The organism is Thiocapsa bogorovii, assembly GCF_021228795.1.
Lineage (GTDB): Bacteria > Pseudomonadota > Gammaproteobacteria > Chromatiales > Chromatiaceae > Thiocapsa > Thiocapsa bogorovii.
In genome coordinates, this window is sequence record NZ_CP089309.1 from 5,387,466 (window position 1) to 5,443,505 (window position 56,040).

Below are 56,040 nucleotides of genomic sequence, written 5' to 3' on the forward strand. Positions count from 1 at the left end.
ACAGACAGAGGCGGGGGATGCGGGGTAGGGGCGACTTTAGTCGCTTCGCGGTATCTCGCAGCTTTGGGTCGGGCGACCAAAGCCGCCCCCTCTCGCCTCTCGAAGCACAGACGTCACTGATCGTTGATGCGGTCACGGCAGTGGCGTTCGAATGACCATCCTCAACAGAGGCCAGCCCCGGTGATCAGTCTGGCCGCGAGAGATGCACGCCTCGGCCTCCGAGTCGCAGCAATGTCTGGTTATTGGCACGCTCGATGCAGTCTTTCGCCTGCGGGGATCTCTCCTCACAAGCCAAGACCCGACTCCGTGACGCGACCCTGTGACTGGCACTCATCCGGCAGCGTTGCAGAGGGACTGAACCCTCATGCCCGCGGCGATGCATCTCCCGCGGCATCCATGCGATCGTCCGAGTGCTCCATCTGTGCCTGCACCGCCGTCAACCAGACCTCGCCGTCGGTATCATCAAGCAGGGCTTCGCCGAGCTGCTCGAGGGTCTCCGGCGCCCGAATCAGCGCCAACAGAACAGCGGCGCGCTCGGCGACCGCATCTCCGAAGCGCCGCCGAGCCTGGCGCTGCAGCAAGGCACGTTCGGATTCCAGACCCCGCTCTAGCCCTTGCTTCAACCCGCGCTCCAACCCCCGCTCCATCCCCTTGCGCATGCCGATTCGCTCGGCCGTGGTGACGTATCGCATCTGCTCAGCCTCTTCGATGGCTTGAATGGCCCGATGGTCGTCGTCCTCCAACGGCTCGGGCAACGTCATCACCCGGTCGATGAAGGCATAGAGACTCAACACCTCGTCGCGGCGCGTGACCTTCTGCAGCTCCTTGTCGAGAAACTCGAAGCCGCGCGACCAGTCGATGATGCCTGATTCATGGCATTTGCTTGTTTCTCCTTCTCTACATCGCAAGCGACAACCCGGACACGGCGCGCGCTCTGCTGAAACGACTTCGCAGTCGCATCACGGACCTCGAGGACGCTCCGCACATCGGCAGGCCCGGCCGCGTCCCCGGCACGCGCGAGCTGGCTATCCCCGGAACCGCCCACATCGTTCCCTACCAGGTCAGCGGCGATCAGATGCAAATCCTGCGTGTCTATCACGGTGCCCGGCAGTGGCCGGATCACGTCGAAGAGTGACCCCGGAAGCACCGTCGCGTCGCCGGCATTGCCGGCGGCGAGTCTGCCGCTTACCCGACGCGACTGGCGGCGGGGTGGCTGTGGCCTCGATCTGTCCCGCCAGCGCCCCGTCGAGACCCGGCGGATGCCGAAAGGATCGGAGCCCCCCGGTGTCAGGATAGATGGACCTCACCGTCGGAGAAGTGATGTGAGTGACCATGCTGCAGGATCTCGCGGATCACTCGTCACTCGTCCTTCGGAATCGCGTTTCGCACGAAGGCCCGATACGCCGCCGCCCGCGCCTCGGGGGTCGATCCCAAGGCGGCGTAGCAGGGGTCCATGTCGAGCCAACCGGCCTCGGCTTCGCCGGCGTGCCATCGGTCGCTCGACCAGGGATAGGCTGCCGGCGTCTCGGTCATCCCCGCACGCACCGGGTTGAGCTCGACATAGCGGCAGCAGGCGAGCAGGTAGGCGTCGGTCTCCATCGGACGGGATTTGTAGCGCCCTTCCCACAGCGTGCCGGTTCGCACGGCCTGACGGTTGACGAAGCGCGTCTGCCGCCCGGCCAGGTGTTTCATGAGCCGCCCCAGATCCGCGATCGCCTCGCCGAGCTGCACGATCAAATGGCCATGATTCGACATCAGGCAGAAGGCATACACCTTGATGTCCCTCGGACTGTAGAATTAGCGGCGTCTGGTTATTTCGTCCGGAGAATTCCCGATGACTGCGGCGGCACGGAAAGTTCTACATGAGGCCATTGGCCTGTCCGCGATGGAGCGCGCCGAGCTGATCGACGCACTCCTGCGAAGCTTCGATCCGAAGGCCGACGAGGGGATCGCGGACGCTTGGAGGGTTGAGGCCGAGTCCCGGATCGATGCCTTCGACGCCGGGGAGCTGACGGACGACTCCGCCGAGGCCGTGTTCGCACGGATCAATCGCCCGTGAAGGTCCGCGTCCTCTCCTGCGCCGAGCGGGATTCGTGGACGCGGTCGATCGATACAACGCCGAGCGGCCGGGACTCGGCTACGAGTTTGCCGAGGAGGTTCGGTCCGCGTTCGAGCGTATCGGCGCATTCCCGGATGCCTGGCCCTTGTTCTCCGCCCGCTCGCGTCGCTGCATCGTGAGCCGGTTTCCTTACGGAATCCTCTACCAGAACCGGGCCGAGCGCATCCTTGTCGTCGCCGTCATGCACCTGAAGCGCGATCCCGAGATATGGCGGCAGCGGGCGAATGGATGAGTAGAAAAAGGCGCGCTGCTCGAACTCAGAAGGCGGGATTCTCCTGCGGCGAGATGAGTAAACTGCCGCCGAAACCGCACAGGAACCGCTGGGATCAATCACCCGCGGCCACCCAGCTGCCTTTTTGCTATTTTTGCTTTTCCGCCGAGTTGCAACTCCAGCGGCGCTGCATCAAGCTTGCCCCGTACCCGGGGAACAAGGCATGAAGAATGAGCGCACAAAGGATCACGATGCAGGCACTCAGAGCCCAACGCGGAGACATTCTTCGCGTCGCTCGCCGTTGGGTTGCGCATAACGTCCGCGTCTTTGGCTCGGTCGCCCGTGGCGAAGCCCAGCAGGCGAGTGACGTGGACTTTCTCGTCGAGTTCGCACCCGACCGCAGCCTTCTCGATCACGGTGGGCTCCTAAACGATTTGGATGCAGCGGTACTCGCCGAGGATGCCGAGAACGCCGATGCCCTGCTGGTGCGTGCCGGTATCGCGCTGCTACGAAAGGATTCGGATCAGGCGATCGCCGACCTGCGCGTGCTGCTCCGCAACGAGCCTGAATCGGTCGCCGCCTTGCGTTTGATGGCCCAGGCTAACCTGCTGCGGGATGATCTCGCGTTGGCGCAGGACGCGCTGGAGAAGGCGATCAGGGTTGCTCCAACGGCACCGGCGGCCTATCTGCAGCTCGCCGGCGTGCGTGCGAACGCGGGTGACGTCGACGGCGCGGCGCAGGTCTTGGAGCGCTTGCTCACAGCCGTACCGAGCGATCCGGACGCGCAGACCGCGCTGGCCCGACTGCAGCTCGGCCAGCAGGACTTGGGCGCGCTGACGAAGACCGCGGAGCAGGCCCTGACCACGCGGCCCGATCATCCGCTTGGCTATTACCTGAAAGGCGTCGTGTTGGAGCGACAGGGCGATCTGGAAGCCGCCATCGAGCAGTTCGAGCTGGCGCTGGCCAAAAACCCTAACGCCGCGGAACCCTTGGTCGCGCTCGCGCGGACCTATGTCGCGTTGGAGCAGCCTCAACAGGCTCAGGAGCGCCTCGCGCAGTTGCTTGAGACCGCGCCGAACAACATCGTCGCCATGGATCTGCTCGCCGAGGTGTACGCGGCGACCGATCAAGGGGATCAGGCCCGCCGTCAATACGCCTCAACAATCGAGCGTGCGCCTGCTTCGCCCACGGCCTATCAGCGGCTCGCGCAATTGCAGATTGCCGACGGTGAGCGTGAGGCTGCACGCGCCACGCTGGAGTCCGGTCTCGAGCCGACCGGCCGCAATCCGAACTTGCTGTTGATGCTGGCGATGATGACGCACGAGGCCGGGGACGCGGCCGGGGCGATCGGGTTTTACGAGGAGGTGTTGGATCGATTCCCGTCGGCCGACATCGCGGCCAATAACCTGACGATGCTGCTTGTCGAGCGCGGCGCCGACAATCCGGAGGACTTGGAGCGCGCGCGGGCGCTGACGGAGCGCCTTGCGTCGTCGGATCAGGCCGCGTTTCTCGATACCGCCGGTTGGGTTCAGTATCTGAGCGGAAACTACGACGGCGCGGTCAGCCTGATGGAAAAGGCGCGCGACATCGCCGAGCCCACCCCAGGACGCCAGTACCATCTCGGCATGGCATACCTCAAGGTGGGTCGCACGGAAGAGGGCAAGCGCCTTTTGACGAGTGCTGTCGAGGCGGGATCTCCCTTTCAGGGCATCGACGAGGCGCGTGCAATGCTTGATTCGGAGTGAGCGTGCGCAGCGGGTCAAGTTCGACAGGGACTGGCAAAAGGGGGACGGCCCCTGGCTAGAATTCCTGAAAGATGGGGGAGACGCTGGATCCGACCCGGCTGTCCGCCTGGATGCAGCCCCCCATCATGAGGTCCGCCACGAGTACCTTGAAACGGGAAAAGGGGACGGATTTATTTCTGCCCCCGCGTCTGCCTGCATCTCCTTGCACGCGGTCGACTGCGTGGAAAGATGGGTCTGGATCCCTCAGTAACAGACCACGATGTTCGCCTAACAGGAGCAGGGTTCGGAAGGCTCAAAAATCGTCGTCATCCCCACTGGCCTCTTGCAAGTTCGTAGGGATGTCTCGACGGCCGTGCAGGATGCGCAGCACATCGATCCGATCCGGGAACTCGATATAGAAGACCAGGTATGGGAATCGCTTTGCCTGGAAGCAACGCAGATCGCTGCGTTGCAGTGCGTGGGCGTAGCGAAGCGAACCGATTGCGGGCCTGTCGGCGATGAGATTCAGTGTGTGCTCGATGGCGTCGATGAACCGCAACTCCAAGGCCTCGCCGCCCTCGGCGAAATAGTCGTCGGCGGCTTCCTCCAGATCCCTTCGGGCTCGCTTGCGGCGGATGAGTGGTTTTCCCGTCACTCTTGGTTCGTCCGGCCTTTTGCGCGGACACGTAGGTCGTCAAAGTAGCCCTTGTCGAAGATGCCTTCGATCGGCGAACCGGCGCCCTCGTCGATGAGCTTGCGAAACATCACCACCTCGCGGTGCTCGCGGATCAGCTGGCGAAGGTATTCACTGGTGCTGGTGTAACTGGACTCGGCGACCTGTTCATTCACGAAGTCGCGCAGTTCGTCCGGCAGGGAGATGTTCATCGTGGCCATTGTGTTCGCTCCAGATTAGCAAAATTTGCCAAAGTATAGCGCTACTGTCGCTCACGGTGCTGCAACCCAACGAAACCAAAAAGGGACGGATTTGTTTCTGCCGCGACTGATCTCTGAGTGGGAAAAGGGGACGGTTTTTTTTAGGCACCCGGCCGTGCCGAGGATCGTCCATCCGCGGCACACCTTGCGTTGATCCACTGGCCACGCTTCGGCTGCCCTGGCGTGCAGCCGGGTCGGCACGGGGATGCCGACCGACGCTTGCGACGGAGTTCGGTGCCCGCCTTCTCAATGCCCCGGTCGACCAATACACTCTTCGTATGCACCGCCCCATCGATCCGAAGGTCGACTGCGTCTTCAAGACCCTGTTCGGGTCCGACGACCATCGCGACCTGCTGATCCGCTTCCTCAAGGTCGGAGCGAGCCTGGATCCGACTCGGCTGCCCGCCTGGATGCAGCCCCCCATCGCGAGGTCCGCCATGAGCACCATCCGCTTTCGCTTGCTGGGTGTTCGGCCTACCCGAGATCCAGGGTATCCTTGCCGGGGGATGTCGGCGACGCGCGCGATCGGCTGAACGTGAGGGGGTCTCGGATCCGATCGGCCGACCTCGTCACGGTTCAGAAACCACTTAGCTATCCCGGTTCGTTCTCCCCCTCTCCCCAACCCCTCTCCCGCGATGGGAGAGGGGCTAAGATGGATCACTTGTTATCCAGCGGTTGCCTACGCAATCGAATCTGTCGGATGGAGACGCAGTCCGTGTCGAGAAAACGCAAACCACTTCCGCAGGAGGCTGTCGAGGCCGAGATCGAGGGTCTCACGCACGAGGGGCGCGGATTGGCGCGCTTCGACGGCAAGGCGGTCTTTATCGACGGTGCGCTGGCGGGAGAGCGTGTGCGTTTCCGCTATACGCGGATCCAGCGGCGCTTCGACGAAGGTGTCGTTGTCGAGGTGCTAAGGGCGTCGCCGGAGCGCGTGCTGCCCAAGTGTGCCCATTTCGGCGTCTGCGGGGGGTGCAGCCTGCAGCACATGGAGGCGAGCGCCCAGATTCGCGCCAAGCAGGACAGTCTTGCGGACGTGCTCGCGCGCATCGGGAAGGTCACCCCGCAGACTTGGCTCGCGCCCTTGACGGCGGGTGCTTGGGGGTACCGGCGCAAGGCGCGGCTCGGTGTGCGCCATGTGGCGAAGAAGGGCCGAACGCTGGTGGGTTTTCGCGAGCGGGGCAATGCCTTCATCACCGACATCGGCCGCTGCGAGGTGCTCCACCCGAGTGTGGGAGCGCATCTGCAGGCGATCGGGGCTGCGGTGGATGCCCTGAGCATCCGCGAGCAGGTACCCCAGATCGAGGTGGCGATGGGCGACACACCGCCGGTCTTGGTGTTCCGCGCCTTGAGCCCGCCGAGTGCGGCGGACTTGGGCGTGCTCGAGGCGCTCGGGGAGAGCGAGGGTTTCCACATCTATCTTCAGGAGGCCGGACCGGAGAGCATCCGGCCGCTGCCGGGTCAGGGGATCAGCCTGCATTACGAGCTGCCGCGCTACGATCTTCGGATTGAGTTCGAGCCGACCGACTTTACCCAGGTCAACCTGGAGCTGAATCGAGCAATGCTGGACCAGGCGCTCGCACTCCTGGATGTCCAGTCAGACGAGCGGGTGTTGGACCTCTTCTGCGGCGTGGGCAACTTCACCTTGCCGCTCGCCCGTCAGGCCCAAGCCGTTGTCGGTGTTGAAGGTGATGCCGGATTGGTGGCGCGTGCAGAGGCGAACGCGATCTTGAACAAGATCGGGAACGCACGTTTCTATACGGCTGATCTTTATGGCGCTCTCGATCAGGAGCCTTGGTCGCGCGAGGGTTACACCAAGGCCCTGCTGGATCCGCCCCGCAGCGGCGCCCTTGAGGTGCTCGACTGGCTGCCGAGGCTCGGGGTGGAGAGGGTGCTCTATGTGTCTTGCTATCCGACGACCCTTGCACGCGACGCCGACCGACTCGTGAATGCGCTTGGATATCGGCTGGTGTCGGCGGGCGTGATGGATATGTTCCCGCAGACGGCGCATGTGGAGTCGATGGCCCTGTTCGAGCGTTGCTGAATCGCGTCTTCGGCGCGACCTGTGAGGCTGCTGGCTCGGTGCGCATGGGCGGCCGGCCATGGCTCGTCGGAGCTGACGCGATTCAGGAGTTTTTTAGCAGGATCAATGCGGTCATCCCGCGCCGGTGGACGAGCGAAAGCGAAGTCCACCGAGCCCTGCGTTGGGGCTGGACTGCGCTGCGCTTGTCCAACCTGCCGCGCTTGTCCATTACCGTACGGCGCTTATCCATATTAAACCGCGCCGACGAAGAGGCTTATGGTTGCTCGGGGCCTGCGAGCCCTGACTATTTTCATGTTTCACTCCGGGCACGGTTTATGGGCCTTGAAATCGAGCGTAAGTTTCTGGTGAAGAATGCGTCTTGGCGCGACAGCGTGGAGGACCGCGAGTCGATCCTCCAGGGGTATCTGGCGCAAGCGGATCGCGCCACGGTTCGGGTTAGGGTCAAGGGTGATCGCGGATTCCTGACCATCAAGGGCAGGACGACCGGCGTGACCCGCTCCGAATTCGAGTACGAGATCCCGATCGACGACGCTCGGGTCATGCTCGAGACCTTGAGCAGTCTGCCGGTCATCGACAAGGTGCGCCATCGGGTGCGGTGCGGCGGCCATCTCTGGGAGGTCGATGTCTTCGCCGGCGAGAACGCCGGACTGGTGCTCGCGGAGATCGAGCTGGCGTCCGAGGACGAGCCGTTCGAGTTGCCGGATTGGGCGGGTGTAGAGGTCTCCCACGACCCGCGCTACTACAACTCGAACCTGGCGCGCCATCCGTTCAGCCATTGGTAAAGAGGCGTGCAGCTCAACGACGACATGTGGTGGCGCTCGAGACACATCCTGATCGATATCGATCGCCAAGCCCTCGGTCTGTATGAGGGTGCGCGGCGACTGGGCGAGTATCGGGTATCGACCGGGCTGAATGGCGTGGGGGAGCAGCACGGCAGCGGCTGTACGCCCCGGGGTTTGCATCGGGTGCGCCTCCGTATCGGGGAGGGATGCCCGATCGGGACCGTCTTCCGCGGGCGTCGACCGACCGGCGAGATCTATAACCAGGCGTTCGCCGCGCAGCATCCGGGGCGCGATTGGATCCTGACCCGAATCCTCTGGTTGACCGGGTGCGAGTCCGGCCGCAATCGCGGTGGCTGCGTGGATACCCTGCGCCGGTTCATCTATATCCACGGCTGCCCGGAGACCGAGCCGATGAGCGTCGCCCGCTCTCACGGTTGCATCCGCATGCACGGCCTCGAGCTGATCGAGTTGTTCGATCGCACGCCTGTCGGAACGCATGTCCTGCTTCTCGGGACGGGTGAGGGGGAGCCCGACGGCTCGGAGCGCTTGGCAGGTGTCCCGTCGTAGGCGGGACGGGTCGATTCAAGCCGGCTTTGGAGCAAGGGCACGAAGTTGGCCCTATCCATCTGTTTCTGGATTCGTCGGTTTTATCGGGGAGCGCCGGACCCTCTCCGCCTTCGACGCCCTCGGTAGGCCGCGATCTGCTGCATGATCTGCGGGAAGGGCAGATGCTCTAGAGCGCCGAAACGCGCGATGGCGGCAAGGAGCAGGTCACGCACATCGGCGATCTCGGCTGGGGCAGGCGCCTCCGGATCCAGTGCGACGGCGATGCCCCGCAGCCCCCCGATCTGCAGGCGCATCGCCTTTGCATGCGGCAGAGCGCGCTGCTGTTCGTTGACTTTGAGGGCGAATCTGGCCTGTTGGCGCAGTAGATCGAGCAGGGCGACGCAGGTTTCCTGTGCCTCGTCGGAGCCGCAGTGCACGCCCTCGCGCTCGGCGATACAGAACTTCTGGGCCTCCGAGCAGCTGCACTGATTGGTCAGGATACCCTTCTCGAACGCGCAGTAGCGCTCGTTGATGGCACGATAGGTCCGACGAAAGGCATCGCTGTCCAAATGGCTTTCAACCCCCTGAATCGGTAGGAATCTTAAAGCGCTGAATCAGGCGGCGATCGCGCTTTGTGGGTCGCCCGGAGCCGTCGCCCGCACCGACGCCGGTGTCGCGGCGCTCGCGCACGATCTCTTGGCGTTTGAGTCGACTTGACTCGTCCTCGCGGTAGAGCAAGCCCGCTTCGGTGGCCGAGCGGCGTTGCTTGCTCAGGCCGAGAACCTCGATGTCCCAGACCAGCCCGCCTTTTTGGATCTCGATACGGTTTCCGATCGCAATCGCCCGCGCTGGCTTGGCGCGTAGTGCGTTGACCTTGATCTTGCCGCCGTTGATCGCCTCGACAGCAAGATGACGGGTCTTGAAGAAACGTGCCGCCCAGAGCCATTTATCCAGACGAACGCTATCCGGCGAGCCGGAATCCTCACTCATCGGCGGCTCGCGCGTCGGTCTCTTGCGCATCGCTCGGGACGAGCAGGGGATCGAGCTCGCCGCGTGCATCGAGCATCGCGAGGTCGTCGTAACCGCCGATGTGGCGATCGTCGATGAAGATCTGAGGCACTGTATGCCGGCGACTGCGCCGGCGCATGATCGCCATCTGCTCGCGATCGCGGTCGACCGAGATCTCCTCGAAGAAGACACCTTTACGCTGGAATAAGTGCCGCGCACGAGAGCAGTAGGGGCAGATCATCGTGGTGTACATAGTGATATGAGGCATCGCGGTCTTCAACTGAGTCGGCGGTGGACGTTCAACGACGGTTTGGAGATGATGGCGAAGCTTCGCCGTCCGGGGCACCGGCCGTCAACCCGACCTTGAACCTGGAGCAGCACCATCATGTACCGTGACACGCCGCACCCGATCCATCGCAGAGACTATCGCCCGCCCGAGTTCCTGATCGACCATGTCGACCTCAGATTCGAGCTGGATCCGGATCGAACCCACGTCGAGGCGACCTTGCAAGTTCGCCGTAATCCCGCAGCAACCCGCGGCGACGGCACGCTCAGGCTTGACGGCGAGCAACTGGACCTGGAGGACGTGGCGATCGACGGGCACAAACTCTCGTCTGCAGAGTATCGCGTGGAGCCGGATTCGCTCACGCTTCATCGTGTGCCCGATCGTTTCCGCCTCGAGACGCGTGTTCGGATCCATCCCAACCTCAACACCGCCCTGGAGGGGCTTTACCAATCCGGCGATATGCTCTGCACGCAGTGCGAGGCGGAGGGGTTCCGGCGCATCACCTATTTTCTGGATCGCCCCGATGTCATGGCCCGCTATCGGACGACCCTCGTTGCCGACCGAAGGCGCTTCCCGGTGCTGCTGTCCAACGGCAACCGGATCGAGGAGCGCGTGCTCGACGATGGCCGACATCTCGTTTCCTGGGAGGACCCCTTTCCCAAGCCCAGCTACCTCTTCGCGTTGATCGCGGGCGACCTGAGTGCGATCGAGGACCGCTTCACGACGGAATCCGGCCGCGACGTCTCGCTGCAGATCTTCGTCGAGCCGCACAATCTGGACCGATGCGACCACGCAATGCAGTCGCTGAAGAAGGCGATGCGGTGGGACGAGGAACGCTTCGGTCGGGAATATGATCTCGACAACTACATGATCGTCGCGGTGAGTCATTTCAACATGGGCGCGATGGAGAACAAGGGGCTTAACGTCTTCAACGACAAGTTCGTGCTGGCGCGCGCCGACACCGCCACGGACGACGATTTCCAGGGCATCGAGGGCGTCATCGCGCACGAATACTTTCACAACTGGAGCGGCAACCGCGTCACCTGCCGCGACTGGTTCCAGCTCAGTCTCAAGGAAGGCTTCACCGTCTATCGCGATCAGGAGTTCTCGGCCGATGTCGGCTCGCGCGGGGTGAAACGTGTGTCAGACGTGCGCCTGCTCCAGGCCCATCAGTTCCCGGAGGACAGCGGTCCGATGGCGCACCCGGTGCGGCCCGACTCTTATGTCGAGATCAATAATTTCTACACCGCGACCGTCTACAACAAGGGTGCAGAGTTGGTGCGGATGCAGGCGACCTTGCTCGGCCCGGAGCTGTTCCGCAAGGCCACCGACCTGTATTTCACGCGTCATGACGGGCAGGCCGTGACAACGGATGATTTCGTGTGCTGTATGGAGGATGCGAGCGGGCGCGATCTGATGCAGTTCCGCCGCTGGTACTCCCAAGCCGGGACCCCGTGTCTTCACATCGAGGCCACGTACGATGCGCAGCGTGCGACCTACAGTCTCCTGATTCGACAAGACATCGCGCCGACGCCGGGCGAGCCCGAGAAGGATCCGCTGCACTTTCCGCTCGCGATTGCCCTGCTGGATCCGCAGGGACAGGAGCTGGCGCTGCGCCTCGAGGGCGAGCAGAACGCAGGGGATCCGGGGACGCGCGTTCTGGAGCTGCGCGATTGGGAGACCCGTCTATGCTTCGTGGATGTTCCCGTTCGGCCCGTGCCCTCTCTGCTGCGCGGATTCTCCGCTCCGGTGCAGCCGAGATTTGACTACGGCGACGAGGACCTGCTCCTTCTCCTGCGGCACGACAGCGATGGTTACTCGCGCTGGAATGCCGCACGCATCCTGATGCAGCGTGTCCTCTCGACGATGACGGCGGATCCTACCGCCGAGGTTCCGGGTCGTTTCATCGAGGCCTTTCGAGGCGCGCTGACGAGCCCTGAAACCGACAAGGCCCTGCTGGCCGAGGTGCTGACGCTGCCCTCCGAATCGTCTCTGGGAGACCAGATGGAGACCGTCGATGTGGAGGGGATTCACCGGGCACGGACAGCGCTCGCCCGCATGCTCGGCGAAAGGCTTGCCCGGGAGTTCTCGCGCGTGTATTGCGACAACGCCGACACGGAGCCCTATGCACCGACACCCGATGCGATCGGACGACGTGCGCTCAAGAACCTCGCCCTCGGATACCTCATGGCTACGGGCAATGCCCAGGGTCTAGCCCTGTGTCGCGCCCAATTCGCCGATGCCGGAAACATGACTGACGCCATCGCCGCGCTGCGTCTGCTCGTGGATCACGGCGGCGAGGAGGGACCGCCCGCACTCGATGCGTTCTACCGTCGCTGGGCCAAGGAGCCGCTGGTGATCGATAAGTGGTTCAGTGTCCAGGCGACCAGCAGCCGCGAGGAGACCCTGCGCGTCGTGAACGGACTCCTGCAGCACCCGGATTTTTCGCTGCGCAATCCGAATCGGGTGCGCAGCCTCGTCGGTGCCTTCTGCACCGCCAATCCGGCCCATTTCCATTCCCGCGACGGCGGCGGATATCGATTCCTCGCCGACCGCGTCCTGGAGCTGGATCCGCTCAATCCGCAGATCGCGGCACGGCTGCTCAAGGCGCTCATCCGTTGGCGCCGATACGATGCGGACCGTCAGGCGCTGATGCGCGCCGAGATCGAGCGCATTCTCGCGGCCGAGGAGCTCTCTGCCGATACCTTCGAGGTCGCCTCGAAGGCGCTGGAGGACCCCGAGCATCCCGTTCGATGACGCCTCGATAAACCCCGGATGACACCTTAAGGAATCCCATGCTCGGCATTGTCGATCGCTATCTGCTCTCGGAAGCGGCCAAGGTGTTCTCCGCCATCGTGGCGATCTTGGTGCTGGTGGTTGCGAGCATGCTCTTCCTGCGCACGCTCGAGGAGGTGAACGTCGGGGCGCTGAGCGCGCACCTGGTGATCAACTTCCTGGCCTTTCAGGTCATTCGCGATATGCCGAACCTGTTGCCGCCGGCCTTTTTTTTGGCGCTGCTGGTGACCTTGAGCCGCTTCTCCCGCGACAGCGAGCTGATTGCGATGAGTGCCTGCGGCATCGGACCGCGACGGGTGTTTCGGGCCTTGCTGATCCTCGCCGTGCCCGTTGCCTTCGTCACCGCCTGGATCTCCTTGCTCCTGCAGCCCTGGGCCGCAGCCGGAATCCATCAGATCCGGATGCAGCAGAAGGAACAGGCCGCACAAATCGCGGGCCTTCAACCCGGTCGGTTCTATCTCGAGCAAGGTGGAGAGTTGGTGCTCTATATCGGAGACATCGATCGCCAGCAGTCGCTCGGGGATGTCTTTATCCTTGACCGTCGCGAGGATGTCGCCCGTTTGGTGGTGAGCCAGGGGGGGCGGCATCGGATCGAGGAGGACACGGGCGACCACATCGTGACCCTGTCAAGAGGGCACCGCTTCGACGGCGATCCGGGCTCGGCCGCCTTCATGATCGGGGAGTTCGACGAGTATCGGATTCGTATCCGGTCGTCCGGCGCCGCGCCGGGCGCGATCTCCAAACGCTCGACCACGCCGTCTCGCGACCTCTTGGCGTCCCCAGAGCCTGCCGACCGCGCCGAGCTCGAGCACCGCCTGGCGGCGCCCCTGGCGATCCTCATTCTCACCATCGTTGCGATTCCGCTGGTGGCGCTCTCACCTCGGCAGCGCAGCTCGGGCCGTCTCTTCCTCGCCTTCTTGGCCTATTTCAGCTTCTTCAACCTGCAGCGTCTGGCTGAGAATTGGCTCGCGACAGGCGTGACCCCGATCTGGTTGACGAGCTTCTGGTACCAGGCCGTGATCCTCTGCGTCGTCTATCTCGTCTTGCTCCCCGAGAGTCTTTGGCTCAAGCGCCTGGTCGCACGCATTCCGGGCGGGCCGACAGGGAGGCTGCGTGAGCAGGCGAGCTAGCCCGCGACGCTTTCATGGTCGCGTCGCCTCCGCGTATGCCCGGGAAAGACGCCTGTCCTCGGCGATGAAATGGTCGAAGCACCAACGCTTGACCCATTGCAACGACTCGTGGCTGAAGGCACCGCCGCGCTCGCGCGACACCTGCCGACGGAGTTCAGTGAGCTCTGCGAGCTGCAGGCTGTGCTCGCATTTGTGGGTCTGAAAGTCGTCGTAATCGATCGACAGCATAAGCGCTTCCTCGCGCTCGAAATGATGCCGAAGATGATCCAAGAGGGCCTCGAAACGCGCGAGGGGCTCGCTTTCGGCGGTGTCCGGCTCCCGGTCATCGCCGGTCCCGCCTGACGTCTGATCCGAGCGGGGTCGACTGGCGAGCAAGGCATTCACCAGTATGACGAGCCGGCGGTGGTCGGCATCCAATGCGGGGATGCCCATGCACCATTCATCTCGCCACACCAGCGGGGTCTGCACGGGGCGCTCGAGCATGCTCGATGGCTGGGTTTCTCGCAACGCGACCGGCGCCTCGAGCCGATCCGACCGAGCCTTGCCGACGCTCAGCGAGCCGGTGGCGTCATGCGTGTGCCGATTCATCATGATGTCCTCGACTGCGGCCGATGGATTCGAGGAGTCGCTTAAGGGCGCGCGCGGGCGGCGCCCGTTCAGACGGATCCGTGTGGCCGTCGTGATCAAACCTTCGACCGGACGGCGCCTCACGCACGTCCCGATCGTCTTTCCCCCGCACCCACTCCGGATCGACCCATCCAGCTCAACCTCTCCCGCCGGGCCAAGGTCTCGACTCCTCGAGAGACCCGTGAGTACCGGCGATACCATAGGCCGGCCGCCGGGATCGATCCTTATCCTGAATCAATTCGCCGACGGGACTGGCTGGATCCGCTTGATCCGATGAACCTTCGAGCCGCCGCGCGGGCGGTCCCCATGACTTGAAGCCGACGGCATTTCCGGCACCGGATTTCTAGCACAGCCCTCGGAGGAAACCAACTCACCGTGCCTCGGGACCTCGGCGCATCGAGATTCCCGCGATCACGACAGCCAGCGTAACGACCGCGACAACGATGGTCGCTAAGGCGTTGATCTGTGGCGAAACCCCCATACGCACGCTCGAATAGATCACCATCGGCAGCGTCGTCGAGCCGGGACCGGCAACGAAGCTGGCGATGACCAGGTCGTCGAGCGAGAGCGTGAAGGCGAGCAGCCAACCCGAGAGCAGGGCGGGCGCGATCAGGGGGAGCGTGATCGTCAGATAGACGCGCAGCGGGCGGGCGCCCAGATCCATGGCCGCCTCCTCGAGCGAGCGGTCCATCTGGGAGAGACGCGCGCGCACCACCACGGCCACATAGGCCATGCTGAAGGTGACATGTGCGATGGTGATGGTCGTAAAGCCGCGACCGTCCGGCCATCCGATCGTTTGCTGCATCGCGACGAAGAGCAGAAGCAGCGACAGCCCGATAATCACATCCGGCATCACCAGAGGGGCGGTGAGCAGCAGCTCGAATCCGGTGCGTCCGCGAAACTTGCGATGGCGCACCAGCGCGTTGGCGGCCAGGGTCCCGAGCACGACCGCCAGGGTGGCATTCACGGCGGCAATGCGCACGCTCAACCAGGCGGCATCGAGCAGTTGCTGATTCCGAAAGAGCTCGACATACCACTTGATCGAGAACCCGGTCCAAACGGTCACCAAGCGCGACTCGTTGAATGAATAGAGGATCAGCAGCAGGATCGGCACATACAAAAAGGCGTAGCCGAAGGCGAGCAGGGTCAGCAGCGACCAGCGTCGACGCCTCATCCGCGGCTGCCCTCCATGCGCTGCTGCAGACGTTGCATCATGACGAAGGGCACGACCAGCAGCGCAAGCAGTAGGATCGCCAGCGCCGAGGCAAGCGGCCAATCCTTGTTGGAGAAGAACTCGGTCCAGAGCAGCTTACCGACCATGAGGCTTTGGGGTCCGCCGAGCAAATCCGGGATCACGAATTCGCCCACGACCGGGATGAAGACCAGCATGCTGCCGGCGACGATACCGGCCATCGAAAGCGGCAGCGTGACCCGCAGGAAGGCCCGCATGGGGCGGCAGCCCAGATCTGCCGCGGCCTCGAGCAGACTCGGGTCGAGCCGCGTGAGATTGGCGTAGAGCGGCAGGATCATGAAGGGCAGATAGGAGTAAACGACGCCGATGTAGATCGCCGTCTGGGTGTGAAGGATCGCCAATGGCGTGTCGATCAGGCCCAGCCAGATCAGCGCGTCGTTCAATAGACCGTTGGGCTTGAGGATCCCGATCCAGGCGTAGACGCGGATCAGGAAGGACGTCCAGAAGGGCAGGACGATCAACATCAGCAGGATGATCCGCCAACGTTCGGGAGCGGTGGCGATGGCATAGGCCATCGGATAACCCAGGAGCAGACAGAGCAGGGTGCAGATGAAGGCGACTTGGAGCGAGTTGAGCAAGGCGCTCAGATAGAGGTCGTCCTCCGCGACCATCATGAAGTTGCGCAGATTGATCTCGATGCGCAGCAGACCCTCGTCGACCCACTGCCAGAGCGCCGTGTAGGGCGGCTGGGCGAGCGCCGGCTCGGCCAGGCTGATCTGCAGCACGATCGCGAAGGGCAGCAGGAAGAAGAGCCCCAACCACAGGTAGGGGATGCCGATGTTGACCCATCGGCTTGTGCGATGCTCGTACGTGGAGCGATTCGGGGGCGGTGCAGGCATGATGCTCGATCGCTCCGAGGACTACTCGGTCAGGACCACGCCGCTGGTCGGCGACCATTCGATAGCGACCTCTTGTTCCCAGGTCAGGGCCTGCTCGGTGCGCGGTTGGACGTTGGTCAGCGTCATCTCGACCAGTGCCCCGTCGCCAACACGGATGCGATAGATGGACACGTCTCCGAGATAGGCGATGTCCTCGACCCGACCCTTGAGCTGATTGACCCCGTCGTCTCGGAAGTCCGCGCAGAGCCGCATCTTCTCGGGTCGTACCGCGACCGTGACCGGGGTGCCGAGCACCATCGGATGGAAGCTACGCATGCGCATGGGTCGGCCGACCCGGGTCTCGACCAGGACGTGCTCGCCCTCGGTGGCGACGACCTTGCCTTCGAACAGGTTGATCGACCCGATGAACTCGGCGACCAGACGGCAGGTGGGGAACTCGTAAATGGCGGTCGGGGTGTCGACCTGCATGATCTGTCCGGCATCCATGACGGCGATTCGGGTGGACATGGTCATGGCCTCTTCCTGATCGTGCGTGACGGTCACGAAGGTGATGCCGAGTCGCTCCTGCAGATTGACCAGCTCGAACTGGGTGTTTTCGCGGAGCCGCTTGTCGAGCGCACCGAGCGGCTCGTCGAGCAGCAGGAGCTTCGGGTGTTTGGCCAGACTGCGGGCGAGCGCGACGCGCTGGCGCTGTCCGCCCGAGAGCTGATCGGGCCGCCGTTTGCGCAGCTCGGTGATCTTCAGCAGCTCCAGCATCTCGCCGACCCGTTCGCTGCGCTCGCGCCTGTGCAGCCGATCCTGCTTGAGCCCAAACTCCACGTTCTGCTCCACGCTCATGTGCGGGAAAAGGGCGTAGGACTGGAACATCATGTTCACCGGCCGCGAGTAGGCCGGGACATCCGTGACATCCACCCCGTCGATGTAGATCCGTCCGGCGCTCGGATACTCGAGCCCCGCAAGCATACGCAGCAGCGTGGATTTGCCGCAGCCCGAGCTTCCGAGCAGGGAGAAGAACTCGCCCTGGAAGATCTCGAGACTGACGTCGTCTACGGCATAGACGTCGCCGAACTTTTTGGTGACCCGGTCGATGCGCAGATAGGGAATCGCCTTGGGATCCTGCCAAGGCTCGAGCGAGCGCCGCTCGGCGAGTGTAGCCATCGGCGAGGCCCCCGATCCCGGTCAGCGGTTCGCCTTGAGGCGCGTCCAGAGACGGTTCAGATCCCGGATCTCCCGATCGCTGCGCTCGGAGGGCACGAACAGACGTTCCTTGACCTCGGTGGGCGGATAGATTGCCGGATCCTCCCGAACCGCATCGTCCAAGAGCGGCGTGGCCGCGAGGTTGGGATTGGCGTAGTAAACCGCGTTCGAGACCGCGGCGATGGCGGCGGGTTGCAACATGTAGGCGATAAAGGCATGCGCCGCGGCCGGGTTGGGCGCATCCTTCGGGATCGCCATGACGTCGGTCCAGACCGCGGCGCCTTCGCGCGGGATCACGTAGTCGATCACCACGCCTTTGCCGGCCTCTTCGGCGCGCGACTGCGCCTGAAAGACATCGCCGGAGTAGCCCATGGCGACACAGAGATCGCCGTTGGCCAGGTCACTCATGTACTGCGAGGAGTGAAAGTAGCGCACGTGCGGATAGATCGCCTTGATCAGCGCCGAGGCAGCGTCGAGATCGGCCTTGTCGAGGCTGTTCGGATCCTTGCCTAGATAGGCGAGGGCGGCGGAGTACACCTCGGTCGGGTCGTCCAACAGACTGATGCCGCAATTGCCGAGCTTGGCCGCCGTGTCGGGATCGAAGACCAATGCCCAAGTGTCCAGATCGGCGGTCTCGCCCAAGGCGGCCTGAACCTTGTCGCGATTGATGCCCAAGCCCGAGGTTCCCCACATGTAGGGCACCAGGTGGGCGTTGTCGGGGTCGATGTTCGCCAGCTGGCTCATGATCGACGGATCGAGGCGGTCCAAACCCGGGAGCTTGGCTTTGTCCAGCGGCAGGTAGAGATCGGCCTTGATATGGCGTGCGGCAAAGGGTCTCGCGGTCGGAAAGACCAGATCATAGCCGCTGCTCCCGGCGAAGAGCTTCGCCTCGAGAACCTCGTTGGAGTCGTAGACATCCAAGCGCGGCTTGATCCCGGTCTCGGACTCGAACCCCGAGAGCGTGTCCTCGGCGACGTAATCGCTCCAGTTGTAGAGATGCAGGGTCTCGTCTGCGTAGGTGACCGAGGAGATCGTCAGCAGTACGAGTGTCGAGGCAAGCGCGAGGGCGGTGGAGGTCCGTTGCATACAGTCCCCGGGAGAGATGACGTGGAGATTGAGCCGAAGGTCGGCATCGACAGGGCTGCAATGCTACTTCAGATTCGTGCAATGGGTCTTGGTTTTCCGCTCAACCGGGCGGGGTTCGGCATGTGCCGATCCCCGCCGAATGTGTCGCCGGCGTATCACGAGGCCGACGGGAACGCCTTGTCCGGTCAGGCTGAATAGACCGGGTTGATCGCCGCGGGCTAGGAGCGCACCGACGCACTCTCGACCGAAAGTCCTTGCAACTCGATCCGCAAGCCGGATCCGTAGCGTTCGTTCGCTTGGCCCTTGGCCATCTGTACCGCGGTCGCAATCGAAAGCGCCTGAAGCACGTCGCCTTGGGCCAAGCCTTGCGCGTCTCGACGATAACTGTCGATGCTGTTCAGGAATTCTTCTACCAGCGTCGCGACGTCCTCGTAAGAGCGAGTGTCCGGGTGGAGCGGAATGTCCACGTCAAAGGTATTTCGGAGGGCTCGGGTCTGCTGAAGATGCATGGCGTTTTCTCCTGGTTGTCGACATGGAAATGATGGATTAAATCGTTCGTTTCGTCGGGTTCGGGCGGCCGATACCGCTATCCCGACGCTGACGATGTTCGTATCGAACATGGACAAGACTTGGACGGTGGCACGTAAACTCCCACTATGTTCCTACTGCCAGACGTGTTCCGGCATGGAGAAGCACCGCCGCGAACACTGCAGTTGACATTCAACGTCAGAGTGACCGGCTTATGACCAACTTTCAAGCTCAACATTAGTCGCCACTCTGGGTCATGTCAAGGGCATAACATAAACAAAATATGAACACCCGTTTCCCGCTCACCATGAGGAGATCGCATTGACCGACCAGGACGCAGCCTTACCGGGTCATACCTATCGCATCGGCGCCGTATCGCGGCTGACCGGAGTCCCCGCCGACACGTTGCGCGTCTGGGAGCGTCGCTACGGCGTCGTCTCCCCGCTTCGGACGGAGTCGGGTACCCGCCTCTATGGGCCGGACGACGTGAGTCGATTGACCCTCATCAAGCGATTGGTCGATCGAGGCGACGCGATCAGCAGTGTCGCGAACCTAAGCCTCGAGCAACTGCGCGAGCGGATCCGCGGATCGGACCTACCCGAGGCGACAGGCGCGCCGCAACGCCCGTGCCGCGTGTTGGTGATCGGGTCGTCGCTCGCAGAGCGTTTCAGGCGCGAGAACCCGATCTCGGGCGACATCGAGATCGTGGGGCTCTACCCGTCGCGCCGGGCGTTTCTTGCCGCGGAGCCAGCGCCAATGAAGCCGGACGTTGCCGTGATCGAGTACCCCACCATTCAAGGCGACCAAGTGCGCGAGATCGGCGAGCTGGTCGCACAATGCGGCGCGGCTCGCGCGATCCTGGTCTACGGCTTCGCCACTCGGTCTACGATCGAGCGACTCGATGCCCGCAGATTGATTCCGAAACGCGCGCCGGTCGATCTGCAGGAGCTGCGTCACCTGTGCACGGGCGATTTTGGAAAGACGCCCGCACAGGCCGTCGAGGAGCCCGCCCTCGACCTCTCCTTGCCGATCCCGCAGCGGCGCTTCGCCGACGCGGATCTGCTGCGGATCGCCACCGCCTCGCCCAGCGTGCGCTGCGAGTGCCCCCATCACCTGGTGGATTTGGTGCTCTCCCTGAACGCCTTCGAGAGCTACAGCGCGGAATGCGAGGATCGCAACGCAGAGGATGCGGCCCTGCACGCCTACCTGCACGCGGCGACGGCGCAGGCGCGCGCCATGATGGAGGTCGCGTTGGCGCGGGTGGTGGCGGCCGAAGGGATCGAGCTCCACACACCGGACGGAGAAATCTGAATCCGAACGCCCGATAGCGCTAAGATAGCCGTTTCGTCCGCGGGTCCAACCACCCGCGTATCCGATATCAACAGGACCGCTTCGGATTCAGACCCATGATTTCCCTGCTCGACTACGGCGCCGGCAATGTACGTAGCCTCCGCAATGCCATCCATGCCCTGGGCTTCGATCTGACCGAGATCGAGCACCCGGCGGACATCCTCAAGGCGGAGCGTCTCATCTTCCCCGGCGTCGGTTCCTTCGGGGCAGCGATGCAGCGTCTGCAGGCACTCGGTTATCTGGAACCCTTGCGCGAGTATCTCGCCGCGGGGCGCCCCTATCTCGGGATCTGCATCGGCCTGCAGGCACTTTTCGAAGGCAGCGAGGAGTCCCCCGACGTGCCTGGACTCGGGATCATCCCGGGTCGGATACGCCGTTTCGAAGCGGGCACGCTCGCCGTCCCGCACATGGGGTGGAACGACGTTCGCGTGGAGCGCGACTCCCCCTTGTTCGCCGACTACGCCGGCGAGAAGCTCTACTTCGTGCACTCCTACTACGCCGAGCCTACCGCCGAGAACCGCGACTGGCAGCTCGCCAAGACGGACTACGGCCGGTCGTTTCTGAGCGCCGTCGAACGAGGACGGATCTCCGCGGTTCAGTTTCACCCCGAGAAGAGTGCAAGCGCCGGGTTGCGGCTGCTCCGACGCTTTCTCGGCGGCGACGATCAGCCGCTGCACAAGACGACCCCCTCGACCGATCGCAGTCCGACGCGTCTGGCCAAACGCATCATTGCCTGTCTGGACGTGCGCACCAACGACGCGGGTGATCTGGTCGTGACCAAGGGCGATCAATACGACGTGCGCGAGGCCGGCGAGGTCCGCAATCTCGGCAAACCGGTCGAGCTCGCGCAGCGCTATTACGAGGAGGGCGCCGACGAGATCACCTTCCTCAATATCACCGCCTTCCGTGATTTCCCGCTTGCCGATCAGCCGATGCTCGAGGTCCTCGAACGGACCTCGGAGCGCGTCTTCGTGCCCCTCACCATCGGCGGCGGGATCCGAGCCTTTCGCGACGCGCAAGGAACGGCGTATTCGGCACTCGATGTCGCCGACGCCTATTTCCGCGCCGGGGCGGACAAGATCTCGATCGGCTCGGATGCGGTCGAGGCCGTCGAAGGTTATTTGCAACGCGGCGCCAAAGACGGCAGCACGGCGATCGAGCAGATCGCCCGGGTCTACGGTAACCAGGCGGTGGTCATCTCCATCGACCCGCGTCGCGTCTATATTCGCGCAACGGAGGAGACGCACCATCACACGGTCGAGACATCCACACCCGGACCCGATGGCGAGCGCTATTGTTGGTTTCAATGCACGGTGAAGGGTGGACGCGAAGGTCGCGACGTCGATGCCGTGGAGCTTGCCCGGGTTTGCGAGATCCTGGGAGCCGGCGAGATCCTGCTCAATTCGATCGATCGCGACGGGACGGGTGCAGGCTTCGACCTCGAGCTGGTCCATGCCGTGAGGTCGGCCGTCGGTATTCCCGTGATTGCCTCGAGCGGTGCAGGCTGTGTCGAGCACTTCGCGGAGGTGTTCGCAGCGACGGATGTCGAGGCCGCACTGGCTGCGGGGATCTTTCACCGGCGCGAGGTGCCGATTCAGGCCGTCAAATCGTATCTCCTCGCCCGGGGGATCGAGATTCGGGCCTGATGGGAAGGGGGCAGCACAGCCCGATGTTCCGAACGCTGGCGTTTCTCTTTTTGGGCGTTTCGATCGCCACTCTTGTCGGCTGCGCCGTGCCCGGCCCGATGACCGACCAGACGTCGGATCGCCGCTCGGACCGGAGCGGCGGCCCGATCTCGGGCTCGACCCGCGCCCCGCAAGGCATGAGCCGAGACGATTGGTTGCGTCGGGTCGCGGCCTGTCATCTGCTGCGTGTCGGTCAGAATCTAGACGTGGCCGTGACCGACTCGGCGGTGATCTCCGCCGCCGACAAGTACGGCTTCCGTGTCGACGCGATCATCGAACGATCCAATCAGCTGGTCGTCGAGTATGGTTCCCGTGGACCGGCCCTGCTCGAATTCGCGACCGAATCCTGTCGGGAAGTTTCCGAAGCCACCGGCGTGACATCCACCCTGGTCCGGTTCGAGCCGGACGGGACCCTGCGATCGAACTGGCTGCGCATCGACGGTGTCGAGATATCCGATGGATTCGCCGAGAAGACGATCGGCGAGCTGCGCAGGCGCAGAGTCGTCGGCCTGGTGATCAACAGCCCCGGGGGCTCGGTCTTCGAAGCGCGCAAGCTCGGACGCTACCTGCGGACCATGGGTCTGCGCACGGCGGTTGATCAGGCCTGTACCTCGGCCTGCATTGATGTACTCGCGGGCGGCGCCGAACGCTACGTCACGCCCAATGCGAAACTGGGGATCCATCAGAGCAAGGTCCCGAGGCGGTTCAGCAGCCATGAGGGCGGGCAGCGCTACGTCGCCGACGCCTTCCTCTATCTCCGCGAGATGGGCATCGATCCGGATGTCGCCATCGCCGCCGCCGCCGTGCCCAACAACAAGATTCTTCTGATCTCGCTGTCCGACGCACTGCAGACCGGTCTGGTCACGGACGTGATCGAGCGCGTGGAGTAGCGCCAGTAGCGCCGTACACCTTCGGAAGAGTTCGTCACTTCCATGCCCTGGATCAAAAAAAACATCTGGATCAGAGTCTTCTATTGACATTCAATAGTAACGATTTACAGAATTATGAAAATTAATAAATCATAATTCCGTAAAATTAGCAGAGTCTTTAAGCGGGCCGAAGCCATGCCCGCAACCAAGTGCGAACGGTCTCGAGGCCCGCTTCGCGAGAACCATGACATCGTTTGGTTCATCATGCGGTCTTCGTCCGCCCCGTCCGACCTTTGCCTGATTTGAGTTGTTTATGGCATCCATCTTGACCGCTGTGGGTTTCATGGCCGCACTCGGCGTGCTGCTCGCCCTGATCCTGATCCTGGCGAATCGGCGGCTGTACGTCTACGAAGACCCGCGTATCGATCAGGTCGAAGACTTGCTGCCGCGCGCGAACTGCGGTGCCTGCGGTACGGCGGGGTGTCGACCGTTCGCCGAGATGCTGGTCAAGGGTGAGATTGCGCCCGGCCGGTGCACCGTGAACTCGCCCGCGATGAACACGCTCATCGCCGATTTTTTGGGTGTGGACCTCGGCGCCGAAGAAAAGCGTGTGGCACGCCTGGCCTGCGCCGGCGGGGCCCACGTCGCCTTCCTGCGGGCCTCCTACGGCGGTCTGGAATCCTGCCGCGCAGCCGCCTTGGTCTCCGGCGGCGGGAAGGGTTGCTCATGGGGCTGCCTGGGCATGGGCGATTGCGCCGAGGTCTGCGACTTCGATGCGATCCGACTCGATCGTCACGGCCTGCCGATCGTCGATGCCTCCAAGTGCACCGCCTGCGGTGATTGCGTCACCGTCTGTCCGAAAGATCTCTTCAGCCTGCATGCGATCAGCCATCGCCTGTGGGTTGCGTGCAAGAACCTGGACCCGGGAGACGAGGGCGAGCATGAATGCGATGTCGTCTGCACCGCGTGCGGACGCTGCGCTCAGGATTCGCCCGAGGGTTTGATCGAGATTTGCGACAACCTGGCCGTCGTGGATTACGCCAAGAACGCGCTCGCCTCGAAGGTCGCGATCGAGCGCTGCCCGACCGGCGCCATTGTTTGGCTTGAACCCGACGGTCGGATCGTCAAAGGGAAGGACGCCAGAAAGGTGTTCCGCAAAGAGGCGTTGCCGTTGGCTTGACGCCTCGGCCGGGATCGACAACCGCCGCAATCGGCATCCTCCGGAATCGGTCGTTTGAAGAGTCGAAGCATCCACCCTGTCGCGCCCTCGAGCCCCGGCTTATCGCCGGCGGCCGGGCCGCCGGGTCAACCATAGAGAAGCCCCATGTTCGGAAAGCCCAAGTTCGCAAATAAGGACGAGAAGCAGGTCAAGTATCCCGGAACACGGATGGCGATGGACGGCAACACCGCCGTGATCATGTGCGAGCGCGAAGCCTCGGACGCTGCCGGTGCCTATCCCATCACGCCTTCGACCCAGATGGGCGAGTATTGGTCCGAAGAGGTTGCCAAAGGTCACCTCAACGTGTCGGGAAACCCGCTGATCTTCGTCGAGCCCGAATCCGAGCACGCCGCAGCGGCGGTCACCGCCGGCATGTCCATGACCGGCCTGCGCGCGGTGAACTTCTCCTCGGCTCAGGGCGTGGCCTTCATGCACGAGTCGCTCTACGCGGCGGTCGGCAAGCGTCTGCCCTATGTGCTCAACATCGGCGCGCGCGCCATCACCAAGTCGAGCCTGAACGTGCATTGCGCGCACGACGATTATCACTGCATCGACGACACCGGTTTCACCCAGGTCTACGGCAAGAGCGCGCAAGAGGCGGCGGATCTGAACCTGATCGCCCGCAAGATCGCCGAGCTGACCTTGACGCCCGCCGCGGTGGGTCAAGACGGCTTTCTAACCACCCATCTGATCGAGCCGTTGCTCGTCCCCGAGCGTGAGTTGATCGCCGAGTTTTGCGGTCGCCCCGACGACATCATCGCCTGCCCGACCCCGGCCCAAAAGTTGGTCTACGGACCGACCCGGCGCCGCGTCCCCATGGTTTGGGACGTCGACAACCCGGTGACATCGGGCTCCGTGCAAAACCAAGACGCCTACATGCAGGCCGTCGCCGCCCAGCGCCCTTACTTCTTCGATCACATCGAGCCGATTGCCGAGCAGGTGATGGACGAATTCCATGCACTGACCGGGCGGCGCTATCAGCGTGTCGGCGGATACCGCACCGAGGATGCCGACTACCTCATCCTCGGCCAAGGCAGCATGATCACCCAGGCCGAGGCGGTGACCGATTACCTGCGCGAGACCCGCAAGCTCAAGGTCGGCGTCGTCAACCTGACGATGTACCGGCCTTTTCCGGGCGATCTCATCGGGCAAATGCTCAAAGGCAGAAAGGGCGTGGCCGTGCTCGAACGCACCGACCAGCCGCTCGCGGAAGACCTTCCGGTGATGCGTGAGGTCCGCTCCGCCCTCACCAAGTGTCTGGAGAACGGCAGCGTCGAGAAGGGCGAGCGCATGCCCTATCCGGACTACGCCGTCTATCGCCAGGGCGACATGCCGCGACTCTATTCGGGGTGCTACGGGCTGGGCTCGCGCGATCTTCAGCCCGAGGGCCTGATCGCCGCGATCGAGAACATGCTTCCCGGTGGCGCGCACCGTAAATTCTTCTACCTGTCGGTCGACTTCATCCGCAAACCCTTCGACCCCAAGGACGAGATCCGCATCCAGGCCCTCAAGGACGCCTATCCGCACATCGGCGAGCTCGCCTTGCGCGGCAGCGAGAACCCGAACCTCCTGCCCAAGGGCGCCATCACGGTGCGCATGCACTCTGTCGGCGGCTGGGGTGCGGTCACGACCGGGAAAAACCTGGCGATGACCCTTTATGACTTGCTGGGTTTCGATATCCGCGCCAATCCCAAGTACGGCTCGGAGAAGAAGGGTCAGCCGACCACCTATTTCCTCTCTGCCGCACCCGAGCCGATTCGGCTCAACTGCGAATACACCTATGTCGACGTGGTTCTGAGCCCGGACCCGAACGTCTTCACGCACTCCAATCCGCTCGCCGGACTGGATCGGGGAGGGCGCTTCATCGTCCAGTCGAGCCTCGACAACCCGGAGCAGGTCTGGGCCAGCTTCCCGCCGGCCGCGCGCAAATACATCGTCGAGCACGAGATTCGCGTCTACTACATCGACGGCTTCAAGATCGCCCGTGAAGAGGCGTCCGATCCGGAGCTGCAGATCCGCATGCAGGGCAACACCTTCCAGGGAGCCTTCTTCGCCGCTTCCCCTCTGATGGAGCGCGCAGGGCTCGACGAGGCCGGACTCTTCTCCGCCATGGAGGAGCAGATCCGTCACAAGTTCGGCGCCAAGGGCGAGCGTGTCGTGCAGGACAACCTGCGCATCGTGCGCCGCGGCTTCGACGAGATCGTCGAGATCGTCGACAAGCCGCTGATCAGCGGTCAGCTGCTGCCCCGCAAGGAGGTCGGCCTGCCGGTCATGCTCAAACAGTTGCCCGAAGGCGACGGCGGCGTGACCGACGTGCATCGCTTCTGGGAGCAGACCGGCGCCTTCTACGCGAGCGGTCGCGGCAGCGACAATCTGGCCGATCCGCACATGGCCCTGTCGCTGATGCCCGCCTCCAGCGGCGTCTATCGCGACATGACGCAGATCCGCTTTACCTATCCCAAGTACGTCCCCGAGAACTGCACCGCCTGCGGCAACTGCTTCTCGGTCTGTCCCGACAGCGCCATCCCGGGTCTGGTCAACAGGGTCTCCGACATCTTTGCAGCCGCGATCGCCCGGGTGGAGCGCGGCATGCCCACCCAGCACCTGCGCCGCGAGACCCGCAACGTCGAGAAGCGTCTGCGCAAACTCATCGATGCGGCCGGGGATGCCCCCGACATGCGCGAGCTGATGGACCGCGCGGTGCTCGAGACCCTGGCCGCCTATCAGGGCGAGCCCGAGCAAAAGGCCGCGATGGAGCAGGAATTCGGCCTCATGATGCAGGCCCTCGGCGACTATCAATTCGCCGTCACCAAACCCTACTGGAACAACCGCGAGAAGAAGCAGAAAGGCAGCGGCGGACTCTTCAGCATCACCGTCAACCCCTATACCTGCAAGGGCTGCAACGAGTGTATCGAGGTCTGCGACGACGGCGCCCTTGTCTCCGAGCCCCAGACCACGGAAACCATCGAGCAGATGCGCGCCAAGTGGGACTTCTGGCTCGACCTGCCGACGACAGGTCCGGAGTTCATCCGCATCGATGATCTGGACGACAAGATCGGCGCGCTCGAGACCTTGCTGCTCGACAAGTCGAACTACCAATCGATGGTCTCGGGCGACGGCTCCTGCATGGGCTGCGGCGAGAAGACCGTCATTCACCTCTTCACCGCCACCGTCGCGGCGTTGATGCAACCCCGTGTCAAGCGTCACCTCGCCGATCTCGACGACCTGATCAACCGACTCGAGACCCATGTCCGGTTGAAGCTCGCCGCCAAGATCGACCTGACCAATTCGGCAGCGATCAGTAAAGCGGTCAACGCACACAAGGACGCGGACCTGCGCCTGTCCGACCTATCCGCCGAGCTGGATCATGACCGCAGCGCCGAGCCGGTCGATCCCGAGTGGCTGACCTGGGTGACGGGTGTTCTCGACAAGCTGCGTCATCTCAAGTCGCAGTACACCGCCGTCCAACCACGCTCATCCATGGGGATCGTCAACGCCACCGGCTGCTCCTCGGTCTGGGGCGCAACCTTCCCCTTCAATCCTTATCCCTTTCCCTGGTCGAATCATCTCTTCCAGGATTCGCCCTCGATCGCACTCGGTCTCTTCGAAGGCCACATGCGCAAGATGGGCGAGGGCTTCAAGGCGATCCGCATGGCGCGTCTGGAGCTCGAGCGGGGCTACAACCCGGCCGAGCACGGCGAGGCACTGACCTATTTCGGCTGGAAAGACTTCTCCGACGAAGAGTGGCTGCTCTGTCCGCCGGTCGTCGCGGTCGGCGGCGACGGGGCTATGTACGACATCGGCTTCCAAAACCTCTCGCGTGCGCTCATGTCCGGCCACCCGGTCAAGATCATGGTGCTCGACACCCAGGTCTACTCCAATACGGGTGGTCAGTCCTGCACCTCCGGCTTCATCGGCCAGGTCGCCGACATGGCCCCCTACGGCAAAGTCGGCAAAGGCAAGACCGAGATCCGCAAGGAGATGGGCCTGATCGGTATGGCTCACCGCACCAGCTTCGTGCTCAACGGCGCGGCCGGCAATCTCACGCATCTGCTCGAGGGCTTCATCGACGGACTCAATGCCCGTCACCCGGCGCTGTTCAACATCTACACCAGCTGCCAACCCGAGCACGGCATCGGCGACGAGATGTCCACGCATCAAAGCCGGATGGCCATCGAGTCCCGCGCCTATCCGCTCTTCCGCTTCGACCCGGATGCCGGCACCAGCTTCGAGGAATGCTGCTCCATCGAGGGCAACCGGAACATCGACCAGGACTGGATCAGCTGGACGCTGAAGTACACCGACGAGAAGGGCGAGCCGGCCGAGATGACCGTCCCCTTTACCTTCGCGGACTTTGCGATGACCGAGGGCCGGTTCCGCAAACACTTCCGCAAGGCCCCGCCCGAGACCTGGAACGACGCCATGATCCCCATGGCCGAGTTCCTGGAGATGGACGAGGACGCACGCATCGGGCACTTCCCCTACGTCTGGGGCGTGGACGGCAAGAACCGTTTGATGCGTGTCCTGGTTTCCCAAGAGCTGGTTGCCTCCTGCGAAGAGCGCCGTGCCTTCTGGACACAGCTGCGCGGCATCTGCGGCCATCTCAATAAGGTCGACGTCGAGCAGGTGCGCAACCAGGCCAAGGCCGAGATGGCGCAAAAGCTCACCAGCAGCCTGCTCGCCATGGCCGGCGGCGACGTCGGAGCATTGGCATCCTTCGCGGGCGGCGGCAACGGCCACGGCGGCAACGGTGCCTCGGCAGCGAGCGGCAATGGCGCCGGCAACGGCGTAGCGACCGACTGGGAGCCGGTCTGGGTCGAGACCCCGGAATGCACCGCCTGCGATGAGTGCATCACGATCAACCCGAAGATCTTCAAATACAACGCCGAGAAAAAGGTCGAGGTGATCGATCCCAAGGGCGGCTCCTACCAGGACATCGTGAAGGCCGCCGAGAAGTGCACCGCCGGCTGCATCCACCCGGGGACCCCCTGGAACCCGGCCGAGGCCGGCCTGGAGAAGCTGCTTAAGCGTGCGGCGAAGTACCAGTAGGCGCACCGAGACGCGCGATCGCGCCGGTGCCGTCAGGCGCGGCGTGCCGCAGCGCAGCGTGCCGGGCCCGACGGGCCCGGTGCGAAGCGCGATCCCGATCCCAACCCAACACAGCAGTCACGCATGGGTCTTTTCAGTCTCTTCCAACGCCATCGCACCTTCGACCACGGCATCTACCCGGTCGAGCACAAGGAGCTGACGGCGGACAAGCCGATCCGGCGGCTCCCCTTTGCGCCCGAGCTGGTCATCCCGCTCGCCCAGCATAAGGGGGCGCCGGCCGTGCCCTTGGTCAAGGTCGGCCAGGAGGTTGTGCGGGGCGAGCCGATCGCCCGCGCCGAGGGCTTCGTGTCGGTCCCCATGCATGCCCCGGCGACCGGGGTGATCCGGGCGATCGCGCTGACACCCACAGCCGACGGACCCAAGACGCAAGCGATCTTCCTCAAGGTCTACGAGGCCGCGAGCCAAGAGGTACTCTATGACCTGGAGCGCGACCTCGACACGATGACGTCCGAGGAGATCGTCGCGGCCGTGCAGGATGCCGGGTTGGTCGGACTCGGCGGCGCGGCCTTCCCGAGCCATGTCAAGCTGAAGCCACCGGCGGGGAAGGTGATCGAGACGGTCGTCGTCAACGGCTGCGAATGCGAGCCCTACCTGACCTGCGACCATCGGATCATGCTCGAGCAGAGCGATGCCTTGATCCGCGGCATCAAGCTCGCGCTCAAGGCGACCGGCGCCAAGCGGGCCATCATCGGTGTCGAGGACAACAAGCTCGACGCGGTCGCGCACCTGCGGGCGGTCTTGCCGAAGGATCTGCCGATCACCGCCGAAGCCGTCGAGACCAAATATCCGCAAGGCGCGGAGAAGATGCTCATCAAGAGCCTCCTGCGAAAAGAGGTTCCGGTCGGCGGCCTGCCGGCGGATATCGGCGTGGCGGTCTACAACGTCGGCACACTCGCCCAAATGGGCGATCTCTTGCCCAGGGGCAGGGGACTGATCGAGCGCGTTGTTACCGTAAGCGGTCCGGCGGTTGCCAACCCGGGCAACTTCATGGTCCCGATCGGTACACCCTTGCGGTTCCTGCTCGAGCAGGTCGGGCTCGCGGCGGACCGGGTCGGCGAGGTCATCCTCGGGGGCCCCATGATGGGCATGGCGGTCGCCTCGCTCGATGTGCCGGTAACGAAGGCCGTCTCGGGCGTCGTGGCACTGGAACGTGAAGACCCTGACCTGGACAGGCGTAAGGTCTATCCCTGTATCAAGTGTGCAGAATGTCTCAAGGCGTGCCCGGTCTCGCTCAATCCATCCATGCTCGGCGAGCTGGCGCTGGCCCGTCAGTACGAGCGCATGGCCGAGGAATTCAACCTGAACCAATGCTTCGAATGCGGTTGCTGCGCCTATGTGTGCCCCTCCAACATCCCGCTGACGCAGTATTTCCGGATCGCCAAATCGATCAATCGAGATCGCAATGCCTAAGCCCATCGAGATCAGAACCTCCCCGCATCTGAAGCGGGCGATCAGCGTCGACCGGATCATGCGCAACGTGGTCTTTGCGCTCTTACCGATCTGTGCCTTCGCGGTCTTTCAATTCGGACTGAGTGCGCTGCTCTTGATCCTCACCACGACAGGCGCGGCGATCGCGACCGAGTGGTTTTTCGCGCGGGCGAGCGGGCAGGGCAATACCGTCTCGGATTGGTCCGTCGTCATCACGGGGATCCTGCTCGCGCTGACCTTGCCCCCGGGCTTTCCGCTCTGGATGGCGGCGGTCGCCGCCTTCGTCGGCGTGGCCTTGGGCAAGGCGCTGTTCGGCGGGCTGGGATACAACGTCATGAATCCGGCCCTGGTCGGGCGCGCCTTTGTGCAGGCGGCCTTCCCGGTCGCGATCACGACCTGGACCCCCGCGTTCGCGCCCGGTCGCTTCACCGAGGTCATCCCCTCGACCTTCACGCTGCCCTTCATGCAGCCGACCCCGGTCAAGGACTGGATCATGGGTCTCCAGCTCGACGCCTGGACCGGTGCCACGCCGCTTGCACTGCAGAAGTTCCAGCAGATCGAGCCGCCGGTCACCGAGGTCTTCACCGGGATGATCGCCGGTTCCGCCGGCGAGACCTCCGCTCTCCTGATCCTGATCTGCGGACTCTGGCTCGCCTTCAAACGCATGCTGGACTGGCGCATCCCCGTCGCCGTAATGGCCGGTGCGGCGCTCACGGCGCTGCCCTTTTGGTTGATGGACAGCAGTGTCTATCCGAGCCCCTGGTTCGTGCTCTTCTCGGGCGGACTCATGCTCGGGGCCTGGTTCATGGCCAGCGACATGGTCGCCTCGCCGGTTACCACCAGCGGCGTCATCCTCTACGGACTCTTCATCGGCATCGTGACGGTCGTGATCCGTCTGTTCGGCGGCCTCGTGGAGGGCGTGATGTACGCGATCCTGCTCGCCAATGCCGCCGGACCCTTGATCTCGAGCTGGACACAGCCGCGGGTCTACGGCGCGATCAAGAAGACGCGGGAGGTCGAGTAGGAGATGAGCATCAAGGTTGAGGTTCAACCCGGGGGTCCGACGGGGCCGGGTGCGCAGATCGCACCCAGCTGGCCGATGCTGCGCACCCTGGCCGGCATCGCGATCCTCTCGGGCCTCCTGGTGGTCCTGGTCTATCAGGCGACCAAGCCGATCATCGCCGAGAACGAGCGAATCCTGACCGAGCAGGCGGTCTTCGAAGTACTGCCGGGCGCCGTTTCGAAGGTCGACTTCGTGCTGACCGATCAAGGTTTGGCGCCGGCGGGCGAGGGTGCGGTCGGCGTGACCGTGTTCGCCGGATTCGGAGCCGACGGACGTCTGCGCGGCATCGCTTTTCCCGGCGCCGCGCGCGGCTATCAAGACGTGATCCAGTTCCTCTTCGGCTACGATCCCGCGTGCGAGTGCATCATCGGCAGCAAGGTCTTGCGATCGACCGAAACACCGGGGCTGGGGGATAAGATCGACTCGGATCCGGCCTTTCTCGAGAACTTCGTGTCGCTCGACGCCAGCCTGAACCCCGAAGGCACGGGCCTGGCCAATCCGATTGTCCTGGTCGCGCACGGCACCAAGACTGACCCCTGGCAGATCGACGGCATCTCGGGTGCAACCATCTCGGGCAAGGCGATGGCTCGGGCGGCAAACGATGCCGCGGAGCGCTTTGTGCCAAATATTCGCCGAGATCTCGCCAAGCTCGCCGCGGCAGCGCCGTGATCAGCACCCTATTCGCGCTAAGAGGGACGACCCATGGCTGAATTGCCCAATCCGCAGGAAACGTTGAGCCTAGATACCTTCCTAAGGGGGCTCTGGCAAGAGAATCCGGTCTTTGCGATGCTGCTCGGCATGTGTCCGGTCCTGGCCGTCACCAACTCGACCATGAACGCGATCGCGATGGGGCTGGCGACGACCTTCGTGCTGGTGTGCTCAAGCCTGCTGATCTCGCTCCTGCGCAACTGGATCCCCAAACAGGTTCGCATCGCCAGCTACATCATCATCATCGCGACCTTCGTCACCATCGTCGACTACGGGATTCAGGCGATCAGTCTGGAACTCTATGCCGCACTCGGCGCCTTCATTCAGCTGATCGTGGTGAACTGCGTCATCCTCGGGCGTGCCGAGGCCTATGCCTCGAAACAGCGCCTGCACACGACCTTGGTCAACAGTCTCGGAATGGGCGCGGGATTCACCATTGCACTGCTCGCACTCGGTACCGTTCGGGAGATCCTCGGCAGCGGAAGCATCCTCGGGATCGCCTTGTTCGGCGAAGGCTTCCAACCCTGGGTGGTGATGATTCTTCCGCCGGGCGGCTTCTTCGTGCTCGGGACTTGGCTGCTGCTCTTCAACTGGCTACGTCAGCGTAAGGAACGCAAGGTCATGGACCAATCCGGAGTCGCCGCCAATGCAGGATGAATCGCTCTATTTCATCTTTTTGAATGCAGCTGTCGTCAACAACTTCGTACTGGCGCTCTTTCTCGGCATTTGTCCCTTCCTGGGTGTCTCGGCGAAGAAAGACACCGCGTGGAACATGGGCCTGGCGGTTATCTTCGTCATGCTGGTCAGCTCGATGAGCGCCTACGGGATCAATTGGCTGCTGACGGAGCTCGATCTGCTCTTCCTGCGGCTTATCTGCTATATCGCGGTGATCGCCTCCGCGGTGCAGTTGGTCGAGATGTTCGTCAAACGCTACAGCCCCGCGCTCTTTCGCTCGCTCGGTATCTTTCTGCCCTTGATCACGACCAACTGCGCCATCCTGGGCCTCGCGCTCTTTCAGACCGCGAAGGAGTACGACTTCGTGCAGAGCCTGGTCTATGCCCTCGGGGCGGGTGGCGGCTTCATGCTGGCCTTGATGCTGATGGCCGGGCTGCGCGAGAAGCTAGAGCTTGCCCGCGTGCCCAGCGTCAGCCAGGGCGCGGCCATGAGCCTCATGCTGGCGGGGCTTCTGTCGCTCGCCTTCATGGGCTTCGCCGGGCTCGGGGGCTCGCATGGTTAAGGTGCTCTCGGCCTCGCTGGTCATCTTTCTGGTGCTCGCGGCTTGGGTCCTGGTGGAGCGCATCTATGCCGCTTTCGCCGCCCGACATCCGGAGCTCGGACCCTTCCGGCGCAACGACGGCGGTTGTTCATGCGGCAGCGGGAGTTGCGAGCGTCGCTAAGCAGCGGCCTTACGAGCGGGACCGGCGCGGAAGAAGGCATGATTTTCAGCTTCGTCGTCGCGCGTGCGGCGCCGACACATTATATCCATCTCGTCTCGGCTCCAATGGGGCCGGCAAGATCAAAGGAGCACCTAAAACATGAGTGAAGCCACGGCCGAATTGGGTCCTACGACTCAGGCATTCATCAAGGATTCCAGGCGAATCACACCGGAGAAATCCGACGAGGTCCGCCATATCACCCTCCAGGTGCCCGATCCCGCTTTTCAGTTCGTCGAGGGCCAAAGCATCGGCGTGATCGTTCCCGGACCGCATCCGTTCGGCAATCCGTACCATCTCCGGCGTTATTCGATTGCAAACGCGCGCAGTCTTCCGGTCGACACCGGGGTTGAGATCGATCTTCTGGTACGCCGCTGCTTCTATATCGACGAGGTCAGCGGAGAGCGCTATCCGGGTATCGCCTCGAACTATCTTTGCGATGCGAAGGCGGGTGCCTCGTTGACGATCAGTGGCCCCTATCTCAGTCCCTTCAAGATGCCGTTGGACAATCGGGCCAACCTACTCATGATCGGGACCGGGACCGGCATTGCGCCGTTTCGGGCCTTTGCACAACTGATCTACGAGCGGCGCGGTGATTGGAAGGGACAGGTTCGGCTTTATTACGGCGGCCGCAGCGGTCTGGATCTCATGTACACCAACGACGAGACCACCGATCTTGCCAACTATTACGACGAGAAGACCTTCAAGGCGTTCCGGGCCCTCGGCACGCGTCCCTTGATGACCTCATCGCAGGCCTTGGAGCACGGTTTAGCCGACAACGCCGACGATGCATTGCACCTCATCAACGAACCCAACACGCACGTCTTCCTGTCGGGACTGGGCAAGATCGCGGTGGTCTTCGACAAGGTGATGGCCGAACGCGTAGGGTCATCCGAAGAGTGGAAAGCGATCAAGGAGAGGATGATCGACGAGGGACGTTGGTCCGAGCTGATCTACGATTGAGGCCGAAGCAAAGGATAGGGGGAAGCCGCCGAGTGAGCCGCGTCACCCACAGGCTCGGACGCAGCTCAGTTCGGCGGATTCCTGCGAGATTTCGAGGGACCGTCTGTGCGTGAGAGCGCATTGAGGTCCAGGCTCACCCGCGCCTGCGTCTGCGGCTTTGGACCTTCCGGGCGCGTTCCGATCCACAGCGCCACCAAACCGAGAATGGCCGCGACGGACAGCGCCAGCACGGGCCCCGGGGTGGCAAGCCCGTACCAAACCGACCAACTGATCGCCATGCTGCCGATGGCGGCGGTCTTGCCGGTCCGACACATCTCGCCGCGCTCGAGAAAAACACGAATCGACGCGCCGAAGCGCGGATGCTCGACCAGGAAACGTACCCGCTTGGGCGAGCTGCGCAGCCACAGCCACGTCGCACAGATCCAGAACACCGTTGTGGGCATCAACGGCAACACCATCCCCAAAAAGCCCAATCCGAAACACAGCCAGCCCAACAGGTTGTAGAGCCGGCGCCGACGCCGACCAACACTTGCCACAAGGGGATCTTGCTCCGGGATATTGCCGTGCATCGGGTGCTCCAGGCTGAGGGTCGACTTCCGAAGGGACACCGAGGTTCGACTGCCGGAATCCGTGATAGATTCACCTGCGGCTCCGCTCCATCCAGAAGGACCTCACAACGGTCCAACTGACTGCGAGGCCAAGAGTATAGCGGCTCCGGCCGGTTACGCACATTGGCGGAAAAGGGAAGAGGCGCGCGCGGGACACGCCCGGCTTTCCGAGGACACCCCACGCGCGTTCAGCCTGGACACGGCAATGTCACGGCGTGGGCGAGACGGAAATTCCACGCGCCGCGAGCCACTGAGTATCCAGCTCCCACTCAACGGATTCGACCTGCGGTTGCGCCAGAATCAGGCCTTGGGCACGCTTCTGGTGATCGATCAAATCCTGCTGAGCGGCGATGACCTGCGGATCATTGTCCGCCTTGTTGGTCAGATTCGGGTGGATGATGGCGAGAAAACGGTACGCGGGCACGTCGAACGAGCGAGGTGTCGAAATCGTTGCGACGCCGTTATCGAACGAGACCACCCGGAAGCGATAGGGGTAGGACGAGACCAGCGGGTCGGCCTCCAGCACCTGATCGAGCTCCCAAACCTGCGGCTTCCAGGCCGAGCTGATCCAAACGGCCAAAGCGCCGATGACGATGATGCCGATAGCGATACTGTAGATGCGGGTAAAGCGATCCATTCCGAGGAAGTCTCCTGAGATCGGTGCATGGTGTGAACCGGGGACGGGTCGCGACATCCCCGAAAAACACCAGATTGCTCCGTTCGGAACAATTCTCCCATGAAAAAAGTCAATCACTTCCGACGAATTGTGATGCCGCGCGAGGTCAATGCGCCGATGGGACGCGCCGAACCTGCGCGGACAATTAGGATCCCGGGGCAAGGACTGGTGCGCGACGGATCGAACCGATTGCGGCGGGCTTTTTTTGTCCCACCTTCGTTCAACCTGTGCCATTCTTGGTGACAGGGATCTAGAAGCAGTCTCGTCCAATGCAGCACAGAGACAGACAGTCGTTGGTTGCGCGCATCTCCAGCCTGGCGCAACAGGTCTACGACACCGAAGCGCCGAACCGACAAGACGAGGCGATGATCGAGCGGCTCAATCCGCTGCTCGACGCCTTCTTGCTCGAATCTCAGCCGATCGAAGCGGTCGAGGCGACCATCCTGATCGCCGATATTCGCGGGTTCACGTCGCTGACCGAATCCCAACCCCCTGAAACCATCATCAGACTTCTCAATCGATACTTCGCCCGGATGGTGGAGCTGGTCCACCGGCACGGCGGCGTCGTGGACAAGTTCATGGGCGATGCAGTGATGGCGCTCTTCGGCGCGCCGTTTCGCCGTGATGATCACCTCAAACGCGCGCTGTCCTGTGCGGTCGAAATGCAGCAGGCGATGCTCGATCTCAACCGCGAGAGCCAACTGATCGGAGAGCCCAATATCTATGCCGGAATCGCCGTGAACAGCGGCAGCGTCATGGCGGGCAGCTTCGGCTCACGGGCCTACAACGAGTACACCGTGATCGGAGACACCGTGAACCTCACCGCGCGGATGGAGGGCTACAGCCTGCGCGGGCAGGTGCTGCTCAGCGATGCCAGTTACGCATCCGCACGCGACTACATCGACATCGGCAGCGCCAACTCGCTCTTCGTGAAGGGCAAGGCCCGCGAGATCACCCTCTACGAGCTGCTCGCTGTCGATGGCCCGCAGCGACTGGTGGTCCCGCAGGTCGAGATCCGCCGCTCGCCGCGAGTCCTGGTGGACTTCCCGGTCGCCTTCCGTCGGGTCGAGTCCAAGTGCATCCTGGCGCAACGCTTCATGGGCAAGGCAAACGATCTCGGCTATTACGGGATGAACGCCGACCTACCCCTGATTCTTCCGCCCTATTCGGAGGTGATCCTCACCTTCGTCCCCGAATTCGGTGCCGACCCGGCAACCGAGGTCTATGCGCGGGTCCTGCGAACCCAGCCGAGCGACGGCCTCCACCGCACCAACCTCGAGTTCACGACGATCGACACACCCGGACATCGGCTGGTGAAACGCTATGTCGACCAGCTCCTTTGGAGACGTTGATCGACCGGAGACATTTGTCGACCGCTACGCCGAGATCGAGGCCCTCCATCCCGTAGCCCTGAAGCCGGTCGAGGTCTCATGAACCCGAGCCTCGTGGCAGACGGCCTCGTCCTCCTGCACGCCCTCTTCATCGCCTTCGTCGCGCTTGGCGGACTCTTGACGTTGCGCTGGCCGGTGATGGCCTACCTGCACCTACCGTGTCTCCTCTGGGGTATCGCCATCGAGCTCGGCGGCTTCATCTGTCCGCTCACGCCGCTTGAGATCCAATGGCGGCTTACAGCAGGGGAGGGCGGTTACAGCGGCGGCTTCATCGACCACTACATCATGCCTCTGATCTACCCGCCGGGACTGACCCGCGGGACCCAAATCCTGCTCGGTCTCGCCCTCTTGGTCGGCAACGGACTCCTCTACGCCCACCTGTGGCGCACGCGCGGTCGCCGCAGCAGACGACTTGGGTAGTGGGTTGCCGCAGCGAGAAGGCGATCCGTGCGATGCTCCAACTTCCCCTCACCACTCAACTCGACAAGATGCAACAGAGCCTGTCGCGTCATCAGTGCACTCCAGGCCCATCGCGCACACCTGCCGCCAAGCCCGTCATGTTCGTTGGCGACCGATCAGCTGATCCAGAGAGATGCGCCCTGGCCCGCGCGCCATAAGGTACAGCAGGACGGCGGCCCAGACCCCATGGGTCGCATAGGCGCCGGGATAGACCAAGAACTGGATCACCGCGGTCATGATCAGCAGGCCCAGGGCCGCAAAGCGCGTGCCCAAGCCCAGCAGCAGCAAAACCGGCAGCACGTGCTCGCCGAGGGCCGCGAGCACGGCGCCCAGCTCCGGGGATAGCAGGGGCAGGTCATACTCATACTGAAACAGCGCCACCGCGGAGTCCGAGAGTCGCGGCCAACCGAGCTGGACGCTACCCTCGACGAGATCGACGGCGAAGCCCTCGATTTTGGTCTGGCCCGACTTCCAAAACACGGCGGCAATGGAAAAGCGTCCGAGCAATGCGATCAGGTCGTCCGGAATGCGGGCCATGGCCCGGTTGCCGGCCGTGATCAGCGAGGCCGGGGCGAGACGAGAGGTGCCGCGTTGGGTCGGCTCGGCGGTGAGCGTCGTGTTCATGTTGTCGGTTCTCCTGAGGGTTGCCAGGCAGCGATGCCGCCATGATGGATGAGCAGTGCCAGGGCCCGGGCCAGGTCGAAATCCGCAGCCGTCGCCGCGGCGACCTCGGCGGCCTCGCTCAGCGGTGCGCCCGCCGCAAGCGCTGCAAAAAAGTGGTCGATTCCCGGCGACAGCGGCCATATCAGCACCTCGTCGCCGTCGCGCAGCACCAACGCCGACTCCGATCGGCAAAGGTCCACGTCCTCGATCCGTCCTTGGCCCTGATGCGCCGCCCACAAGGAGACGACGGCGTGCTCGGAGACAAGTAGGGTGCAAGCCGGATGCAGCGCCAGACGGGCCGCTGGCAGCCGTTGCGGATCGGCGAGATGATGGGCCAGGTCCTGGACCGTCAGAGCGCGGACGTCGGCGGCGTGGTAGGCCTTCACGCGTGCCCGTTCCAGCCGCGCCAAGTCCGACAGGTAGGGAAGTCCATGGGCGGGCGGGAAGGCTGCGATAAAGTCCGGCAACGCATCGCCGTAGTCGGTCAGGATCGGCGAGCAGGGTAAGTACTCGGAAGCGAAGCAACGTGCCATGGCCGCGAAGAAGGTCTCGCCCACCAGCGCGCGGGTGACCGGAAACCCGTCCGACAGTGCCTCTGTCAGGGACACCACGACGTTGTTGCGGTAAACGTCGAAACGCACCGACGGATTTGAGCCATTCCAGGTGATCAACCCCGGCGGCAGGGATTGCTCCGGGGCCAGCAAAGCGTCGGCAAATCCCGCTTGGATCGGGTCGTGCGTGATCATCACGCGGCCTCCGGCCAAGCGGCAGTGCCGACCAATGCCGACCGGGCACGCTCCGCCTCCGCGACCAAGATCGCCAGCGGCGGGATCGCCTGGTCGCGCTCGATCAGGGTAGGCCGCGGACCGAGATGCCGCAACGTGCGGCGGTAGAGGTCCCAGACCGCTTCGGCCACCGGCGCGCCGTGGGTATCGATGAGGAGTCGATCGCCGGCGCCATCGCAGTCCTCGGCGAAACCGGCCAGGTGGAACTCGCCGACGGCCGCGACCGGGAGCGCAGCGATCAGATCCCAAGGGTCGCGGCCGTGGTTCACCGCGCTGATGTAGGCATTGTTCACGTCCAGCAGTAGGCCGCAGCCGGTCCGCGCCGCCACCTCGGCCAGGAAGCGGCCCTCGTCCATGGTCGACGCGGCGAACTCGACATAGGTGCTGGGGTTCTCCAGCAGCAGAGGTCGGCCGAGGCGTTCCTGCACCGCGTCGATATGGTCGCAAACGCGCGCCAGGGTTTCGGTGTTGTAGGGCAGCGGCAGCAGGTCGTTATAGAATGCGCCGCCGTGGCTGGACCAGGCGAGATGTTCCGAGAACCAGACCGGTTCAAAGCGTTGCAGGAGGGTGGCCAGCCGATCGAGATGTCCCCGGTCGAGGGGCGCCGCGCCGCCGATGGATAATCCCACGCCGTGGATGGACAGAGGGAAATGTTCGCGGACCTCAGTCAGCTGTCGCAGCGCGGGTCCGCCGGCAACCATGTAGTTCTCGGCATGCACTTCGAAGAAGTCCAATGTCGGTTTGAGATCGATGACCTCCGGGACATGCCGGGTCTTGAGGCCGATGCCGACGGCGGCAGCCGGGGGAGCGATGGTCGTCACGGTCGTTCCTCGTTGAATCGCATGAGGTGAGCGATCGGGCCGGCGCCCGGACCTCGCGAGGTCGGCGCCGGCCCCCTGGCGGCTGGGCCTACATTGCCTTGAAGGCCGCGAGCTGGCCTTGTCCAGTCGGGGACGTCGGAGAGGCCGTCTTCTCGCAGGTGCCGGCAGGGACGTACTTCCAAGCGTTGCCCTGATAGTCCACCTTCGAGGTTCCGGCGCAACTGGTGCCGGGGCCGGCGGCGCAGTCGTTCTTGCCCTTGAGCGCGATGCCGTAACACTTTTCCTTGGCGGCCCCTTCGCCGGCGACGGCGGTGTTGCCGAGGGTCAGCGCGGTCCCCAAGGCCAGGGCGAGTGCAGCGGCGGTGGTGGTGGTCTGGATGGCACGGGATTGAGTCATGATGATTGCTCCGAAATGTAGTGCAGCGGGAGGTTGATGTGAGAACCGGACGACCAGCTCGATGGCGGAACCCATTCGGATCGAATGGGCTGGGCCTGCTGACCTTGACATTGCGTCCTCGATGATCCAGTCGCCCGGGCACCGCTTTCGGTTACAGCCGAGGGGTAATCTTTTTCGCCGGGCCGATTTCCGGCGCGCTGTAACCTTTAATGCCCGAGCAGCGACTGGATCGATAGCGATGGCGATGCGATGACCACACACACTCCGCCCATGGATGATTTCGAGACCAAGCTGCGTCCACTGTGGGTCCGAGCGCAGGCCGGAGACGAAGCCGCCTATCGAGAGGCCCTGAGCTGCCTAGCCGATCGCCTACGGGGCTTCTTGAGGCGACGCATGCAGTCGCTGCCGGATGAACTGGAGGACTTGGTGCAGGAGACGCTGCTCGCGATCCATCTGCAACGCGGCAGTTATGACGCGGCCGTCCCGGTCAGCCGCTGGGCGCTCGCCATCGCACGCCACAAGCTCATCGACCTGTGGCGACGCCGCGGTCGCCGCGAGGCCTTGCACGAACCCTTCGATGAACTGGCGGAGCGCGACCAGCCCGCGGTGCATGAGGAGCCGACGGCGCAGCGCGACCTGACGACGTTGCTGGCCGAGTTGCCGCAGGCGCAGCAACACGCGATTTCCCTGATCAAACTGGAAGGGTTGTCCATCGCGGAGGCGTCGCAACGCACCGGCATCTCCGCCTCGGCCCTGAAGGTACAGGTCCACCGAGGCCTCAAACGGCTTGCTGAACTGGTGCGCCGGACAGGGTGAGGAAGACAGTATGAAGACCAACGAATTGATCGACCTCCTGGCCACCGGCGCTGGTCCGGCCCCGCGCTGGGTCGAGGCGCGCCGGTTGCTGCCGATGATGGCGCTCGGCGTCGTCGCGAGCGCGGCAGGCGCATTGGCAATCTTCGGCCCGATCCCGGCTGAACTCTTCGCGACCCCGGCCCCCTGGATCAAGTTTGCCTACGCCGGCGGCTTGGCGGCGGCGACGGCCTGGCTCGCCGCGCGGCTGGGTCGGCCGGTGCCGCGCACCCGTGCGCCGCTGAGTGCCCTGCTGCTGGTGTTGACGGCCATGGGTCTGCTTGCTTTGGGGGCCTTACTGGTCACCCCGGCGGGAGAGCGCCTGGCGTTCGTCCTTGGCCATTCCTGGTCGCGCTGCCCCGTCAACGTGCTCGCCCTGTCGTTGCCGGCACTGGCCGGTGCGCTCTGGGCCTTGCGCGGGTTGGCGCCCACACGACCGAGGGCCGCCGGCCTGGCGGCTGGCCTGCTGGCCGGCGCTCTCGGCGCACTCGGCTACAGCCTATCCTGCACCGAGCTGTCGCCGGCCTTCGTCGCCATCTGGTATAGCCTCGGTATCGGTCTGACAGGCACCCTTGGTGCCGTCCTCGGACCCTGGGCGCTGCGTTGGTAGCCGTCGAACGTGCATAAGGCCGGCCTCCGGCCAGACGGCGAAGCGCACAACGCTATCGCGGTCGATAACATAGGTGGCCGGGACCGGCAGCACCTCGCGTTCGGAACCGTTGTACGCCGACAACTGGACGAGCCCAACAGATACCGGTCGAGAAAGACCTGGTAGTACCGGGCGGACTATGTCGGCTTCGATTGGGACGGTGCCAACCATCGGGCGATCAACGATTGCCAGGCAACGCGGGCAGTTTGGCGGTATCTGCGCGACCTGACGGGGCGGTCCAGGGTTGATGCGATGCTCCGAGCGGATTAACGCGGCTTATCCGAATCTTAGATCCGGACTCGAGGTCTGCCGGCGTCGGATGCAATTGGCGGACGCCGACACGGTTTGATGTTTGACGGCCCTGCTGGGACAGATCGCGGCCGAGGCCGGCTATCGTCTTTGCCTGCACCTTGCCGTGGAATCGTCGTAGCGTTGGATAATTGTGCTACGCTTTCTATGCACTTTCTTGAGGAATCCAACATGGAAAATCTGGAGGTATTCACGGCCCGCGATCTGCGTCAGCGTTCCGGTGAACTCTTCTCAGACGCGGAACGAGGCCAACTCTCGCTCATCACAAAGAACGGCCGTCCCGCGATGGTTGCCGTTCCGTTCGATCGGCGGCTACTCGAGAGCGGCGTACACCGCGCGCTGGCCCTCAACCTGTTCGAGACGGGACAACTGTCCCTTGCTCAAGCCGCGAAGGTTGCCGGCCTGTCCCAAGAGGCCTTCATGGAAGTCCTGGTGGAAGTCGGCATCCCAGCGGTCGACTATCCGCCGCAAGAGCTTGAGGGAGAGTTGGATGCGGCCCGATGAGCCGGATTGTCATCGCCTGCCGCTTCCTGCTCATCGACGAACGCCGTGGCCGCGCCATTGCCCGCCACCGAGGCATTCCGGTGGTTGGAACCGCAGGCTTGTTGCTGAACGTCAAACGCAAGGAGCGGATTGAGGCCGTCACACCGGAGTTGGAGCGTCTCACTCAGAACGGCTATCGCTTGGCGCCGGCGCTGGCCGAAGAAATCCGTCGCCTGGCCGGGGAGTAACCATCGGGAACGACCGCACGACTGTGCCGGAACGACTTTACATAATATACATTATGCGAAATAAGCCAAACCCGGCTCAGGGGTTCCGGCGCCGCCAGGACCGACCGATCTCACCTCTGACCGGAACGCCCCTGAGCCCCTCGGCTAGGCGTCCGGCTCCTTTGGCACCGCATTCTATCGGGCAGTCCAGCGTGTCGATTAAAGCTCTCGGGTCGCTAGAAACCGCACGTCGGGCCAACGCTCTTGGGCTAGGTCCAGGTTGACGCGAGTCGGCGCCAGGTAAACCAGCTGGTCGTCGCCGTCCAGTGCAAGGTTCTCGTAGTTCTTCTCCTTGAATTGCTCGAGGCGTTTCGGATCCTCGCAGACGACCCAGCGTGCGGTCTTGACGCTGGCCGGCTCGAAAAGCGCCTCGACGCCGTACTCGTCCTTCAGCCTGTAGGCGGCGACATCGAACTGCAGGATGCCGACGGCGCCCAGGATCATGTCGTTGTTCTTGAGCGGCCTGAACACCTGGGTCGCACCCTCTTCGGAAAGCTGGACCACGCCCTTCTGCAAGGCCTTCATGCGCAGCGGATCCTTGAGCACGACGCGGCGGAACAGCTCCGGGGCGAAGTACGGAATCCCGCCGTATTTCAGCTCCTCGCCCTCGGTGAAGGTATCGCCGATCTGAATGGTGCCGTGGTTGTGCAACCCGATGATGTCGCCGGGCCAAGCCTCCTCGACATGTCGACGCTCGTCGGCTTGGAAGGTGATGGCATTCGCAACCTGAATGGTCTTGCCGATGCGCACGTGCCGCATCTTCATACCCTTCTTGTAGCTGCCCGAGCAGACGCGCAGAAAGGCCACGCGGTCGCGGTGGGCCGGGTCCATGTTTGCCTGGATCTTGAAGACGAAGCCGGTAAAGGGCTCTTCGGCGGGATCCACCGAGCGTTGCAGTGTTGCACGCGGACGCGGCGGCGGCGCGTATTCGACGAAGGCATCGAGCAGCTCGCGCACGCCGAAATTATTGATCGCCGAGCCGAAGAACACCGGTGTCTGCCGACCGGCGATGTAGGCCTCGAGGTCGAGCGGATGGCTCGCGCCTTGGACCAGCTCCATCTCGATGCGCAGCTCGTCTGCCTGATCGCCGAGGACATCGTCCATCCGCGGATTGTCGATCCCTTGGATGATCTCGCCTTCGGTGATACGCCCTCCGTGCTGAGCGCTGAAGAGATGGGTGCGATCGAATCGTAGGTCGTAGACGCCTTTGAAACGCTTGCCCATCCCGATCGGCCAAGTCACGGGCGCGCATTGGATCTTGAGGATTTCCTCGACCTCGTCGAGGACCTCGATCGCGTCGCGACCCTCGCGATCCAACTTGTTGATAAAGGTTAAGATCGGCGTGTCGCGCAGTCGACAGACCTCCATCAGTTTGATGGTCCGCTCCTCGACACCTTTGGCCACGTCGATCACCATCAAGGCCGAGTCGACCGCTGTCAGCGTCCGATAGGTGTCCTCGGAAAAGTCCTGGTGACCGGGGGTATCGAGCAGGTTGACGATGCTCTCGCCATAGGGAAACTGCATCACAGAGGAGGTCACGGAGATGCCGCGTTCCTTCTCCAGCTCCATCCAATCCGAGGTGGCGTGACGCGCGGCCTTGCGCCCCTTGACCGTTCCTGCGAGCTGGATGGCGCCCCCGAACAGCAACAGCTTCTCGGTGAGGGTGGTCTTGCCGGCGTCCGGGTGGGAGATGATGGCGAAGGTGCGACGCCGTTCGAGTTGTTCTTGGAGCTCGCTCATGTGGGATTGGTGCGACCTGGGCTACGTGCGGCTAAACCGTCGAATTATAGACTTGAACGGCCCGCTATTCACCTAAACCGCGTCCAGAGCAAGATGCTCACTCTTGGGTCAGCTCGACGTTTGCTGCATCCTTGGCCCTTAGCGGGGACGCGGTTTAGAGCACGCGTTCGCGGTTCAGTCGAACGCTCCGGCCGGTATACTGTCGGGCCGAGGTGCACGGCACGGCGCCGCACCAATGACCTGAAAAAGACGATTCGAGCCTTTCCGACGATGCAAGAAGCCCGTTCGACGATGCAAAGCGCCCCCAACGAGTCCGCCCTCCCCCTCGCCCTCCGCCTCAGGGCGATGACCGAGCGGGATGTCGAGACCGTCTGCGCAGCGGATCGCGCAGCGTACGAGTATCCGTGGACGGAGGGCATCTTTCGAGACTGTCTGCGGGTCGGCTACTCCTGCTGGGTAGGCGAGCTCGAGGGAGAGATCGTCGCCCATGCCGCAATGGCGGTCGCCGTCGGCGAGTGTCACATCCTCAACCTCTGCATTCATCCCGATTGGCAAGGCCGAGGGCTCGGCCGTCGCCTGCTCCGCCATCTGATGACCTTCGCACGCACGAGACGGGCGGACAGCGCCTTCCTTGAGGTACGTGCATCCAACAGCCGTGCCCGCGCCCTGTACGCCTCCGAAGGATTCTGCGAGATCGGTCAGCGGCCGGGCTATTACCCCGCCACCAAGGGACGCGAGGACGCGGTCGTGCTGGCGCGCGCACTGTAGGTTGCGCCGACGCCGGTAAGCACGCCGCCACCGAGCCCTGCGCGCAGGCCTTGGTGGACTGCGCCGCGCTTGTCCACCCTGCCCTTCCGGTTATCGGCTCAGTGCCGTGGCCGGGTTCATGCGCACGCAAGGTCTGTCGCCCGGATGATCGCCCGTCCCGCTCGCCTCAACCCGTCAGCATCCCCTTGATGGTGAAAAACAGCATCGCCGCCATGAACGCGGACGCGGGCACCGTCACGACCCAAGCGGCAACGATCTTGAGCACCTGCGAGCGTTTCACCAGCTCATGGCGATAGACCTTGCGTAGGCTTTGGCGCTCGAGCTTGGAGAAATGGGCCGGGTCCATGCTGCGTTTGGCTTTGCGTTTGAGCTCGCGCAGCATGCGCCCCTTCTCGTCGATCGATGCCTTGGCAAACTTCGCCAGAAAGGCGTCGATGGCGGCTTGATCGCCCTCCGGGTGATGCGACTTGATGGTCTCGAGCATCCGGGCGTATTGACTCTTGAGGTATTCACGCAGAAAACCCACGCCGAAGACCGCGCCGACGGCCACATGCGTCGTGCTGACCGGTAGCCCCAGTTGGCTGGCGAGGATGACGGTGAGGGTCGCCGCCATGGCGATGCAATAGGCTCGCATCTGGTCGAGCTCGGTGATCTCGGAGCCGACCGTGCGAATCACCCTTGGTCCGTAAAGCCAGAGCCCGACCGCGATCCCGAGCGCACCCACGATCATCACCCACAATGGGACCGGCGCCGCAGCCGTGATCGTGCCGCTGCCCGATCCGACGACCTCGACGATCGCGGCCAGCGGTCCGACGGCGTTGGCGACGTCGTTCGAACCGTGGGCGAAGCTCAGCAAGGCCGCTGCAAAGATCAAAGGCACCGTGAAAAGCCGATTGACACCCTCCTTGGAGTTCCCGATCAGCCGTGCCTGACGATCGATGATCGGGCGTGCGCCCCAGAAAACCAAAATCGCGAGAACGAGACCGACGCCTAGGGCCTGGACGATGCTCACGCTCCAGATCCGATTGAGCCCCTTGATCATCAGGTAGGTGCCGAAGGCGAACGCCATGGCAGCGACCAGATAGGGCACAGCCCGACGCGACGAGGCGATCAAGTCGGTCCGATAGGTGATGCTGCGTTTGATCAGATACAGAAAGCCGGCCCCGATCGCCCCGCCCATGAGGGGCGAGACCACCCAGCTCGCGACGATCTTTGCCACGGTGTCCCAGTCGGCGATCCCAAGCCCGCTCGAGGCGATCCCGGCGCCCAGCACGGCACCGACGATCGAATGCGTCGTCGATACCGGGGCACCCATGACGGTGGCGATATTGAGCCAAACCGCGGCGGCCAAGAGCGCTGCCATCATGATCCAGACGAAGGTGTCGGCGCTTTGGATGAGGTTCGGATCGATGATGCCGCTGCGGATGGTCCCGACTACCTCGCCGCCCGCGATAATCGCCCCGGCCGCCTCGAAGATGGCCGCGATGATCAGCGCACCGCCCAAGGTCAATGCCCTGGAGCCGACCGCCGGACCGACGTTGTTGGCGACATCGTTCGCGCCGATGTTCATCGCCATGTAGCCGCCGATCATGGCGGCAATCACGATGAAGAGGCTGCCGCCGTGCGTCGCATCGACCCTGACGACGGTGTAGAGCATGACCCCGATGATGAAGAGCAAGCCGATACCGAGGCGAAAGAGCTGCGCCCGACCTTTTTTGGTCGCCTTCTCCAGCTCGTTGAGGTGTGTTAGCTCCATATCCGATCCGCATGCCGATGAGTCGCGGGGTATTGTTCCAGAAACACAACCGTAACCCAATCGTCATGATCATGCGTAAGCGAGGATCCTGCACTCGGATGGACGGCGGTGCTCACGCGGATCCCGAGATAGGCACCATAAGGGTGCAAAAAATACCGACCTGATCCGGATCATGCCGAAGTCGATTCGCTTGAAAGCACTCGAAAACGACCGTCAATCGAACAGCGTTTCGGGCTATAGTTGAGGCCGTTACTCGGCTCCCGCCTCGCTTCGGGCTGCGCCAGCCGCCGAGTCGGAGTAAGGCGCAGCTCGGCCGCGTTGCCGGCCTCCTCTACCCACCAATCCGGGAAAGCTCGATGTCGCAAAAGCTCATGGTAACCCTCGACGGCAACGAGGCCGTGGCCTACGTTGCCCACCTGACCAACGAGGTCATCGCCATCTACCCCATTACCCCGTCCTCCAACATGGGCGAATGGGCAGACGAGTGGTCGTCGCTCGGCATTCCGAATCTTTGGGGCACGATCCCCGATGTCGTGGAGATGCAGAGCGAGGCCGGTGCGGCCGGCGCGATCCACGGGGCACTGCAGGGCGGCTCCCTGGCGACCACCTTTACGGCCTCGCAGGGTCTGCTGCTGATGATCCCGAACATGTACAAGATTGCCGGCGAGCTCAGCCCGACGGTCTTCCATGTCTCGGCGCGTTCGCTGGCGGCTCAGGGCCTGTCGATCTTCGGCGACCATTCCGACGTCATGGCCTGTCGCGCCACCGGCTATGCGATGTTCTGCTCGGCCTCCGTCCAAGAAGCCATGGACTTCGCGCTGATCGCCCAGGCCGCGACACTGGAAAGCCGCGTCCCCTTCCTGCACTTCTTCGATGGGTTCAGAACCTCGCACGAGGTCACCAAGATCGAGCAGGTCTCGCACGAGACGATCCGCGCCCTGATCGACGAGGAGCTGGTCACGGCCTGCCGTGCGCGCGCACTCAACCCGGACCACCCCGTGATCCGCGGTACCTCGCAGAACCCGGACGTCTATTTCCAGGGACGCGAAACGGTCAACCCTTACTACGCCGAGGTTCCCGGCATCGTGCAGCGCACCATGGACCGCTTCGCCGCACTCACGGGCCGTCAATACGGGCTCTTCGAGTATGTGGGCGCGCCCGATGCGGAGCGCGTTATCCTGCTGATGGGCTCCGGGATCGGGGCCGCACAGGAGGCGGTCGAGCATCTCGTAGACGACGGGGAAAAGGTCGGTCTGATCAAGATCCGGCTCTACCGCCCCTTCGATGCAGGCGCCCTCCTCTCGGCCATCCCGGTCACCGCAACGCGACTCGCCGTGTTGGATCGCTGCAAGGAGCCGGGAGCCGACGGCGAGCCGCTTTATAAAGACGTCGTGACCGCGTTGGCCCAAGCCTTCGCCGATGGCCGTGTCGCCAGCATGCCGCGCGTCGTCGGCGGCCGCTACGGACTCTCGTCCAAAGAGTTCACCCCGGCCATGGTCAAGGGCGTCTTCGACGAGCTGTCCGCGCCCAAACCCAAGAACCCCTTCACGGTCGGCATCATCGACGACGTCGGCCACACCAGCCTGGCCTGGGATCCGGACTTCAAGCCGGCGGCGATGGCGGGCGTCACCGCCTGCGTCTTCTTCGGCCTGGGCTCGGACGGCACCGTCTCGGCGAACAAGAACTCGATCAAGATCATCAGTGAAGAGACGCCCAACTTCGGCCAGGGCTACTTCGAGTACGACTCGAAGAAGGCCGGCGCGGTCACCATCAGCCACCTGCGCTTCGGCCCGAAGCCGATCAACAGCACCTATCTGATCGGCGAGAACGAAGCAAGCTTCGTCGCCTGTCATCAGCCGACCTTCCTCACCCGCTACGACATGCTCGACCATGCGCGTCCGGGTGCCGTGTTCCTCCTGAACTCGCACACCGCGCCCGATCGGATCTGGGACGAGCTGCCCCGCAAGATGCAGCAGGCGATCATCGACAAGGGTCTCGACTTCTACGTGATCGACGCCTACGGGATCGCAGGCGCCACCGGCATGGGCCGGCGCATCAACACCATCATGCAGACCTGCTTCTTCGCTATCTCGGGCATCCTGCCCAAGGACGAGGCGATCGCGCACATCAAGCATGCGGTCAAGAAGACCTACGGTAAGAAGGGTCAGAGTCTTTTGGATCGCAACTACAAGGCGATCGATGCCGCACTCGCCGGGCTGCATCAGGTCAGCGTCCCGACGCAGGTGACCAGTGCCTTCGAGCGCCCGCCCGTGGTGCCGATCTCGGCACCCGACTTCGTGCGCAACGTGACCGCGACCCTGATCGCCGGAAGAGGGAACAGTCTCCCGGTCAGCCTGATGCCGGCCGACGGCACCTGGCCGACCGGCACCACGCGCTACGAGAAACGGAACATCGCGCTCGAGCTGCCGAAATGGGAAGAGGACCTCTGCACCCATTGCGGCAAATGCCCGCTGGTCTGCCCCCATGCCGCCATCCGCGCCAAGGTCTACCCGGCCGCACTCACGGACACCGCACCGGCGAGCTTTCAGCATGTCCAGATCAAGGGCAAGGACTTCCCTGCCGATCATCACATCACCTACCAGGTCGCCCCGGACGATTGCACCGGCTGCGGTCTCTGCGTGGATGTCTGCCCGATCCGCGACCGCAAGGATCCCAACCGCAAGGCGCTGAACATGGTCCCGGCCGAGCAGACGCATGCCGCCGAGCAGGACAATTGGGATTTCTTCCTGACCCTACCGGAATACGATCGCACTAAGCTCGACAGCACCAAGATCAAGCACGCCATGATGCTCGAGCCGCTCTTCGAGTTCTCCGGCGCCTGCGTGGGCTGCGGCGAGACCCCGTACGTCAAGCTCGCCACCCAGTTGTTCGGCGACCGCATGTTGATCGGCAACGCCACCGGTTGCTCCTCGATCTACGGCGGCAACCTCCCCACGACGCCCTACACCACCAACCCCCAGGGTCGCGGGCCTGCTTGGAACAACTCGCTGTTCGAAGACAACGCCGAGTTCGGTCTCGGTTTGCGGCTCGCAGTCGATAAGCAGGCCGCCCATGCTCGCGAGATCATCAAGAGGCTCGCACCCAAGATCGGCGAGGATCTCGCCGAAGGCCTGCTCACGGCCGATCAGTCCGACGAGGCCGGCATCTTCGAGCAGCGCGAGCGCGTGCTCGCCTTGAAGGAGAAGCTCAAAGGCCTCCCCGAGCTGGACGCCCGCACCCTGGAAGGCATCTGCGATCAGGTCGTCAAACGCAGCGTCTGGATCATCGGCGGCGACGGCTGGGCCTACGACATCGGCTACGGCGGCGTGGATCATGTCCTCGCCAGCGGGCGCAATGTGAACCTCTTGATCCTGGATACCGAGGTCTACTCAAACACCGGCGGCCAGACTTCCAAGGCGACCCCGATGGGCGCGGTCGCCAAGTTCTCCGCAGCCGGCAAACCGACCTTCAAGAAGGATCTCGCCATGATGGCGATGGCCTACGAGAACGTCTATGTGGCCCAGGTCGCCTTCGGCGCCAAGGACGTCCAAACGGTCCGCGCCTTCCTCGAGGCCGAGTCATTCGACGGTCCTTCGGTCATCATCTGCTACTCGCCCTGCATCGCGCACGGCGTGGACCTCTCGAAGAACCTGCGTCAACAGGACATGGCGGTCAACTCAGGGCATTGGGGGCTGTTCAGGTTCGACCCGCGTCGGCTCGCGACCGGCGAGAACCCGTTGCACATCGACAGCAAGCCGCCCAGCGTCCCCTATCGCGACTTCGTGTCCTCCGAGACCCGCTTCAGCGTCCTCACCCGCACCCATCCGGAGGCCGCCGAGCGTTATCTACAGCTCGCCCAAAAGCACGTCCAGACGCGCTTTACGCTCTACGAGCAGTTGGCGCACCTGGCCGTGCAGAAGGCACCCGCGCCGGCTGCAAAAGAGCCGACACCGAAAGCGCCTTAAACCGCGCCCGGTGAGATCTGCGTCGTGTGTTGGATTGGCTTGACCGCGCCAGCTCCAAGAACTGTCGGAGCTGGCGCGGTTTAAGGAATTAAAGGAGATTTGTTTTGAACCGCATCTTCACAAAGGGCGGACAGACGATGAAGCCAGACACAACATGAAAATGACGCATTTCACTCTGGACGCGTTTCAGATGTTCACCGGGAGCCGCGTATCGCGCGAGCGGGGGCATCGGGCCCCGCCACAACCGGGGCGGAACGCCCCGGCCCTTGTCGCGACCACTCCCCTCGATCACCGTCGGGTGACCCCTTATTCTTTGCCGGAGCAATCGCTATGGATCTCACGACCAACTATCTCGGGCTGACGATCAAGAATCCCCTGGTTCCTTCCGCCTCGCCGCTGTCCAAGAGCGTCGCCATCGCGCGCGAGCTCGAAGACCACGGCGCCGCGGCCATCATCATGTGGTCACTCTTCGAAGAGGCCGTCACCGCCGAGTCCGAGAGCATGGTGCGCTTTCTGCACCACCAGGACATCGGCTTCGGCGAGGCCGAGAGCGGCTTTCTGCCCGCTCATCAGGACTTCGAGGGCGCACTCGAGCGCTATCTGGACAACATCCGCAAGCTCAAGGACGCACTCGACATCCCCGTCATCGCCAGCCTCAACGGCGTCACGCCCGGCGGTTGGATCAAGCACGCAACCGAGCTGCAGCAGGCCGGGGCCGACGCCCTCGAGCTCAATGTCTACTATGTCGCCGGCGATGTGACCCAAACCGGGCTTCAGGTCGAGGAGCGTTACCTCGACCTCCTGCGCGCGCTTCGCGGGCACATCCAGATCCCGATCAACATGAAGCTCTCCCCGAGCTTCAGCTCGATCGGCAACTTCGTCGGCCAGGTCGCGGCAGCAGGCGCCAACGGAGTGGCCCTCTTCAATCGCTTCTATCAGCCCGACATCAACATCGACAGCCTGCGTCTGCAATCGAGCCTGCACCCCTCGACCTCCGCCGAGGCCCTGCTCGCCATGCGCTGGATCGCCATCCTTTACGGACGTTTCGACGGCCTCTCGCTCGGCGCGACCGGCGGCGTACACACCTCGGCGGACGCCATCAAGCTCCTGCTCGCAGGCGCCGACGTCGTGCACCTGTGCAGCGCGCTCCTCGGCAAAGGACCGGCTTATACGGCGCAGATCCTCGCGGGGATCCAAGACTGGATGGAGGAACAGGGATTCGAGTCAGTGGAAGACTTCCGCGGCCGCGTCAGCGCCATCTCGGTCCCGAACCCGGCGGAGCTCGAGCGCGCCAACTACGTCAACATCCTGGACAGCTACAGCTTCTCGCCGGGTGTGATGGTTTAGCCAAGCTGGCTTAACGCGAGACTCGTGACACCCTCTCCGCGGTGTCACGCATGTCCTATGGCGCTCTGCGCCACGTAAGACGATGGCCGGAGTCAGGAGCAAGGCTAAACTGGGACCAAGGGTCGGCTGCGATTGGTCTACCCTTGAGACTGAATAACGATAGATTCATCCTGCCTGGCGACGCAGATGCCGCACCGACCAAGCACCGATCCACAGGGTCCGTTTCACGTCGACCAACTCCGTGAGGGGGATCGCTACGAGCTCTCCAATGGCCATCCGATCTATTGCGCCCCGTCCGATCGCGACCATGCAGGATCGAATCTGATCGGCGCAGCGGCGCTGGAGACCGATCCGGATGTCGAATGGGCCGGTGTCGATGCCGGTTTCGCGCCGGATTCGGGCACACTGCGGGCGCCCGACGTGGCGATCGGCCCCGCGGGCACGGAACGAGGTTGGATCCCGGGCGCGCCGCCATTGGCGGTCGAGTATGCCGCGCGCGGGCAGGACGAGCAGGAGTTGCAAGACAAGGTCGCTGAGTTGTTGCAGAGTGGCACGCAGCAGGTCTGGGTCGTGCGTCTGATCGGTCCGCGACGGGTCGAGGTCTATCGCCCCGGCGAAGCAATGCGCGTCGTCGGTCCCGGTGAAATCCTGAGCGCGCCGGGCCTATTGCGCAACCCGGTCCCGGTCGAGGCCCTCTACGACCGCGATGCCGCGCATCGCGCCGCACTTCGCAATCTGCTGCAGCGCGAGGGGTACGAGAGTCTGGACGCCGTGCGTCAAGCCGGCGTAGCGGATGGAATCAACCAAGGCATTAACCAGGGCATCAATCAAGGCACCGCCGAGTCGATCCTCGCCCTGCTCGCCGAGCGTGGGCTCGTCGTCGATCCACCGACACGCGAACGCATCCTCGGCGAGCAAGATCCGGGGCAGTTGAGACGTTGGCTCATCGCTGCAACGCAGGTCCAGGAGGCGACGAGGCTGTTCGAATAGCCAGCGCTCGGGAACCAATGTAAACACAGCCGCCTTTGCGGTTGGAATGCTCCGTTTCCGCGTCCGGTCGAGAGGCCGCACCCGGGATAGTCGACTTGCAGTCGACCCCGCTGGCCGTCAGACCGGCGGTGGAAGGAAACGATGCCGGGAAGATGTCGACTGCAAGTCGACTATCCCGGGAGGGCGTCGAGAAACCGCTCGACCGGCACGCACTTGGGTACGAGCCGACCGGTTGGGCCCGGCAGCATCAACACCACCTGACGGCTCTGATCCGGCCCATAACTCACATGGATCGGCTTGTCGTTGCCGTAGAAGTACAGTCGATCGAACGGCGTCTCCGCGACAACCCAACGGGCCACTTCGAGCATATCCTCGTCCTCGACCAGAAAATCCACCGCGGCGCCCAGCCGCGAACAGATGGGATGACCCAGCCGATTGCGCTCGTGCGCGGCGTGCTGATCGCGCTTCGGATCGATCCGCCCTGGGATCGCCTTCGCCAGCGGCGCCGAGCAGAATCCATACGTCAGGCGGATCATCCCGAAATACTCGATCACCGGGTCCAGGACCTGCGTGGCTAGATCGCACAGCGCCGTGTAGGACTCGGGTTGCTCGGGACGGTTGACCTGCCCAGTGGCGGCCTGCGTCTCGCCGCATTCGATCAATTGACGGTAGGTGAGCGAACGCCCGCAGGGTGCGTCCGGCTCGGGGATCGTCCGCGAGCGCACCAGTGCGTTGTCCGCGATCGTCCAACGCTGTCGCTCCAGCAACGCATCAAAAGCACCCGGCGCCGGCCCATAGCCCGACTCCGGCAGCACACCGAGCGCATCGAGCGCCTCGTCGAATGCGAGCTGCTCCGGATACCCGTCGCATTCCTCGTTGATATAGCGTGACTTGCGATACAGATACGGCGGCTCGAAGTCCTCGCCGTAGGCGAAATAATCGATGTCCTGCTCCCGCAGCTTGATCTTCACCCGCTCGACCATCCGCGGCAGCACCCGCCCATCGAAATCGTCATACCGCATCAGGCTCAGCTTGCCCGAGCCAATATGGATCTTCACCAAATCCGCCTCGCGGATATCGCCGTAGAGCATGGACGCGGCGCCGACATAGACCCGCAAGAGCGCCGGGAGCTGCTCGACCAACCGGCTATGCAGTTGCAGCGAGGCGCCCGGATCGAGCCAGCCCAACCCGTGCTCGGCGGCCGCTCGGCAGGCGTCGGCGATCGCCTCGGTGTCCGCAATCCGAAAGAGCTGTGTGCGACCGGCCTCCAATGCGGCCGGGTAATCGCCGAAGAAGGCCTTGATGTCGCGCTGCAAGCCGGCGTCCAAATGCCTGTAGGCGCGCCGCCGACTGAACTGCTGAAGCGCGAAATAGACCTCCAGGTCGGCGATGCGCGCCTGCTCGGCCTGCGCCAGTGCGGCTTGCGCACCAACCGGTCCCTTCTGCTCGGCAAGGAAACGCAGCGCCTTGCCGAGACTGCCGAAACCCTCGATCAGGGGCAGCAGATCATCGACCTCGCTCTTATCCGGCGTGCGTCCCAGATGCAGCCAGGTCTCCCAAAGGCGCTCCAACGGCTCGCGATAGGCGTCGTAGCGCTCCGCCGCACGATCGCGCCGAGCCGGCCGATCGCGCGGCGTCGGCGCGGGGCGCGTGCTCGGCACCCGAAGCGGATTGCGCCGGCGGCTGTAGCGCTCCACAAGAAACCGCTGCTCCGCGTCCTTGTCTCGAAACACATAGAGCACGCCCGGCGCGACCGGGATCGGTTCCTCGTCCAGCACCTGCTCCAGATACGCCTTGATCTCGGACTGGGTGTAGTAGCGCTGGAAGGTGCCGCGCTGCGTCATCACACCGTCGCGAAACCGTTCCCCGCGCGGGTCGTTTTGGTTGGTCAGCATGACCGACACCACCATCAGCCGCTCGGCGAGCGACCAGGCCCGGGTCAAGGCCACCAGCCGCTCGTCGAAGTCTTCGATAACGTTGATCACGAAGCCGAGATTGACGATATCGGCCGCGGCGATCGGCTCGTCCGGCGCGAAATAGGGATCCCATCCGGAGGCGTCCAGTCCGTTCTCGCGCAAGCCGCGAACATCGTCGCCGCGTCCGCAGCCGTAGTCGAACAGCCGATAGCGGCCATTCAAGAAGCCATGCCGCGCGAGTGTCTG

Annotated in this window: 54 protein-coding genes (1 of these 54 cut by a window edge); 32 read left to right on the top strand and 22 right to left on the bottom strand. The window is 63.7% G+C overall.

Annotated elements, in window-relative coordinates; genetic code table 11:
* Window positions 1-362: 362 nt before the first annotated feature.
* The gene (locus tag LT988_RS23930; protein WP_232408014.1) at window positions 363-908 is read right to left on the bottom strand and encodes a DUF4351 domain-containing protein; all 546 of its coding nucleotides are present in this window, start codon (window positions 906-908) and stop codon (window positions 363-365) included.
* Between LT988_RS23930 and LT988_RS23935 the strand changes: the two genes are divergently transcribed.
* A complete protein-coding gene (locus LT988_RS23935) occupies window positions 884-1,135 on the top strand; it encodes a type II toxin-antitoxin system RelE/ParE family toxin (protein WP_232408015.1) in 252 nt (83 codons plus the stop codon). The two genes, LT988_RS23930 and LT988_RS23935, sit on opposite strands and share 25 nt — an antisense overlap.
* A 224-nt stretch (window positions 1,136-1,359) precedes the next feature.
* On the opposite strand, the gene LT988_RS23940 is transcribed toward LT988_RS23935, so the two are convergent.
* On the bottom strand, window positions 1,360-1,773 hold the full coding sequence (locus LT988_RS23940) for a transposase (protein ID WP_232408016.1): 414 nt from the start codon (window positions 1,771-1,773) through the stop codon (window positions 1,360-1,362).
* Between the two features lie 61 nt (window positions 1,774-1,834).
* On the opposite strand from LT988_RS23940, the gene LT988_RS23945 reads away from it, so the two are divergent.
* The 3 genes from LT988_RS23945 (at window position 1,835) to LT988_RS23955 (ending at window position 4,075) form a co-directional block, all read left to right on the top strand.
* Entirely contained in the window at window positions 1,835-2,059 is a 225-nt protein-coding gene (locus tag LT988_RS23945; protein ID WP_232408017.1) for an addiction module protein, read from the top strand.
* A 34-nt stretch (window positions 2,060-2,093) separates the two neighbouring features.
* Window positions 2,094-2,351 carry a type II toxin-antitoxin system RelE/ParE family toxin gene (locus LT988_RS23950; RefSeq protein ID WP_232408018.1) on the top strand — a complete coding sequence of 86 codons (258 nt, stop codon included), beginning with the start codon at window positions 2,094-2,096 and terminating at the stop codon, window positions 2,349-2,351.
* A gap of 209 nt (window positions 2,352-2,560) precedes the next feature.
* A complete protein-coding gene (locus tag LT988_RS23955) occupies window positions 2,561-4,075 on the top strand; it encodes a tetratricopeptide repeat protein (protein ID WP_232408019.1) in 1,515 nt (504 codons plus the stop codon).
* Between the two features lie 292 nt (window positions 4,076-4,367).
* Here the strand turns inward: LT988_RS23955 and LT988_RS23960 are convergent, their stop codons facing one another.
* Window positions 4,368-4,709 (bottom strand): type II toxin-antitoxin system RelE/ParE family toxin, encoded by a 342-nt coding sequence (locus tag LT988_RS23960; RefSeq protein ID WP_232408020.1) that lies wholly within the window; start codon window positions 4,707-4,709, stop codon window positions 4,368-4,370.
* A complete protein-coding gene (locus LT988_RS23965; RefSeq protein WP_232408021.1) occupies window positions 4,706-4,948 on the bottom strand; it encodes a ribbon-helix-helix domain-containing protein in 243 nt (80 codons plus the stop codon). The genes LT988_RS23960 and LT988_RS23965 overlap by 4 nt, the downstream gene beginning before the upstream one ends.
* Window positions 4,949-5,265: 317 nt before the next feature.
* Between LT988_RS23965 and LT988_RS25350 the strand changes: the two genes are divergently transcribed.
* The 4 genes from LT988_RS25350 (at window position 5,266) to LT988_RS23985 (ending at window position 8,377) form a co-directional block, all read left to right on the top strand.
* Window positions 5,266-5,520: a hypothetical protein gene (locus LT988_RS25350; protein WP_269752161.1), complete on the top strand. Its 255-nt coding sequence runs from the start codon at window positions 5,266-5,268 to the stop codon at window positions 5,518-5,520.
* 182 nt (window positions 5,521-5,702) lie between these two features.
* Window positions 5,703-7,028 carry a 23S rRNA (uracil(1939)-C(5))-methyltransferase RlmD gene (gene rlmD, locus LT988_RS23975; RefSeq protein WP_232408022.1) on the top strand — a complete coding sequence of 442 codons (1,326 nt, stop codon included), beginning with the start codon at window positions 5,703-5,705 and terminating at the stop codon, window positions 7,026-7,028.
* Window positions 7,029-7,342: 314 nt separating this feature from the next.
* Window positions 7,343-7,810, top strand: a complete 468-nt coding sequence (locus LT988_RS23980) for a CYTH domain-containing protein (RefSeq protein WP_232408023.1) — start codon at window positions 7,343-7,345, stop codon at window positions 7,808-7,810.
* A 24-nt stretch (window positions 7,811-7,834) separates the two neighbouring features.
* Window positions 7,835-8,377 (top strand): L,D-transpeptidase, encoded by a 543-nt coding sequence (locus LT988_RS23985; protein ID WP_232410647.1) that lies wholly within the window; start codon window positions 7,835-7,837, stop codon window positions 8,375-8,377.
* An 80-nt stretch (window positions 8,378-8,457) separates the two neighbouring features.
* Here the strand turns inward: LT988_RS23985 and LT988_RS23990 are convergent, their stop codons facing one another.
* The 3 genes from LT988_RS23990 to grxC are packed head-to-tail and all read right to left on the bottom strand — an operon-like array spanning window position 8,458 to window position 9,632.
* Window positions 8,458-8,925, bottom strand: a complete 468-nt coding sequence (locus LT988_RS23990) for a hypothetical protein (RefSeq protein WP_232408024.1) — start codon at window positions 8,923-8,925, stop codon at window positions 8,458-8,460.
* Between the two features lie 7 nt (window positions 8,926-8,932).
* A complete protein-coding gene (locus tag LT988_RS23995) occupies window positions 8,933-9,346 on the bottom strand; it encodes an RNA-binding S4 domain-containing protein (protein ID WP_232408025.1) in 414 nt (137 codons plus the stop codon).
* Window positions 9,339-9,632 carry a glutaredoxin 3 gene (gene grxC, locus LT988_RS24000; protein WP_232408026.1) on the bottom strand — a complete coding sequence of 98 codons (294 nt, stop codon included), beginning with the start codon at window positions 9,630-9,632 and terminating at the stop codon, window positions 9,339-9,341. The genes LT988_RS23995 and grxC overlap by 8 nt, the downstream gene beginning before the upstream one ends.
* Before the next feature lie 117 nt (window positions 9,633-9,749).
* On the opposite strand from grxC, the gene pepN reads away from it, so the two are divergent.
* Both pepN and lptF read left to right on the top strand, forming a co-directional pair.
* On the top strand, window positions 9,750-12,407 hold the full coding sequence (pepN, locus tag LT988_RS24005) for an aminopeptidase N (RefSeq protein WP_232408027.1): 2,658 nt from the start codon (window positions 9,750-9,752) through the stop codon (window positions 12,405-12,407).
* Between the two features lie 38 nt (window positions 12,408-12,445).
* Window positions 12,446-13,576 (top strand): LPS export ABC transporter permease LptF, encoded by a 1,131-nt coding sequence (gene lptF / locus LT988_RS24010; protein ID WP_232408028.1) that lies wholly within the window; start codon window positions 12,446-12,448, stop codon window positions 13,574-13,576.
* A gap of 12 nt (window positions 13,577-13,588) precedes the next feature.
* On the opposite strand, the gene LT988_RS24015 is transcribed toward lptF, so the two are convergent.
* From LT988_RS24015 to LT988_RS24040, 6 genes are all read right to left on the bottom strand, one after another.
* A complete protein-coding gene (locus LT988_RS24015; RefSeq protein WP_232408029.1) occupies window positions 13,589-14,167 on the bottom strand; it encodes a bacteriohemerythrin in 579 nt (192 codons plus the stop codon).
* A 406-nt stretch (window positions 14,168-14,573) separates the two neighbouring features.
* Complete coding sequence (locus LT988_RS24020) at window positions 14,574-15,377, bottom strand: ABC transporter permease subunit (RefSeq protein ID WP_232408030.1); 804 nt, start codon at window positions 15,375-15,377, stop codon at window positions 14,574-14,576.
* Complete coding sequence (locus LT988_RS24025) at window positions 15,374-16,294, bottom strand: ABC transporter permease subunit (RefSeq protein WP_232408031.1); 921 nt, start codon at window positions 16,292-16,294, stop codon at window positions 15,374-15,376. Before LT988_RS24025 ends, LT988_RS24020 begins: the two co-directional genes overlap by 4 nt.
* A gap of 21 nt (window positions 16,295-16,315) precedes the next feature.
* A complete protein-coding gene (locus tag LT988_RS24030; RefSeq protein WP_232408032.1) occupies window positions 16,316-17,452 on the bottom strand; it encodes an ABC transporter ATP-binding protein in 1,137 nt (378 codons plus the stop codon).
* Between the two features lie 21 nt (window positions 17,453-17,473).
* Window positions 17,474-18,577 (bottom strand): polyamine ABC transporter substrate-binding protein, encoded by a 1,104-nt coding sequence (locus LT988_RS24035; protein ID WP_232408033.1) that lies wholly within the window; start codon window positions 18,575-18,577, stop codon window positions 17,474-17,476.
* 218 nt (window positions 18,578-18,795) lie between these two features.
* Window positions 18,796-19,086, bottom strand: a complete 291-nt coding sequence (locus LT988_RS24040) for a hypothetical protein (RefSeq protein ID WP_232408034.1) — start codon at window positions 19,084-19,086, stop codon at window positions 18,796-18,798.
* Window positions 19,087-19,426: 340 nt separating this feature from the next.
* Between LT988_RS24040 and LT988_RS24045 the strand changes: the two genes are divergently transcribed.
* From LT988_RS24045 to LT988_RS24100, 12 genes are all read left to right on the top strand, one after another.
* Window positions 19,427-20,416, top strand: a complete 990-nt coding sequence (locus tag LT988_RS24045) for a MerR family transcriptional regulator (protein ID WP_232408035.1) — start codon at window positions 19,427-19,429, stop codon at window positions 20,414-20,416.
* Between the two features lie 95 nt (window positions 20,417-20,511).
* A complete protein-coding gene (gene hisF, locus LT988_RS24050) occupies window positions 20,512-22,101 on the top strand; it encodes an imidazole glycerol phosphate synthase subunit HisF (RefSeq protein WP_232408036.1) in 1,590 nt (529 codons plus the stop codon).
* Window positions 22,101-23,030, top strand: a complete 930-nt coding sequence (locus LT988_RS24055; protein WP_232408037.1) for a COG3904 family protein — start codon at window positions 22,101-22,103, stop codon at window positions 23,028-23,030. Before hisF ends, LT988_RS24055 begins: the two co-directional genes overlap by 1 nt.
* A 292-nt stretch (window positions 23,031-23,322) precedes the next feature.
* Window positions 23,323-24,189 (top strand): (Fe-S)-binding protein, encoded by an 867-nt coding sequence (locus LT988_RS24060; RefSeq protein ID WP_232408038.1) that lies wholly within the window; start codon window positions 23,323-23,325, stop codon window positions 24,187-24,189.
* Between the two features lie 144 nt (window positions 24,190-24,333).
* The gene (locus LT988_RS24065) at window positions 24,334-29,277 is read left to right on the top strand and encodes a 2-oxoacid:acceptor oxidoreductase family protein (protein WP_232408039.1); all 4,944 of its coding nucleotides are present in this window, start codon (window positions 24,334-24,336) and stop codon (window positions 29,275-29,277) included.
* Window positions 29,278-29,400: 123 nt separating this feature from the next.
* A complete protein-coding gene (gene rsxC, locus LT988_RS24070; protein ID WP_232408040.1) occupies window positions 29,401-30,747 on the top strand; it encodes an electron transport complex subunit RsxC in 1,347 nt (448 codons plus the stop codon).
* Complete coding sequence (locus tag LT988_RS24075; RefSeq protein WP_232408041.1) at window positions 30,740-31,789, top strand: RnfABCDGE type electron transport complex subunit D; 1,050 nt, start codon at window positions 30,740-30,742, stop codon at window positions 31,787-31,789. Before rsxC ends, LT988_RS24075 begins: the two co-directional genes overlap by 8 nt.
* 3 nt (window positions 31,790-31,792) lie before the next feature.
* On the top strand, window positions 31,793-32,497 hold the full coding sequence (locus LT988_RS24080; protein WP_232408042.1) for an FMN-binding protein: 705 nt from the start codon (window positions 31,793-31,795) through the stop codon (window positions 32,495-32,497).
* A gap of 33 nt (window positions 32,498-32,530) precedes the next feature.
* On the top strand, window positions 32,531-33,193 hold the full coding sequence (gene rsxE / locus LT988_RS24085; protein ID WP_232408043.1) for an electron transport complex subunit RsxE: 663 nt from the start codon (window positions 32,531-32,533) through the stop codon (window positions 33,191-33,193).
* Window positions 33,183-33,773, top strand: coding sequence for an electron transport complex protein RnfA (locus tag LT988_RS24090; RefSeq protein WP_232408044.1), 591 nt, complete (start codon window positions 33,183-33,185; stop codon window positions 33,771-33,773). Before rsxE ends, LT988_RS24090 begins: the two co-directional genes overlap by 11 nt.
* The gene (locus LT988_RS24095; protein WP_232408045.1) at window positions 33,766-33,933 is read left to right on the top strand and encodes a hypothetical protein; all 168 of its coding nucleotides are present in this window, start codon (window positions 33,766-33,768) and stop codon (window positions 33,931-33,933) included. Before LT988_RS24090 ends, LT988_RS24095 begins: the two co-directional genes overlap by 8 nt.
* 138 nt (window positions 33,934-34,071) lie before the next feature.
* A complete protein-coding gene (locus tag LT988_RS24100) occupies window positions 34,072-34,932 on the top strand; it encodes a ferredoxin reductase domain-containing protein (protein ID WP_232408046.1) in 861 nt (286 codons plus the stop codon).
* Window positions 34,933-34,997: 65 nt separating this feature from the next.
* Here LT988_RS24100 and LT988_RS24105 read toward each other — a convergent pair whose 3' ends face one another.
* Window positions 34,998-35,501 (bottom strand): YbaN family protein, encoded by a 504-nt coding sequence (locus LT988_RS24105; protein WP_232408047.1) that lies wholly within the window; start codon window positions 35,499-35,501, stop codon window positions 34,998-35,000.
* 247 nt (window positions 35,502-35,748) lie between these two features.
* The gene (locus tag LT988_RS24110; RefSeq protein WP_232408048.1) at window positions 35,749-36,177 is read right to left on the bottom strand and encodes a hypothetical protein; all 429 of its coding nucleotides are present in this window, start codon (window positions 36,175-36,177) and stop codon (window positions 35,749-35,751) included.
* Between the two features lie 308 nt (window positions 36,178-36,485).
* Between LT988_RS24110 and LT988_RS24115 the strand changes: the two genes are divergently transcribed.
* Together LT988_RS24115 and LT988_RS24120 are read left to right on the top strand one after the other, a co-directional pair.
* Window positions 36,486-37,568 (top strand): adenylate/guanylate cyclase domain-containing protein, encoded by a 1,083-nt coding sequence (locus tag LT988_RS24115; RefSeq protein ID WP_232408049.1) that lies wholly within the window; start codon window positions 36,486-36,488, stop codon window positions 37,566-37,568.
* A 78-nt stretch (window positions 37,569-37,646) separates the two neighbouring features.
* Window positions 37,647-38,027, top strand: coding sequence for a DUF2784 domain-containing protein (locus LT988_RS24120; RefSeq protein WP_232408050.1), 381 nt, complete (start codon window positions 37,647-37,649; stop codon window positions 38,025-38,027).
* A 135-nt stretch (window positions 38,028-38,162) separates the two neighbouring features.
* Here the strand turns inward: LT988_RS24120 and LT988_RS24125 are convergent, their stop codons facing one another.
* The 4 genes from LT988_RS24125 to LT988_RS24140 all read right to left on the bottom strand — a co-directional run bounded on the left by LT988_RS24125 (window position 38,163) and on the right by LT988_RS24140 (window position 40,732).
* Window positions 38,163-38,690, bottom strand: coding sequence for a DoxX family protein (locus tag LT988_RS24125; RefSeq protein ID WP_232408051.1), 528 nt, complete (start codon window positions 38,688-38,690; stop codon window positions 38,163-38,165).
* A complete protein-coding gene (locus LT988_RS24130) occupies window positions 38,687-39,475 on the bottom strand; it encodes an HvfC/BufC N-terminal domain-containing protein (RefSeq protein WP_232408052.1) in 789 nt (262 codons plus the stop codon). Before LT988_RS24130 ends, LT988_RS24125 begins: the two co-directional genes overlap by 4 nt.
* The gene (gene bufB / locus LT988_RS24135; RefSeq protein ID WP_232408053.1) at window positions 39,475-40,335 is read right to left on the bottom strand and encodes an MNIO family bufferin maturase; all 861 of its coding nucleotides are present in this window, start codon (window positions 40,333-40,335) and stop codon (window positions 39,475-39,477) included. Before bufB ends, LT988_RS24130 begins: the two co-directional genes overlap by 1 nt.
* Before the next feature lie 88 nt (window positions 40,336-40,423).
* Complete coding sequence (locus LT988_RS24140; protein WP_232408054.1) at window positions 40,424-40,732, bottom strand: BufA1 family periplasmic bufferin-type metallophore; 309 nt, start codon at window positions 40,730-40,732, stop codon at window positions 40,424-40,426.
* A gap of 249 nt (window positions 40,733-40,981) precedes the next feature.
* Between LT988_RS24140 and LT988_RS24145 the strand changes: the two genes are divergently transcribed.
* The 4 genes from LT988_RS24145 to LT988_RS24160 all read left to right on the top strand — a co-directional run bounded on the left by LT988_RS24145 (window position 40,982) and on the right by LT988_RS24160 (window position 43,273).
* Complete coding sequence (locus LT988_RS24145) at window positions 40,982-41,548, top strand: sigma-70 family RNA polymerase sigma factor (protein WP_232408055.1); 567 nt, start codon at window positions 40,982-40,984, stop codon at window positions 41,546-41,548.
* Between the two features lie 10 nt (window positions 41,549-41,558).
* Complete coding sequence (locus tag LT988_RS24150; RefSeq protein WP_232408056.1) at window positions 41,559-42,194, top strand: DUF1109 domain-containing protein; 636 nt, start codon at window positions 41,559-41,561, stop codon at window positions 42,192-42,194.
* A gap of 519 nt (window positions 42,195-42,713) precedes the next feature.
* Window positions 42,714-43,046 carry a type II toxin-antitoxin system prevent-host-death family antitoxin gene (locus LT988_RS24155; protein ID WP_232408057.1) on the top strand — a complete coding sequence of 111 codons (333 nt, stop codon included), beginning with the start codon at window positions 42,714-42,716 and terminating at the stop codon, window positions 43,044-43,046.
* Entirely contained in the window at window positions 43,043-43,273 is a 231-nt protein-coding gene (locus tag LT988_RS24160; protein WP_232408058.1) for a DUF3368 domain-containing protein, read from the top strand. The genes LT988_RS24155 and LT988_RS24160 overlap by 4 nt, the downstream gene beginning before the upstream one ends.
* Before the next feature lie 198 nt (window positions 43,274-43,471).
* Here LT988_RS24160 and LT988_RS24165 read toward each other — a convergent pair whose 3' ends face one another.
* Complete coding sequence (locus LT988_RS24165) at window positions 43,472-45,052, bottom strand: peptide chain release factor 3 (protein ID WP_232408059.1); 1,581 nt, start codon at window positions 45,050-45,052, stop codon at window positions 43,472-43,474.
* A gap of 291 nt (window positions 45,053-45,343) precedes the next feature.
* Here LT988_RS24165 and rimI point away from each other — a divergent pair, with 291 nt between their 5' ends.
* Window positions 45,344-45,820, top strand: a complete 477-nt coding sequence (rimI, locus tag LT988_RS24170) for a ribosomal protein S18-alanine N-acetyltransferase (protein ID WP_232408060.1) — start codon at window positions 45,344-45,346, stop codon at window positions 45,818-45,820.
* A 166-nt stretch (window positions 45,821-45,986) separates the two neighbouring features.
* Here the strand turns inward: rimI and LT988_RS24175 are convergent, their stop codons facing one another.
* Window positions 45,987-47,576 (bottom strand): inorganic phosphate transporter, encoded by a 1,590-nt coding sequence (locus tag LT988_RS24175; protein ID WP_232408061.1) that lies wholly within the window; start codon window positions 47,574-47,576, stop codon window positions 45,987-45,989.
* A 356-nt stretch (window positions 47,577-47,932) separates the two neighbouring features.
* On the opposite strand from LT988_RS24175, the gene nifJ reads away from it, so the two are divergent.
* From nifJ to LT988_RS24190, 3 genes are all read left to right on the top strand, one after another.
* Window positions 47,933-51,541 carry a pyruvate:ferredoxin (flavodoxin) oxidoreductase gene (nifJ, locus tag LT988_RS24180; protein WP_232408062.1) on the top strand — a complete coding sequence of 1,203 codons (3,609 nt, stop codon included), beginning with the start codon at window positions 47,933-47,935 and terminating at the stop codon, window positions 51,539-51,541.
* 330 nt (window positions 51,542-51,871) lie between these two features.
* The gene (locus LT988_RS24185) at window positions 51,872-52,888 is read left to right on the top strand and encodes a dihydroorotate dehydrogenase-like protein (RefSeq protein WP_232408063.1); all 1,017 of its coding nucleotides are present in this window, start codon (window positions 51,872-51,874) and stop codon (window positions 52,886-52,888) included.
* A 186-nt stretch (window positions 52,889-53,074) separates the two neighbouring features.
* Window positions 53,075-53,878 (top strand): Uma2 family endonuclease, encoded by an 804-nt coding sequence (locus tag LT988_RS24190; protein WP_232408064.1) that lies wholly within the window; start codon window positions 53,075-53,077, stop codon window positions 53,876-53,878.
* A gap of 170 nt (window positions 53,879-54,048) precedes the next feature.
* Here LT988_RS24190 and LT988_RS24195 read toward each other — a convergent pair whose 3' ends face one another.
* Window positions 54,049-56,040: the 3' portion of a DNA phosphorothioation-associated putative methyltransferase gene (locus LT988_RS24195; protein WP_232408065.1), read on the bottom strand. It continues 651 nt past the right edge of the window; only the last 1,992 of its 2,643 coding nucleotides appear in the window; the start codon falls outside the window, past its right edge; the stop codon is at window positions 54,049-54,051.

Bases quoted from the DNA above. Each gene is read 5' to 3' on its own strand.
- LT988_RS23945 (WP_232408017.1), top strand. From the start codon at position 1,835: ATGACTGCGGCGGCACGGAAAGTTCTACATGAGGCCATTGGCCTGTCC.
- LT988_RS23955 (WP_232408019.1), top strand. From the start codon at position 2,561: ATGAGCGCACAAAGGATCACGATGCAGGCACTCAGAGCCCAACGCGGA.
- LT988_RS23965 (WP_232408021.1), bottom strand. From the start codon at position 4,948: ATGGCCACGATGAACATCTCCCTGCCGGACGAACTGCGCGACTTCGTG.
- LT988_RS25350 (WP_269752161.1), top strand. From the start codon at position 5,266: ATGCACCGCCCCATCGATCCGAAGGTCGACTGCGTCTTCAAGACCCTG.
- LT988_RS23980 (WP_232408023.1), top strand. From the start codon at position 7,343: ATGGGCCTTGAAATCGAGCGTAAGTTTCTGGTGAAGAATGCGTCTTGG.
- LT988_RS23985 (WP_232410647.1), top strand. From the start codon at position 7,835: ATGTGGTGGCGCTCGAGACACATCCTGATCGATATCGATCGCCAAGCC.
- LT988_RS23995 (WP_232408025.1), bottom strand. From the start codon at position 9,346: ATGAGTGAGGATTCCGGCTCGCCGGATAGCGTTCGTCTGGATAAATGG.
- grxC (WP_232408026.1), bottom strand. From the start codon at position 9,632: ATGCCTCATATCACTATGTACACCACGATGATCTGCCCCTACTGCTCT.
- pepN (WP_232408027.1), top strand. From the start codon at position 9,750: ATGTACCGTGACACGCCGCACCCGATCCATCGCAGAGACTATCGCCCG.
- lptF (WP_232408028.1), top strand. From the start codon at position 12,446: ATGCTCGGCATTGTCGATCGCTATCTGCTCTCGGAAGCGGCCAAGGTG.
- LT988_RS24015 (WP_232408029.1), bottom strand. From the start codon at position 14,167: ATGATGAATCGGCACACGCATGACGCCACCGGCTCGCTGAGCGTCGGC.
- LT988_RS24020 (WP_232408030.1), bottom strand. From the start codon at position 15,377: ATGAGGCGTCGACGCTGGTCGCTGCTGACCCTGCTCGCCTTCGGCTAC.
- LT988_RS24025 (WP_232408031.1), bottom strand. From the start codon at position 16,294: ATGCCTGCACCGCCCCCGAATCGCTCCACGTACGAGCATCGCACAAGC.
- LT988_RS24030 (WP_232408032.1), bottom strand. From the start codon at position 17,452: ATGGCTACACTCGCCGAGCGGCGCTCGCTCGAGCCTTGGCAGGATCCC.
- LT988_RS24035 (WP_232408033.1), bottom strand. From the start codon at position 18,577: ATGCAACGGACCTCCACCGCCCTCGCGCTTGCCTCGACACTCGTACTG.
- LT988_RS24040 (WP_232408034.1), bottom strand. From the start codon at position 19,086: ATGCATCTTCAGCAGACCCGAGCCCTCCGAAATACCTTTGACGTGGAC.
- hisF (WP_232408036.1), top strand. From the start codon at position 20,512: ATGATTTCCCTGCTCGACTACGGCGCCGGCAATGTACGTAGCCTCCGC.
- LT988_RS24055 (WP_232408037.1), top strand. From the start codon at position 22,101: ATGGGAAGGGGGCAGCACAGCCCGATGTTCCGAACGCTGGCGTTTCTC.
- LT988_RS24060 (WP_232408038.1), top strand. From the start codon at position 23,323: ATGGCATCCATCTTGACCGCTGTGGGTTTCATGGCCGCACTCGGCGTG.
- LT988_RS24065 (WP_232408039.1), top strand. From the start codon at position 24,334: ATGTTCGGAAAGCCCAAGTTCGCAAATAAGGACGAGAAGCAGGTCAAG.
- rsxC (WP_232408040.1), top strand. From the start codon at position 29,401: ATGGGTCTTTTCAGTCTCTTCCAACGCCATCGCACCTTCGACCACGGC.
- LT988_RS24075 (WP_232408041.1), top strand. From the start codon at position 30,740: ATGCCTAAGCCCATCGAGATCAGAACCTCCCCGCATCTGAAGCGGGCG.
- LT988_RS24080 (WP_232408042.1), top strand. From the start codon at position 31,793: ATGAGCATCAAGGTTGAGGTTCAACCCGGGGGTCCGACGGGGCCGGGT.
- rsxE (WP_232408043.1), top strand. From the start codon at position 32,531: ATGGCTGAATTGCCCAATCCGCAGGAAACGTTGAGCCTAGATACCTTC.
- LT988_RS24090 (WP_232408044.1), top strand. From the start codon at position 33,183: ATGCAGGATGAATCGCTCTATTTCATCTTTTTGAATGCAGCTGTCGTC.
- LT988_RS24095 (WP_232408045.1), top strand. From the start codon at position 33,766: ATGGTTAAGGTGCTCTCGGCCTCGCTGGTCATCTTTCTGGTGCTCGCG.
- LT988_RS24100 (WP_232408046.1), top strand. From the start codon at position 34,072: ATGAGTGAAGCCACGGCCGAATTGGGTCCTACGACTCAGGCATTCATC.
- LT988_RS24105 (WP_232408047.1), bottom strand. From the start codon at position 35,501: ATGCACGGCAATATCCCGGAGCAAGATCCCCTTGTGGCAAGTGTTGGT.
- LT988_RS24110 (WP_232408048.1), bottom strand. From the start codon at position 36,177: ATGGATCGCTTTACCCGCATCTACAGTATCGCTATCGGCATCATCGTC.
- LT988_RS24115 (WP_232408049.1), top strand. From the start codon at position 36,486: ATGCAGCACAGAGACAGACAGTCGTTGGTTGCGCGCATCTCCAGCCTG.
- LT988_RS24120 (WP_232408050.1), top strand. From the start codon at position 37,647: ATGAACCCGAGCCTCGTGGCAGACGGCCTCGTCCTCCTGCACGCCCTC.
- LT988_RS24125 (WP_232408051.1), bottom strand. From the start codon at position 38,690: ATGAACACGACGCTCACCGCCGAGCCGACCCAACGCGGCACCTCTCGT.
- LT988_RS24130 (WP_232408052.1), bottom strand. From the start codon at position 39,475: ATGATCACGCACGACCCGATCCAAGCGGGATTTGCCGACGCTTTGCTG.
- LT988_RS24140 (WP_232408054.1), bottom strand. From the start codon at position 40,732: ATGACTCAATCCCGTGCCATCCAGACCACCACCACCGCCGCTGCACTC.
- LT988_RS24145 (WP_232408055.1), top strand. From the start codon at position 40,982: ATGACCACACACACTCCGCCCATGGATGATTTCGAGACCAAGCTGCGT.
- LT988_RS24150 (WP_232408056.1), top strand. From the start codon at position 41,559: ATGAAGACCAACGAATTGATCGACCTCCTGGCCACCGGCGCTGGTCCG.
- LT988_RS24155 (WP_232408057.1), top strand. From the start codon at position 42,714: ATGGAAAATCTGGAGGTATTCACGGCCCGCGATCTGCGTCAGCGTTCC.
- LT988_RS24160 (WP_232408058.1), top strand. From the start codon at position 43,043: ATGAGCCGGATTGTCATCGCCTGCCGCTTCCTGCTCATCGACGAACGC.
- LT988_RS24165 (WP_232408059.1), bottom strand. From the start codon at position 45,052: ATGAGCGAGCTCCAAGAACAACTCGAACGGCGTCGCACCTTCGCCATC.
- rimI (WP_232408060.1), top strand. From the start codon at position 45,344: ATGCAAAGCGCCCCCAACGAGTCCGCCCTCCCCCTCGCCCTCCGCCTC.
- LT988_RS24175 (WP_232408061.1), bottom strand. From the start codon at position 47,576: ATGGAGCTAACACACCTCAACGAGCTGGAGAAGGCGACCAAAAAAGGT.
- nifJ (WP_232408062.1), top strand. From the start codon at position 47,933: ATGTCGCAAAAGCTCATGGTAACCCTCGACGGCAACGAGGCCGTGGCC.
- LT988_RS24185 (WP_232408063.1), top strand. From the start codon at position 51,872: ATGGATCTCACGACCAACTATCTCGGGCTGACGATCAAGAATCCCCTG.
- LT988_RS24190 (WP_232408064.1), top strand. From the start codon at position 53,075: ATGCCGCACCGACCAAGCACCGATCCACAGGGTCCGTTTCACGTCGAC.